Raw genomic sequence first — 55489 nt, 5'->3', positions numbered from 1 at the left:
CGAGCTGGTCCGCCACACCGGCGCCCCTGCCGGGGTGGTTGCCGCCGTGCTGCACGGCGAGCTCCTGGCGCTGCGGCCGTTCACCGCCGCGAACGGCGTGGTCGCCCGTGCCGTCGCCCGCCTGACCGTCACCGCGGGCGGCCTCGACCCGACCGGGAGCGCCGCCGCAGAGCCCGTCTGGGCGGATGCGCCGCTGGTGTACCAGGCCACCGCCGCGGGCTTCGCCACCGGTGAACCGGACCGGGTCGCCGCCTGGCTGGTGCTCTGCGCCGATGCCGTCGCCGAGGGCGCCACCCGCGCGGCCCGGCTGGCGGACGAGGTGCTGTCCCACTGAGGGGTGACGGCGCTCAAGGCCGCGCCGGCACCGGACGACGCGTGCCTCATGAGCGTGCCGCTTCCACCCGCGGGTTGGTATGCGGACGGGTCCACGCCGAACGTCGTCCGCTGGTTCGACGGCAGCCGATGGACCGAGCACGTGACGCCGGTCGCCGCGCGCGCTGCGCAGGTGCCGGCGTACGCGTCCGGTCCGTACGTGCCGGGGTACGCGCCTGGGGCCTACGCCGCGGCCGCCTATGGTCCGGCGCCCGCCGGCAGCGACATGGGGCCGGGCAACGGTCTGCACTCAGTGCTGCCGGTGGGGCGCTCGTGGCAGTCGATCGTCGCCGGCTACGTCGGGCTCTTCGCGCTCTTCGCGTGGTTCATGGCCATGGTCGGAACGGCCGGGGCCGCGTTCGGGGCGGTCGTCGGGCTGCTGTCGGCGGCGCTCGGCATCGTCGCGATCCGTCGCGCGTCGACCGGCGGCGACGGCCGCGGCCGGGCCTGGTTCGCCGTCGTCGCCGGCGTGTTGTGCCTGGTGATGACCGTGGTGGTGGCCTCCGGGGCCTGAGGCCGTCGGCGCCCGGCCACCGGCCGCACGACGCAGACCGGCCCCGGCACCCTCGGGTGCCGGGGCCGGTCCTCGCGAACGTCAGGCCGTGGCGAAGCGGCGGGCGACCAGCAGCTCGGCGATCTGGATGGCGTTGAGCGCGGCACCCTTGCGCAGGTTGTCGTTGGACACGAACAGTGCGAGACCGCGTCCCTCGGGCGCGCCCTCGTCGGTGCGGATGCGGCCGACGTACGACGGGTCCTTGCCGGCCGCCAGCAGCGGCGTCGGGATGTCCTCCACCTGCACGCCGGGGGCGTCGGCCAGCAGCTCGTAGGCACGCTCGACGGACAGCGGTCGCTCGAACTCGGCGTTGACCGACAGCGAGTGACCGGTGAACACCGGCACGCGCACGCACGTGCCGGAGACGAGCAGGTCCGGGATCTCGAGGATCTTGCGCGACTCGTTGCGGAGCTTCTGCTCCTCGTCGGTCTCGCGCAGCCCGTCGTCCACCAGGTTGCCCGCGAACGGGACCACGTCGAAGGCGATCGTCCGCGGGAACTTGGTCGGCGCGGGGAAGTGCACGGCCGAGCCGTCGTGCACCAGCCCGAGGGTGTCCTCCTCGACGGCGGCGCGGACCTGCGAGTCGAGCTCCTGCGCACCGGCGAGCCCGGCCCCGGACACGGCCTGGTAGGTCGAGACGATCAGACGGCGCAGCCCGGCCTCGTCGTGCAGGGGCTTGAGCACCGGCATCGCGGCCATCGTGGTGCAGTTCGGGTTGGCGACGATGCCCAGCGGGATGTCGTCGAGCGCGTGCGGGTTCACCTCGCTGACCACCAGCGGGACGCGCGGGTCCTTGCGCCAGGCGGAGGAGTTGTCGACCACCAGGGCACCGGCGGCGGCGAAGCGCGGCGCCTGCTCCTTGGACGTCGCCCCGCCGGCGGAGAACAGGGCGATGTCGATGCCGGACAGGTCCGCCGTCGCGACGTCCTCGACCGTGATCTCGTCGTCGCCCCAGGGCAGCGTCCGCCCCGCGGACCGCGCCGACGCGAAGTACCGGATCGACGCGACCGGGAACTCGCGCTCGGCCAGCAGCCGGCGCATCACGCCACCGACCTGCCCGGTGGCCCCGACCACTGCGACGTTCACACCGCTCATCCCGCTCACCGCCCCGTCCCGCCGTACACGACGGCCTCGTCCGACTCCGTGTCCAGCCCGAACGCCGTGTGCACCGCGCGGACCGCCTCGTCGAGCGAGTCGGCCCGGGTCACCACGGAGATGCGGATCTCGGAGGTGGAGATCATCTCGATGTTCACGCCGGCCTCGGACAGCGCCTCGAACAGCTTGGCGCTGACGCCGGGGTGCGAGCGCATGCCCGCGCCGATCAGCGAGAGCTTGCCGATGGTGTCGTCGTACTGCAGGGACGCGTAGCCGATCTCCGGCTGGTGCTCCGCCAGCGCCGCCATGCCGACGCTGCCGTCCGTCGCCGGCAGCGTGAACGAGATGTCCGTCAGGCCCGTGCGGGCCGCGGACACGTTCTGCACGATCATGTCGATGTTCACGCCGGCGCCGGCGACCACCGTGAAGATCTTGGCGGCCTTGCCCGGCACGTCGGGGACGCCGACCACCGTGATCTTCGCCTCGGAGCGGTCGTGCGCGACGCCCGAGATGATCGGCTGCTCCACGGGAACCTCCTGGTGCGGGTCGGGCGCGTCGGTGACGAGCGTCCCGGTGTGGGTGGAGAACGAGGACCGGACGTGCACCGGCACCTGGTAGCGGCGGGCGTACTCGACGCACCGCAGCATGAGCACCTTCGCGCCGCTGGCGGCCATCTCGAGCATCTCGTCGTAGCTGATCCGGTCGAGCTTGCGGGCGGTCGGCACGATGCGCGGGTCGGCCGTGAACACGCCGTCGACGTCGGTGTAGATCTCGCAGACGTCGGCCTCGAGGGCCGCCGCGAGCGCCACGGCGGTGGTGTCGCTGCCGCCGCGGCCGAGGGTGGTCACGTCGTTGGTGGCCAGGTTGACGCCCTGGAAGCCGGCGACGATCGCGACCTGGCCCTTGGCGAGCGTCTTGGTGATGCGGCTCGGCGTGACGTCGATGATCCGCGCCTTGCCGTACGTCTCGTCGGTGATCACGCCGGCCTGCTGGCCCGTGAAGCTCTTCGCCTCGACGCCGAGCTGGTCGATCGCCATCGCGAGCAGGGACATGCTGATCCGCTCGCCGGCGGTCAGCAGGATGTCCATCTCACGCTCGGGCGGCAGCGGCGTGACCTGGTGGGCGAGGTCGATCAGCTCGTCCGTCGTGTCGCCCATCGCCGAGACGACCACCACCACGTCGTTGCCGGCACGCTTCGCCTCGGCGACCCGCTTCGCGACGCGCTTGATGCTGCCGGCGTCGGAGACGGACGAGCCGCCGTACTTCTGCACGATGAGGGCCACGAGGGTGCGCTCCGGATGGGTTGCGCGATCAGACCGCGATCGGACGAGGGGCGCCTGCGAGTCTAGGTCGGCCCACGATGCGGACCGACGGGTTTCCGCATGACGGACGCGGTGGCCCGCACCGGGCACCCGCCGGAGCGTCTGCGCTGGTCAGCCGAGGACGTCGACCGCCAGCCGGGCGATCAGAGCGGCCACGACGACGACGAAGACGACGCGGACGAACGCGCTGCCCCGCGCCACCGCCGTCCGCGCCCCGAGGTACGCCCCGGCGATGTTGGCGCCGCCGACCAGCAGCCCGAGCCGCCACAGCGGCGCCCCCTCCAGCGTGAAGACCAGCAGGGCACCGAGGTTGGTGGCGACGTTGACGATCTTCGCCTGCGCCGACGCCTCGAGGAACCCGTAGCCGACGACGCCGACCAGGGCGATCACCAGGAAGGAGCCGGTGCCGGGGCCCAGCAGGCCGTCGTACGCGCCGAGCACCAGGCCGAGCCCCAGCGCCACCGCCCGGTGCCGGCGGCCCGTCCAGCGCAGCTTGGTCGCGCGTCCCACCCGGGGCCGCGCCACCGTGTAGGCGCCCACCAGCACCAGCGCCACGAGGATGACCGGCTTGAACACCGAGGTGGGCAGCAGCCCCGCGAGGGCCGCTCCCCCGGCGGCACCGGCCAGGGCGGTCATCGCCATCGGCCCTGCCGTGGACAGGCCGGGCTGCACCCGCCGGTAGTAGGTCAGCGCGCTGACCGACGTGCCCATGATCCCGGCCACCTTGTTGGTGGCCAGCGCCTGCACGGGCGTGATGCCGGGCACCAGCAGCAGCGCCGGCAGCTGCACCAGCCCACCGCCGCCGACCACCGCGTCGACCCAGCCGGCGGTGAACCCGGCGAGCATCAGCAGGCCGACCGTCGCGAGCGTCAGGTGCAGGCCGGAGACGGTCACGGTCGCGGACCCTACCTCCCGCACGGACCTGGTCGGGCGGCGGCCGGACGGCCCGCCCGTCGACCGCGCCCGCAACCGGCGCAGTCCCGGCACAGGATCCCCTCAGAAACCGGGCACGGCGCCCGGTGCCCGGCCCTACCGTCGGGCCATGACCAGCGACGTCGCTGCCTCGGCCGTCCCTGCCCAACCCCGCTCGCCCGGTCCGGGCGGCCCGGACGGGATCCGCACCGCCGGCGTGGTCCGCAGCTTCGGCGCCGTGCGGGCGCTGGACGGCGTCGACCTGCACGCCCGCGCCGGTCGGGTCACCGCCCTGGTGGGGCCCAACGGGTCCGGGAAGACGACGCTGCTGCTGGTGCTGGCGGGGCTGCTGGCACCGGACGCGGGGACGGTGGGCATCGACGGGTACGACCCGGTGACGGACGGCCCCGCGGCGCGGGCCCGCACCGGCTGGATGCCGGACACGTTCGGCACGTGGGACTCGCTCACGGCACGTGAGGTGCTGCGGACGTTCGCCGCCGCGTACCGGCTGCCCGCGGCGTCCGTCGGCGCCCGCGTCGACGAGCTGCTCGCCCTGGTGCACCTCTCGGAGTACGCCGACCGGCCGGCAGCGGTGCTGTCACGCGGCCAGAAGCAGCGGCTGGGACTGGCTCGCGCCCTGGTGCACGACCCGGCGGTGCTGCTGCTCGACGAGCCCGCGTCCGGCCTGGACCCGCGGTCGCGCGTCGACCTGCGCGAGCTGCTGCGGCGACTGGCCGACGAGGGCCGCACGGTGCTGGTGTCCAGCCACGTGCTGTCCGAGCTGGAGGAGATGGCCGACGACGCGGTGTTCCTGTCCCGCGGCCGGACGGTGCTGACCGGCGACACGGACGCGACCCTCGGCACCACCGGCAGCCGCCGGCCCTGGCGGGTGCGCGCGCTGGACGGGGAGGCGCTGCAGGGCTGGCTCACCTCGGTGCACGCCGCGTGGCGGCCCGACGACGACGGCGTGCTGATCGACGTCGACGGGGACGAGGGCGCCGCCCGGCTGGTGCGGGACGCGGTTGCGGCCGGGGTGCCGCTCGTCTCGATCGCCCCCGCCGGCGGGGTGCTGGAGCAGGCCTACCTGGCCCTGGACGAGGAGCGGCGATGAACGGCACGTGGCGGCTGTCCTGGCACGGGGTGCGCACGGTGGCGGCCCTGGAGCTGCGGCAGCGGGTGCGGTCCACCCGCTGGATCGTCGCGCTGGTGGTCTGGTTCGTCGTGGTCGGCGCCATCACGGCGCTGACCACCGGAGCCCTGGGCACGCTGACCGGTCAGGACACCTCTCCCCTGCACCGCGGCCCGCTGCTGTTCTTCGTCGTCACGTTCCTGGTGCTGGGGCTGGGGCTGCTGGTCACCCCGACCCTGTCGTCGACCGCCGTGAACGGCGACCGTGCCGCCGGCACGCTCGCCACGGTCCAGGTGACCCTGCTGACCCCCGCCGAGATCGCCACGGGCAAGCTGCTCGGGGCGTTCGCCGCCGCCACCGCCTTCCTGGTGGCCAGCCTGCCGTTCTACGGGCTCGCGATGGCGATGGGTGGCACGAGGGTGCTGACCCTGGTCAGCGTCGTGGTGGTGACCGCCGTGATCCTCGCCTCGGTGTGCGGCATGGGCATCGGGTTCTCGGCACTGACCGCCCGGACGGCCGGCTCCACCGTGCTGACCTTCCTCGGGGTCTCGGCCCTGGCGGTGTTCACCCTCGTCTTCTTCGGCCTGACGCTGCCCGCGAACACGTCCCAGGAGCAGGTCCGCGTATGGGGCGTCTCGCCGTCGTCGGCGTCCTCCGCGCTGGCGAGCGACGCGACGACGAGCGTCACGTCCCCGACCTGCGAGTGGCGGGTGGAGACGCGGCCCGTCGTCCACACCGAGCGCACCTGGTGGCTGCTCGCGGCCAACCCGTTCGTCGTCGTGTCCGACGCCTCGGCCGTGCCGCAGCAGGACCTGCGGTCGGTGACGTCACCGTTCGCGGCCATCCGCGAGGAGATCCGCACCGCGCGGGCCGGCGCCACCGGTGTCTCGAACGAGTGCTGGGGACCGATAGGACAGGCGGCCCTGCCGACCGAGGGCCCGCGGCCGTCGACGGTGCCGGTGTGGCCGTGGGGGCTCGCGTTCAGCGTCCTGCTCGGCGCGGCCGGCTACGTCACCGCCGTCCGTCGGCTGCGCGTCCCGCAGCGCACGCTGCCGCGCGGCGTCCGGGTGGCCTGAGGCGCGGGGCTCGGGGTCAGGGCTCGGTCGGGCGCACCGCGACGTCCGCCCTGGTCAGGGCTGCAGCGCGTCGTACTCCGCCTCGGCGGCCACATCGTCGTCCACGTCGAGCCGCAGGTGCGCCAGGATCGTCTGCACGGTGCGCAGGGCCGACGACGCCCGCTCGCCCCAGTCGGACAGGTAGGAGAACTGCCACCACCACAGGGCCTCGACCGGGCGGCCCGCCTCGTAGTGGCGCAGCCCCTGAGCGAGCGCCCCGGCGATCGCGACGAGGTCGCCGGACAGCGTCGCCTGGGCCACCTCCGGGCCGACGACGGGGTCGACCACCTCGACGTACTCGTCGACGCCCTCGAACACGTTGGCCAGGTTGGCGCGCAGCGGCTCCACGTCCGGGTCGGGGCCGACGTCCGGCTCGAACCGCAGCGCCGGCACCACGTCATTGATCGCGCCGAGCCGGGCACCGGCGGCGATCACGTCCGACAGCGCGAGGAGCAGCAGCGGCAAGGTCGCCTCGGGGGCCGAGCCGGCGGCCACCTCGGTCACCGTGGTCAGGTAGCTGCGCGCCTCGTCGTGCACCGACCGGGCGAGGGTCGCGAGGTCGTCGGTGTCGCTGTCGGTCATCGTCCGCTCCCTACGCGCTGATCCGTCGGCGGCCCTCGAAGGCCCGGCCCAGGGTGACCTCGTCGGCGTACTCCAGGTCCCCGCCCACCGGCAGGCCGGAGGCGAGCCGGCTGACCGCGAGACCCATCGGGACCAGCAGCCGGGCCAGGTAGGTGGCCGTCGCCTCGCCCTCGACGTTCGGGTCGGTCGCCAGGATCACCTCGGTCACGGTGCCGTCCGCCAGCCGGCTGAGCAGCGAGGCGATCCGCAGGTCGTCCGGACCGACGCCGCCGATCGGGTTGATGGCGCCTCCGAGCACGTGGTACCGGCCGCGGAACTCGCGCGTCCGCTCGATCGCGACGACGTCCTTGGCCTCCTCCACGACGCAGATGACGTTCGGGGAGCGGCGCGGGTCGCGGCAGATGCGGCACTGCGCCTCCTGGGCGACGTTGCCGCAGATCTCGCAGAACCGGACGCGGGCCTTGACCTCGGTGAGCGCGTCGGCCAGACGACGGACGTCCGCCGGGTCGGCCGAGAGGATGTGGAACGCGATGCGCTGGGCGCTCTTGGGGCCGACCCCGGGCAGCCGCCCGAGCTCGTCGACCAGGTCCTGGATCGCCCCCTCGTACACGCCGTCAGCCTAGTTGGTCACCCATCCAGTTGACCTCGCGGGGCCGTCGGACGGCGCCGTGGCGGCGGCCCACCTGGCGGACCGACAGCGCGGCGTCGACGTCGCGGACCCCTCCCGCCAGGCGGGCGGCTCAGGCGTTCGGGTCGTCGATCTGCTCGTCGATGACCGTGCCGCCGAGCAGCCGCGCGACCAGCGGCGCGCCGACCAGGCCGGATCCGTCGATGAGCGGGTCGTCCGGCGACGGCTCGTCGGGCTCGTCGGACCAGCCGGGGGTCGCCGTACGGGGCCCAGAGGCCGCCACCGGGTCCCGGGGGACGTCACGCGGGTCCTCGAACGGCACCTCGTCGTCCGGGGGGATCCAGTCGCCGGGCGGCAGCTCGTCCACCGGCTCGTCGGGCGGCTCGAGGTCCGGTGGCTCGTCGGCGGGACCGCTGCGGCGCGCAGGGGCAGCGTTGCCGGCGGCGCGCGCCTGCGTCGCCGACGCGTGGTCCGATCCTGGCTCCGACGAGGCCGCAGGCGCTGTGGCAGGTGCACCGGGGCGACCGCGGGAGGCGCGCGGTGCGGGACCGCCCCCTGCCGATCCGGTCTTCGGCGCCGGAGCCGCTGCCGGGGCCGAGCCGGACGGCACAGGACGGCCCCACGAGGCCGCGGCCTCGTCCACGCTGGGGATGCCGGGCGACCGGGTCGCCGCGCCGCCCGCCGCGCCGCCTGACGACGACCGGGTGGACGGGTCGGCTGCTGACGCTGGCGCCGCCGTGGCGGCCTGCCGGTCCGTCGGTGCACCGCTGCCGGCCGGTGTCGCCGCATCGCCCAGCACGCCCTCGACCCGGGCCTCGACGCCCAGCGTCTCCCGGAGCGCCTGCGCCACCGCCTCGGCGTGGCTGCCGCGCTGGAACTGCTGGATCAGACCCGGCTGGGCGAAGCCGAGCCGCAACGTCGTGGCGTCGAGCTCGAGCACCTGCGCGTGCTGGCTGACCAGGGCGTGCGTCAGCAGCCGCAATCCGCGGAGGGTACCGAGCACCTCCGGCCAGCGACGGCGGAGCATCTCGGTGTCCGGGCCGCCTGCGCCGCGCGGCGCTGCCGCCGCCGTGGGCGCAGCGGGAGCAGCCGGTGGCGCGACCGGCGTGGTCTCGTCGCCTCCCGAGGCACGTGCGGGTCGGCGGGGCGTCGATGGTGCGGCTGAGGACGACTGCACGGTGCCGTCCGCGCCCACGACCGGCGATGCTGGTGCTGGGGAGGCAGGCGTGGCAGTCGCTGGCCCGGACGCTCGCCGGGCAGGTGCGTCGTCGACCGGCCACGGCGGCGTGTCCAGGTCGACGGGTGTGCTCGGGGTCGCTGTGGCCGGTGCTGCTGCAGCGGGTGCCCCAGCGGTCTCGGGCCCCGTCGCGGGCACCGCGGCCACCGGCGCCTCGGCCACCGGCGGCACGGTGCGCGGGGTGGGCGGCGTCGCGAGTGGCGGAGTGGCTGGCTCCACGGGCGCCGACGCACGGGCGGCCGTCGCAGGCGGGGCACCGGCACCGACCGCCGTCGGGACCGCCGCGAACCCGCCGCGCTCCAGCCGGTCGAGCCGGGCACCGAGACCCGACGTGCCGTCGTCCGCCGCCGGCAGCAGGAGCCGCGCCATCAGCAGCTCGAGGTGCAGCCGCGGCGACGTGGCACCGGCCATCTCGGTCAGCGCCGCGTTGGCCAGGTCGGCGGAGCGGGACAGCTCGGCGGCGCCGAGGTGCGCCGCCTGGGCACGCATCCGGTCCAGCTGGTCCGACGGGATCATGCCGAGGGCCGCGCCGGCGGCATCGCCTGCCGCGGCCAGCACGATCAGGTCGCGCAGGCGCTCGAGCAGGTCCTCGACGAACCGGCGCGGCTCGTGCCCGGTGGCCACCACCCGCTCCACCACCGAGAAGGCGGTGGCGCCGTCGCGGGCCGCGATCGCCTCGACCAGGTCGTCGAGCAGGGACGCCGGTGTGTACCCGAGCAGCGCCACGGCGCTCTCGTACTCCAGACCGCTGTCCCCCGCGCCGGCGATCAGCTGGTCCAGCACCGACAGGCTGTCCCGCACCGAGCCGGCACCGGCCCGCACCACCAGCGGCAGCACCCCAGAACCGACCGGCACGCCCTCCGTCTCGCACACCTGCGCCAGGTACGGCACCAGCACGTCCGGCGGCACCAGCCGGAACGGGTAGTGGTGCGTGCGGGAGCGGATGGTGCCGATCACCTTGTCCGGCTCGGTCGTCGCGAACACGAACTTCACGTGCGGCGGCGGCTCCTCGACGATCTTCAGCAGGGCGTTGAAGCCCTGGTTGGAGACCATGTGGGCCTCGTCGAGGATGAACACCTTGTAGCGGTCCCGGGCGGGGGCGAAGGTGGCCCGCTCGCGAAGCTCACGGGCGTCGTCCACACCGCCGTGGCTGGCGGCGTCGATCTCGACGACGTCGAGGCTGCCCGGACCGCCCGTCGCCAGCTCGATGCACGACTCGCACTCCCCGCAGGGCGTGTCCGTCGGGTGCTCGGCGGTGTTCTGCGCGCAGTTGAGCACCCGCGCCAGGATGCGCGCAGAGCTCGTCTTGCCGCAGCCACGAGGGCCGGAGAACAGGTAGGCGTGGTTGACCTGCCCGGAGCGCAGCGCCTGGCGCAGCGGCGCCGTCACGTGGTCCTGCCCGATGACCTCGGCGAAGGTCTCGGGCCGGTACCGGCGGTACAGCGCTGTGGTCACGTGCGAACCCTATGCGGCAGATCCGACACCCGTCTCCGGCCCTCGGCGGCTCAGGCGAGCGCGCCCATCGGGTCCCACGCGGGCAGGACGATGGGCTCGGCGGTCAGCGCGGGGCGCAGGTCCTCCGGCAGGGCGGCGGTGCGGACGACGACCTCGAAGACGTACTCGTCGAACCACGAGTCGTCCATGGTGAAGAAGCCCTTGTCGGCCTTGTCGTCGCCCCAGCTGTTCTCCACGCGCCACCGCCGCGGGGAGCCGTCGACGACGTCCACGCCGGTCAGCAGCATCGCGTGGGTCATCGCCGACTCGCCGGAGACGACCCGCTCCTCCTTGGTGGTGGACAGGTCGACGCCGTACACGCCGGAGTAGTCGAACAGGTCGGCGGCCCAGATGCCGTCCTCCCGGTGCATCTGCGGCTTCACGTCGCAGCCGAACCAGACGGGCTCACCGGCGACGATCGACGCCGCGGCCAGCTCCTTGATGGTGGCCATCGGCGCGTTGACGTACCGCACCTGCCGACCGCCGACCACGTTGCCGAGGTTCGCCACGGTCAGCGCCGCGCCCTTGGGGTGCTCGCGGCGCGGGTCGTCCACCAGGCACACGTACTGGGTCAGGTCGAGGGTGACGTACCGCTCGAAGAACTGCTGGGGCGTCAGCACGCCGTCGCGGTGGAACTGCTTCTCGTCGTCCGTCCACTGCCAGTCGAACGAGGTCGGCGGCGTGCCCAGGTGGATCGTCAGGATGGCGTGCACGTCCGTGAGGACCTCCGCCTTGACGGCCGCCACGTCACCGCCGTCGGCGACCGCAGCCCGCAGCGCCAGCGCGCCCTTGCGCAGCCGAGCCCGCAGCTGGGTGTTCATGGCGTCGGTGTCCGAGGACGACTGCGTCTCCGGCATCGCCTCCTTGGGCACCACGCCGTGCTTGAGGAACACGCTGACCGCCATGTCCCACTGGCCGCCGTCGCCCAGCAGCGTCTGCAGCAGGAAGCCGACCAGGCGTGAGTCGATCGGCTCACCGGCCGTCGCGACGACGTCCTCGCAGAAGAAGTTGGCCCGCTCGAGCTTGTCCCAGTACATGGCGTAGTTCTGGCTGAACTCGAACTCCTTGACGCCCAGGCGCTGCTTCGCACCGACGCGCAGCAGGTTGAGTGCGGCGAACAGCCAGCAGCGACCGCTCTTCTTCTGGTTGGCGACGGACCAGTCGTCGAGCTGGTTCGACACGCTGGTGCGGATCGAGGTGGCGCGTGCGTGGTTCATCGCCACCTCGCCGACCGGGGTGCGGGTGACGGCGTTCTGCGCACGCAGCCGGGCCGGGTCCGCGGCGAAACCGGCGGCCAGGGTGGCGACGAAGTCGGGGTGGAGCGGCGTTGCCGCGACGGTTCCGGTGTGTTCGGTGCTCTGCGTCGGGATGAGTGCCGGCGTCTGGGTCGGGTTCGGGGTCTGGGTCTGGTTCGAGGTCGTGGCAGTCACGACCGCCATTGTGGTCCTCCTCTGTTGTCCGGCTCCTGGGACTGCGGTTCGCTGATCCCATGGCCCCCGACGGCGCGGTCCGTGGTTCTGCTGGCGACCCCGAGCTCGCTGGGCTGTACCGGGCCACCGCGACGCCCGCTCGGGTGGACGTACCACCGCTGCAGTGCCTGATGCTGGACGGCGCAGGGGATCCCGAGACGACACCGGCCTACGCCGACGCGGTCGGCACCCTCTACGCCGTCTCCTACGGCCTGCGCTTCATGGCCAAGGCGATCGGTGAGCAGCCGTGGAAGGTCGGGCCGCTCGAGGGGCTGTGGTGGGCCGACGATCCCGACGTCTTCCTCACCGACACACGTGCGGAATGGCGCTGGACGATGCTGATCGTCCAGCCGACCCGTGTCACCGCAGACCTCGTCGGACGCGCGCTGGACGCGGCCGTCGCCAAGGGCCGTGCGCCCGCAGCGGAGCACCTGCACCTCGACGTGCTCGACGAGGGCACCGCGTTCCAGGTGCTGCACGTCGGCCCGTACGACGCCGAGGGGCCGACCATCGCCGGCCTGCACCGCGCCATCGCCGAGCAGGGGTACGCGCTCCGTGGCGCCCATCACGAGATCTATCTGGGCGACCCCCGCCGCTCCGCACCCGAGCGGCTGCGGACGATCATCCGCCAGCCGGTCCAGCCCCCGGAGGACGTGCCGCAGGGGTAGACCGGTAGGCCGGTGCGCGGCTGGGCCGGGCCGAGGGTGCGGGCCGGACCCGGCACGAGGCGAGGCGGCGCCGACGGTGCGGGCCGCACCGCGCACGAGGCGAGGCGCAGCCGAAAGATCGGGCCTCGACGGACCCCGACCCGGCAGGCATCTCCGGTTGTACGCCCCGTGTACGTACGTCGGGCGTACAGGCCGTTCGGTACCTTGCCGAGTCGCGCGGACTCGCCGGTCCGCCTGGGCCGCCCACCGCCGGGCGCGATGGGCTGGGGAAACCGGGCATTTCGGAACACGGCTTGTGCCAGGCTGCACGCGCCCCCACCGCCGCGCCCGCCGAGGTCACCCCATGTCGACACGCGCCCGCACCCACTACCAGACCGGTCGGCTCGCGCCCCTCGTCCCCCTGGCCGCCGCGCTTCTCCTCGCCGCCTGCGCACCTAACCCGACGCCCACCCCGACCCCGACGGCGCCCAGTCCCTCCGTCACCCCGACGTCGCTGCTCCCCGCTCCAGCGCCGTCACCGACGCAGCCGGCAGAGATGGCTCACGACGACGAGACAGGCGCAGCAGCGGCCGGGGCCTTCTTCATCACGCAGCTCTACCCCTACACGGTCAGCAGTCAGGACACGGCGAGCTGGGACAAGTTCTCCGCGGAGATATGCAGCTTCTGCAAGTCATTGAAGAGCTCCGTCGTGGCGGAGAAGGACGCAAACCAGCAGACGCGGCCGGGCGCCATATCGATCAAGTCTCAGAAGCTCGGGATCATCGATCCTCTTCGCTACAGGATCGATCTTGAGGTGTCTCAGGAAGCCGACGTCACGTACTCGTCTGACGGCCTCGTCGCCGGAGGACGACCAGCGAGAACGATCGGTCTGGCGGTCTTGGTGGTCCGGAATCCCGGCCAGTGGCTCATCGGCGGGATCCAAGTCCTGACGGTGAATGGCGTCGCGCAGTGAAGGCGGCACTCCTGGGCTTGGCGCTCACGAGCGCACTCTTCTTCGGCCCCACGGCGCCCGGCCCCACGGCGCCCGGCCCCACGGCGCCCGGCCCGGCAGCGCCCGCCGGCACGGCGCTCGAAGGGCACGCCGACCAGGACCATATCGACGTGGCGGCGGCACGTGGCACCGCCCCGGGCGATTCCAACGCCGCCTTCAGGGGATCCGCCGCTCCGCTCAGCGAGGAGATCCGAGCGCCGATCTGCCGGCGGAACCTCAGCGATTCCCCGGACCTGTTCCCTTGCTCGGGCGACCCCCTGACACCGTTGCCGGAGTGTGAGGCGGCCGGGGTGGCGACGTTGGCGCCGGTCTGGCAGCGCACCCGGGCGGATGCCGCTAGTCCGTGGAGCGAGTGGACCGTGACGGCGCCGGCGTCCTGCGCCACGGCACCGACCGTCACGCCCGAGATGGTGCTCGCCGAGTTCCGCCGGATGACGCTGACCCCGAGCGCACTGACGGTCCAGCCGGATCGCGGATGGGTGCTGGTGAACAAGCCGACGGTCGTCTACGCCGCCGACGCGGCCGACCAGACGCTGACCACCACGATCCTCGGCACCCCCGTGACCATCACCGCGCACCCGCACAGCTATCGGTGGGACTTCGGCGACGGTGCCGTGATCAGCACAACGATCCCGGGCCGGCCCTGGCCCCAGGCGGACATCTCCCACCCCTACGTCCACACCGGCACCTACGCGATCACGCTGACGACCACGTGGACGGCGACCTTCACCCTCGCCGACGATCCGACACCGCGAGACGTCCCCGGGACGGCCACGACGGCCAGCACCAGCACCCCGTTCACCGCCGAGGAGCTGCGCTCCCACCTCGTCGCCACCACCTGCAACGAGGACCCGCACGCCCCAGGCTGCGACTGACCGACCACGCACCGCGCCGCCAACCGTCCCCCGGACGGCACGCGGACATGGACACGCTGGAGGCGGCAGCGAGCAGGTGCGACAGTGTGTCTACCGGCGCGGCCGTCCACCGGTGTGCGGCTCGCCTCTGGTCATCCGTTGGAGGACCCCTGTTGGGTACCGAGATCGTCACGCGCACCCTGGCCCCCTGCACCATGGCCGCTGTCCGGGACACGCTTCCGTCTGCCGCCGACGAAGGTGTGCTGTGGAGCCGCCTGCTGTCGGGGCTGGCCGCAGCCGGTGCGACGCCCGTCGGCACGCCCCTGGCGCTGACCGTGTACCACGACGACTTCCTGCTGAGCCGGAACGCCGACCTCGAGGTGCTGCTCGAGGTGACGGGCCCGTTCGAGGACACCGAGGCGGTGCACTGCCGGCAGGTCCCCACCACGTTGGTCGCCTCCAGCCGGCAGGACGGTGGTGAGCCGCAGCTGCACACCGTCTTCGACGCGCTGGGCCGGTGGATCGCCCGCAACGGCTACCGGTTCGCGGGACCGATGTTCAGCGTGCACCGCCCCGAGCCAGGGACCGTGCCGCAGGCCGGGCGTGACATCGTCGAGGTCTGCGCGCCGGTGTCGCTGCTGCAGCTCTGAGGCGCCCGGGGGCCGTCCCACGACGCCGGATGGCCGCTGAGCAAGCCCGATGGCCGCTGCCCAGGCAGCCGCTGAGTGGGCATGAAAGGACCCCCCGCACACCCGCCAGAGCTCACCTGCCCTTGCTGCCTTCCGGCCCTGGGGGAGTTCAGCGAGATGACGCCGCACGAGGGGTCTGCCCCCAGTCTAGGGCAGGGTCAGGGTGACGCCGGTCGTCCCCTGCTCGACCGGCGCCGGCTCAGCGCAGCACGTCGGCGAGGGGACGACGAGGGCTGGCGACCGCCCGACCGCTCGGTCGGCCCATCCGGAGCGCCGCGATCACCTGACCACCGGCGAGCTGCGTCAGCGGTCCGTCGAACCGGTCCGCCGTCCCCAGCGTGGCGTCCCGCTCGGCCATCTCCACCGCCTGGTTCATGTGCTGCATCGCCCATCCCTCGGCGACCAGGGCCAGGTGCAGCCGCTGGAGCACGCGGCCGGCGTGCACCCGGGTGGCCGGGTCGCTGCGGTCGCCGACGACGAGCCCGTAGGCACGCGCCGTCGCGGTGTGCACGTCGCGGGTGGACCGGACCCACGACTTGTCGCCCTGCGTGCGTGGCGTGGCGGGCAACAGCTGCGCGGCCACCTCGAGGAAGGGTGACAGGGCCTGCGCGTCGATGGTGAGGCCGTCGCCGTACCGCTCCACCTGCTGGTGGTCGTAGCGGATCAGCTCCGCGTTGTCGACGCTCATCTGGTGGTCGGCGGTCAGTGCGGTGGCGGCGTCGACGAGCAGCGTGCCGAGATGTTGGCGCTGGTCAGGAACGGTGACCCAGACGAGGCCCACGCCGGCGGCCCCGGCGAGCGCCGTGGCGCGCAACCGATCCAACAGGTCGGCCGACGGCTCCTCCGGCGGGTACGCGCCGCGGTCCGAGTGCCGGTGCCGGATCGCCTGAGCCAGCGCGTCGGGCTCGGTCGGCGTGCGCGGGGTGAGGACGAGGCGGGCCAGCAACGTGTCGTCGTCGGCCGCGGGCCGCACGGTGAGCCGGGTGTCGAAACCGAGCGCAGGGGCCGCCACCTCGGCGTTGGCCACGGCGGCGCCGATGCCGAGGTGCGCCTCGCGGCGGTGCGCGTCGACCACGCCGAGGGACCGCGAGGTGTCGTCGTGCACGTCGAGCGTGACCGAGCCGTCGGCGGCCGTCGTCGGACGGAACCACCAGTTCTGCAGGTTGTGCGGGCTGGCGGCGAGCACCGCGGCGGCAACCACGGCCTGGGCGCCGGTGCGGTGCCTCGGCTGCCAGGCGGTGTACGCGGGGCCGGTGCGGGGGTCCAGCAGCCCCTGCCGCTGCGCGCGCAGCAGCGTCCCGCCGACGACGACGAGGGCGCCTGCACCGACCCACCCGAGCACGGCTCGCCTGCTCACACCGTCAGTGTCGTCGTCGTCCGCACCGGGGCGGCGACGCGACCGCCGGCTCATCGTCCGGCGTCCGCCGCGACCGGGGGGATGACGGCCAGGGTGCCCCCTGCACGCCCGGGACGAGGTAGGGCTCGATGAGCGCCCTGATCAGCCGCTCGCCCTCGACCGGCTCCGGCCGCTCGTCGTCCAGCTGCGCGAAGGCCCACCACGACTCTGCGAGCACCAGCAGCGCCTCGACGACGTGGTCCAGCCGGTCGTCGTCCACAGGGACCAGCACGCCGCGGTCGTGCCAGCCGCGCGCGACCCGCCCGAACAGCTCGCGGCGCTGGACCCGCACCGCCCGGTAGGCCTCGGCGAGCTCCTCGTCGTCGCGGACCAGCGTGATCAGGTCTCGCGCGAAGTACGGGTGGTCCGCCGTGATGCGAGCGCCGGCCGCCACCAGCCGGTCGAGCCGCTCCGGGGTGACGTTGTCCGGGTCTATCCCGTCCCACACAGCGGCATGTGCCCGGGCGTAGCGGGCGAACAGCGCGCGGACGATCGCCTGGCGGTCGGCGTACCAGTAGTAGAGGTTGCCGGGGCTGATCCGCGCGGTGGACGCGATCCGGTTGGTGGAGACGGCGCGGACGCCCTCCGCCGCGAACAGGTCCCCCGCCACGTCGAGGATCCGCTCGGCGGTGCCGGGGCGGCGCTTGCCGGTGACGCGCAGGCTGCGGCGGACGGGGGCGACGGTGGGGATCTGCACGGTGGACTCGGCCATGCCTAGAGTTTTCGCTCTAGAGCGAGCGCTCTAGTAGGACGGGGGTCCCGGGTGACCTCGGCGGTGGGTCCGCCGGTGGGTCCGAGGGCTGTCGGGCGCACCGTCGAGCCTCCGCTAGACTTGCCGCCGCGGTCGGCCCGTCAGCCCAGGGTCGCCGTGCCAGGAGGATTCGCCTAGTGGCCTATGGCGCACGCTTGGAAAGCGTGTTGGTGTAACAGCCTCGGGGGTTCGAATCCCCCATCCTCCGCCGGACCGAGGGGCCCGCGACCTGCAGCGATGTGGGTGGCGGGCCCCTCGTCGTTTCGCCGATGAACCGGCGAGGGGTGCCGTGGTTGCAGTTTCGGTTGCAGTTCCCGCATCCACGTTCACAGACTCGTCGTCCGGGGAACTATCGATGCCCTGCCCCGATACATCGGCCTCTACCAGCTACTCGGGTTCGTAGGTGAGCGCTCCGACTCGCTCCCGGCCCGAGCACCTCTTCACCTCTAGTGCGCGTGCGCGCCGAATGTTCGACTAGGGCTGACTACCGTGGGCCTGGTGGGGCTCGAGAACTCGCCGCCGCTCTGCGATCTGACCGCACCGAGCTGGAGCGGCAAACAGCTCAGGCGTCTCGGAGAGGCTCTCCGGGACGGCACTCCAGTTCCCACCTCGGGCCCGAGCTACGGCGACGTCATGGCCTACTACGACGATCTAGCGGCAGCCGTGCTGCATGTAATCCGCCAGCTCGACTGGTCGAGCCTCCTCGTTGATCGACCGCCGCCCGAGATCACTGCTCGCGCCAAGACGCTCACCACTCTCGCTGAGAAGCTGCGGCGCGACCCGGCGACGCCGCTACCGAGCGTCCAGGACATCGCCGGCGTCCGATTCGAGTCCGCCATGACGCTTGAGGAGCAGACGATCGTGGCGGACGCGATCGCTTCCGCGTTCGAACTCGATCCGGCGACCGCCTGCCGCGATCTGCGTCGAGAGCACCACAGTGGTTACAGAGCGGTCCATGTGTGGTTGCGCCTTCCGCAAGGCCGGGTCGAAGTCCAGGTGCGGACTCGCCTACAGGGTCGGTGGGCAAACCTGTACGAAGCCATGGCGGATCTGCTCGGGCGCGAGATCCGCTATGGGGTGGTGCCGGCCGACCCGATCGCCCGCCAAGCAGTGGATGCCGTTCAGGGCATATCCATCAACGCGATCGCTCGGCTTGAGCTCCGGAGGCAGGAACTCGCGGATCACCGGAACGCACGAACGGACGCCATGGGTCGGACACTTGGACTGGTCGATCCGAATCTTGTGAGGGCCGAGCAAGAGGTTGCTGAGCTCGAGCGCCAGGTAGTCGAACAGCTTGAGGCTGCCTACCGTGCGCTTGCGGGACACCGGCGCTAGGGAGGGTAGGGTCCAACGCATGCCCGGCTTCGTGATCGTGTACAACCGCCGCACTGGGGCGTCGGAGGTCACCGCGTACGACGCCCCGACCGGTCATCGTGACGCCCTGCGCCGCCGTCTGGAACTTGAAGAGCAGCGCACCGACGCTGACGTCGAAGTCGTGTCGTTGGTTAGTGACTCGATCGATACCATCCGCCGGACTCACTCGCGGTACTTCAGCCATGAGGTGTCCTGCATCGCGTAGTCGGCCGGCCTGCAAATCGGCCCCTTCTCCGGTATCCGCGAGCTGCTGCCGGGTCCTGCCCGACGATCCCCGCTGTCTGCCAGGACGCGCTCGGGCAGTTGAACCAGCCGATTCATCGTCGGTACGACTAGCCCCATAGGAGATCCTCCATGCGGCGGTTTGCCTCGTTGACGAGTTCCGGGACGACGTGCTGGTAGCGCGTCGTCATGGCGGCTGAGGTCCAGCCGAACATGCCCATCACCACCCGCTGGTCGACTCCCTGGACGAGGAGCAGCGTCGCCGCGGTGTGGCGGGCGTCGTGCAGACGGGCCGGGCGGATGCCGAGTTGATCGAGGAACGCGGTCCAGTGGACCGAGTGGTCGCGCGGGTCCACCGGCCGGCCGTAGGCGTTGGTGAAGACCAGGCCGGTCTCCTCCCACACCGACCCCGCGTGGATGCGGGCCTCCCGCTGCTGTTGCCGGTGCCGCCGCAGGGCCAGCACGAGTGGGGCCGGCATCGGCAGGGTCCGGCGCGACTGCTTCGTCTTGAGCTCGGTGAGCATGAGCCCGCCACCGGTGCGCTCCGGGCACTCTGCCGGCCTGATCGCGATGCACCCGAGCGGATCAGGGCAGCCGTGCTTCCATCGGCGGCGTTCGAGCTGCCGACGGACGTCGAGCCGCCCTTCGTCGAGGTTGACGTCGTCCCAGGACAGACCGAGGACCTCGCCGCGTCGTAGGCCCAGGCTGATGGCGAGCATGAAGGCCACACCATTCCGCTCCGACTCGGCCGCTCGAAGGATCTGCTTGGCCTCCTTGACGGTGAGCGGCTCGATGTCCGGCGGGTCGTACCGCGGGGTGTGCGCCAGGGTGACGGGGTTACGGGCGATCCGTCGCCGGCGGACCGCGTCGTTGAGGGACTTGTTGAGCGTGCGCCGGACGTGGTGGACCGAGCCCGCACCGAGGCCCTTGCCGAGCAGCACGGTGTAGAGGTGCTCGATGTGCTCCGGCTCGAGGTCTGCCAGCCGGTGCCGGCCGATCGCCGGGACGATGTGGTTCTCGACATCGACCGTGTAGCCGTTGAGCGTGCTCGGTCGGACCCGCAAGGCGGTGGACTTCAGCCAGTCGCGCAGCCAGTCCTCGAGCCGCGGGGTCCATCCCGGGGGCAGCGCGCTGCGTTCGTCGCGCTGACGCTCCAGCTCGCGAACCTTCCGGGTGACGGCCTGGCGCGACGGTCCGCTCCGCTTGCGTCGGTCGACGGATCCGTCGGGCCTGATGCCCATCGTGACGAAGCCGTACCAGCGCCCGTCGCTGCCTTGGTAGATCGACGAGCGCAGGTTGCCGGCACGGGTGCCCACGGCTACGCGCCGAATGCGGGCTCACCGCGGCGCAGGCGCGCGACGAAGTCCTCCAGCTCGTCGGCGGGCACGCGGTTGAGCCGGCCGATGCGAACGGTCCCGAGGGATCCGGCCTTGATCAGCTGGTAGCAGAGGGTCCGGCTGATCGCGAGCTGGTCGGCCGCCTCCTGGATGGTGAGCATCAGGCGGGGCCGCTCGTCGGTGTGGTCGGTGGTGGTCATGTCTGCCTCCTTGGTGGTGTTCACAGCTCGACCACTCGTCCAGCAGGTGCCCGGGCGGGCGCTGGTGTCGAGGGGTAGGGCTGCATCGGTGGATAGGTCGAGATCCGGTCGGGTTGTGGTCGGTTCGCCGGGATGAACAGGGGCTCGCCGGGATGGTGGGCAGCCCACGTCTCGAGCGCTGTCATCGGGGCTCGGGTCGTGGCCAGGACGGTCCGCAAGGTCTCCGCCGCGCTCTGCGCGAGCGGGCGTCCCGGCGGGCGGTCCGGGTCATCGGGGACTACGGGCACGTAGATCTGGTTGTGCTCGCGGCCGCGGGTGATCGCCACGTAGAGGTCTTCACGGGACATCGCCGGGGTGACGACCGTCCGGCTCACGTCGACCGTCGCGCCCTGAGCGCGGGCGGTGGTAGTGGCGTAGCCGAGCTCGACGTGCTCGGCTACGTAGCGGGCGGGGAGCCGGACGACGGCATCCGAGCGGGGATCAAGAGATCGCACCGTGAGCGACCCGTCCGCGCCGGTCGACACCACGTCCCACAGCTCGCCGTTGCGGACGTAGCCATCAGGGGTGTGGAGCCGTCGGTCATTGCGACGAGTCACCACCTGGTCTCCCGCGCTCGCGCTCGAGTCGTCGGACAACGGCACCCGGTGCTCGCCGGCAACGCGGCCGTCGTTGATGGCCAGAGCCTGGGCGCGGGTGTTGAGGTCGTGAACCGTTCGGTTGTCCGCCGCCTGCAGCAGCACGACGCGACCGGCCTCGGTGTCCTCAGCTGCCGCGGTCACCGCCTGGGTGAGCAGCTCGTCGTGCGTCCCTGCGGTGATCCGGTCCTCGCGCTGGTAGGTGCCGATCACTGTGGCATCGCCGACGCGAACCTGGAGCGTCGCGTCGCCCTCCCACGCGTGGACGAACCGGTGCAGCACCGTCAGCCGGGCAGTGGTGTGCTGGTGCGCCAGCATGCCGAACCCACCGCCCGGGCCTACCGCCGGTCGTTGTGCGGGGTCGCCGACGAGCAGGAGCTTGGCGCCCACTTCGGCTGCCTGGCGGCTGAGCGCGGCCAGCGTGGGAGTGTCGGCGAGCGAGGCTTCGTCCAGCACGACGAGCTGGCCGCGGGACAACTGCCATTGCGGGTCGCCGACCGACCGCCGCGACTCGTACAGCCACTTGGCGCCCGTCTCGGCCCGGATCCCGAGGGCCTCGCCGAGCACGCGTGCGGCGGTTGCTGACGGCGCGAGGGCGAGGATCTCGCAGCGGTGGAACATCAGCCAGCCGTCGGCGATAGCGCGCAGCGTGGTCGTCTTGCCGGTGCCGGCAGCTCCCACGACGGTGTCGACGACACGACCGGAGGTCAGCACCGCGGCGACGGCGTTCTGCTGGTCTGCGGTCAGCGGCGGGCCGTCCCGCCACGCCCACCGGACCTGGATGTGGTTGGGCACACTCAACGGCAGCGGTGCCCGTGCGGTGGTGAGCAGATCCTGCTCCGCGGCGAGGATCGCCGGGGTCGAGTAGCGCTGCTCCCCCACGCGGCCGACGTGGCCGTCGTCGAGACGCACGCACCGGGCGGCCGCGCCGACCACGAGCCGGCCGACGAGCGCCACCCGCTCGCCCGGCGAGGCCATGCGTAGCTCGCGGGTGGCGCGCGACGCGGCCGCCGTCAGGTTCCACTCGGTGAAGGTGGCGGCCCGAGCCTGCACATCGGCGACCACCTGTGCGACAAGGGCATCAAACGTCTCGTCGGCGACATCGTGCGCCGCAAGCGGTCGGCCGTAGTCGCCGACGAGGGCACGGGCCGCGAGGTCGCGTGGCTCGCGGCCGGTCAGCGCCCGTGCCCGGTTCGCCCACTCCTCGAACAGCTCGGCCAGCGGTCTGAGGACCTTCGCCGGACGCGTGGCGCGCGTGAGCTGGTCGCGCTTTCTGATCACTTCCAGCGGCGTGGGCCGCCGGCCGCGGCGGGCGGTGAATCCCGTCTCCCAGGCGGTCTGGGCGGCGTCGATCTGCCCCGCGCGTCCGGAGAAGTGGTGGAGCAGCTCGTCGGGCAGACCGTCGATCGCGAAGGCTGGGATGCGCCGCTCGCCCCGGTCGCGCAGGTGCCAGGTGACGGGCAGCCGGCGCGAGAGCTCGTCGGCGTAGAGGCCGTCGTAGAGCTCGCTGACGGCGACCGTGGCGGCGAGGATCGTGCGCCCGTCCAACGAGCGCCACGTGCCATCGGCGCCCTGGACCTTGTTGGCGACGACGAGGTGCGTGTGCAGGTTCGGATCGTTGAGTCGGGAGTCGACGTGCTCGAACGCCGCCGCGACGAGGCCCGCCGTCCGGATCTGGCGAGTGCCGCCCGCTCCGACCCGAGTGCGGACCACTTTGTCCTCGAGGAACGCGACGCACTGGCGCAGAGCAGCGTGATGGGCGGTCACCACGGCTTTGCGCGTGACCTCGTCGCCCAGCGCCCACAGCACCGATGCGGACTTGGGGACGGTGAAGACGAGGTCGAACCCGGCGACGGCGTGGCCCGTGCCGCCGTGCTGCTCGTCGAACGGGACGCCGAGCGGCTCGCCCGACGTGGGGTCGCGGCCGTCGCGGAACACGCGCGTCATCGCCTCCGGCGTGACGGTGTCGCCCTCCTTGATGCCGGCAGCCAGCCCCTTGAGCCCGCTGCCGTACCACCGTCCGGGCGCGGTACCCGAGGCGGCGTAGTAGTCGGCGAGCGCTTCTGCTCCGGCTACTTGCACGTCGCCGGTGGCGACCTGACGCGACAGGTACTGGTAGCCGTCGCCGACGCTCAGCTTGCGGATCGCCAGCACCTGGAGCCACCGCCCTCAGGCATCTCGGCGGACGACTGCCGGACGACGACGGGCCGGTGATCGAGCTGTCGATATGGCGGTCGTGAATCGGCTCGCTGTCGATGTCGTTGTCGATCCCGCTCGCGGCCCAGCCGTCGGTCCGACGGCGGCGAACCGTCGACGTTGGAGTTCCCCATACACATACGTGTGCAGCGGACGACCAACACGCGACGCGGGCGGCGGTCCGAGCGGGCAATTTGAGACTGTGTCTCACATCCCGAAACGAGATGGACGGGGTCTCTTCGCTCCTCGGAACGACGACCTCGCGAGCTCGGGCGACCTCCCGCATCCGAAACACGTCACTCTCGGCGACCGGAACCTGCCCGGCGCGGGGTTCGGCTCAGGCGAACTGGTGAACATCGCGCACCACAGGGGTTCAAGTGACGGCAGCGACTGCCATCACCGATCGACGGAGACGAGCAGGGTGGGCGCGGTGCCGCACACCGTGCAAGACGTGTCGCGGAGAAGAGCCACAGAGAAGAGCCGCAGGCCCAGACGAGCTGGAGGTCGTGTGGCGTCAGTCCTCGACGACGCTGGCCGATAGCGTGTCCTCGTGACATCCGAGGACCGTGGCGCCTTGATGATGCTTCCGATCAACAAGTTGCTTCTTGACTGGCGCAATCCAAGGCTGCGCCCAGATGAGCAGGGCGCTGTGGATCTCGACAATCCCGACTCGGACGCGAGCCAGGCGAAACTGGCTGAAGTCATGGCGAGCAGGTACAACCCACTGCCCATCGCCGAGTCCATCGCCCGCCACCAGTATTTTCTAAGCGAGCCAATGATCGCCGTACAGCACGGCGACAAGTTCCGCGTCATTGAAGGTAACCGGCGCCTCACAGCCCTCAAGATTCTGAAAGATCCCCAGTTGCGGGCAGCCGTGTCTGAAAAGAAGCGCGGATGGGCGTCACTACCCAGTGGGGACTACAGCGGAACGTTTCCTGTCCTCGTAGTACGAGACGAAGAGACGATCGCGCCACTCCTCGGGTACCGCCACATCTCGGGCATCGAACCGTGGGCGGCGTTCGCCCAGGCGCGCTACATCGCCAGCCTGGTCGACGATGAGCGCAAGCCGCTCGAAGAGGTGGCGGATCTTGTGGGCAAGGGCAGTACCGCCGTCCGTTCGATGTACCGCGACTACGACTTGCTCCGACAAGCCGAGGAACGATTCCAAATCGACACGGCGCGCGCAAAAGCGCGCTTTGGCATCCTCAATAACGCGATGTCCAGACAGGGCATCAGGGAGTTTATCGGCGCTCCGGCGCCTCGAAATGTTGACCCTTCGAAGTGGCCCATCCCTGATTCATACGGCGCTCGTCTTCGTGAAGTCCTCAGCTACATCTTCGGTGAGGCAGCGGAGAGCGACGATCGGATAATTACCGACTCCCGTCAACTAGGCGACCTTTCCAAGGTTCTGGCACGTCCCGATGGCCGCGGCCTTGAGGTGCTGAGACACACTCGGGATCTCGAGTTGGCGCTGGCAGCAATCGACGAACCCGCCGAACAACTCCACGCTGCGGTAACCACGGCACTGAAGGCACTAAGAGGCGCGCCGAGCCCGAATGGTTGGACAATTGGCCCTGCAACACTCGAAGGCATACAGCAGATCACGTCACTTCTCCGGCGGTATACGTCGGGGGCTGAGCGCCCGTGACTCTGATAGGACCGCCCGCCTCCAGCGATCCGTTCGAGCTGGCCAACTACATTGAGGCAGAACTTCTTGTGTCTGCCGACGCAAACATTTCCTTGGCGGAGGTCCGCGATACGTGGACAAGCGGGCAAGCGCCTGCAGAGGAGGATCTCGAGTTTGCGCTTGGAGAGATAGAACAGCGCGCCAAAGCCATCGGCCGACTCTACCCGTACAGCGTCACGGCCGGGGGGGTGACGCTTGATCGCAGCCCGGTCGGAGTCATCTATGCATTTCTGCTTTTGCTCTCGCTGCGTCAGACCCCGCTTCGCACGAAGGGCGACTACGAGCGTTCGGATCCGCTGTTCGACGCTGTTATTAGGGAGGTCGTTCTCGCAGCACTCGGAGCCGGCTCGGTGGCGGTAGTCTTCGGGTGGCCGCCGCGAGGTGGGCGTCCAGCCAAGTTCCCGAAGGCGATCAAGTGGCTCGCCCGACAGATCGGCGTGAAGCGCCGGAGCAAAGAGGCCTACAAGGAGTCCCGCGACGCCGGTGTGGATGTAGTCGGCTGGCGCCGTTTCCCGGATCCGCAGATTGCCTTTCCTATTCTCCTCGTGCAAAACACGGTGCAGCGGAACTTCGTGAAGAAACCGCGGGATGTGATTCCTGGTGACTGGCGCGAGTGGTTAAGGATTAAGGCCAATCCTCAGGTGGGATTTGCGATCCCCTTTCTCATGCGCCCACGGGACCCATGGTGGGAACGAGCCGGGGCGGACATGACCTACGTCTGGGACCGGCGACGAATTGCGTGGCAGTTGTCTGATGCCAGACCTGACGAGTGGCCCGAGTGGCCCGAGATTGTGCGTTTTGTGGAGGACGAGTTGGCGGGGTTACGGGAGGTCGCCCGGGCACAACCCGTCGACGCTCTCGACCGTCCACGGAAGGACCGGTGACGGTGTGCGCATTCTCGCCCGGCCGCGACACCCACTCTAGACGTTCGGTCGTCAGCCTCCTTGCGGCATTGAAGTCGCGGCCGCGACAGCGGAGACTCGTTCGGAGACTACTCTCGACACGCGCGTGGCCACATCTTCTGCCGGCACGTGCTCCCAAAAACGCAGCACGGTCCAGCCCAAGTTCGCGAGGTGCTCGCTGGTGTCGACGTCTCGCGCCTGATTCGCGGCTATTTTTGTGCGCCACCACTCCGAGTTTGCCGATGGCTGGGTCCCGTGCTCGGGGCATCCGTGCCAATAGCAGCCGTCGATGAACACGGCCACCATGGCCCGGGTGAACGCGATGTCGATGCTCCGCCTCGGTCGGCCGCTGACCGGAAACACGACGCGATAGCGCAGGCCGTGGGCGTGCAAGATACGACGGACAGCGAGCTCGGCGGCGTTGTCGCGACGAGGTAGCCGGCTCATCCGACGCGACACAGCTGCACTCGAAGAGCCCGGGTGCGGCGGCACATGGAACACGGGCCCTGCCTCCGTCACCGCAACCCCCTACTCCCAGAGGGAGCGCCGACCGCCCACAGCATGGGTGACCTCTCGATTCCGTCCACAGCAGAGCTTACGCGTGGCTCGGCTTGGCCTAGGTCGTCCCTACGCTCGCGCCCTCGCTCGCACGTGACTAGAGGGAGGCGTCCGACCATGCACGCTGTTCAACCTGCACTTCCGCTCGACTGGTCCGTCCTTGGCGGTAGGGCCGCGGCGACTCGCCCCGACCCAGCGCGTGCCCTGTCAGACGCGCCGGGTAAGCTGACCCGCATGTCGTTCACGTTCGCCGACCTGTTCGCAGGGATCGGAGGCTTCCACGCCGCTCTCAGCGCACTAGGTGGCGACTGCACGTTCGTCTCCGAGATCGACGCCGACGCGGCCCGGGTCTACGGGCGCAACTGGGATGCTCCCCCGAACGCCGGCAACATCGTCCCCCTGACGGAGGGACGCATGGCGGTTGCGGAACACGACGTCCTCGCGGCGGGGTTCCCCTGCCAACCCTTCTCGAAGTCTGGCTTCCAGCGCGGGATGGACGAGACCCGAGGGACGCTCTTCTGGAACATCTGCCGCGTGCTGGAGGAGATCCAGCCGCCGGTCATCCTCCTGGAGAACGTGCGAAACCTGGCTGGCCCGCGTCACCGCGAGACCACCTGGAAGACGATCATCCGGTCGCTCCGCGACCTCGGGTACCGCGTGTCGAGCACACCGACGGTCTTCTCGCCGCACCTGCTGCCACGCGAACTGGGCGGTCGGCCTCAGGTCCGCGAGCGCGTGTTCATCACAGGAACGTACGTGGGCCGAGACCGGGCCTGGCGCGAGTCCGACGACGGCGTCCTCGTCGAGAACCGCCCGGTCGGCAATTGGAGTCCGCTGCAGTGGAACGTAGCTCGCGACCTTCCGCTCGACCCCGACGACAGCATCGCGGACCTCGACCGCTACGCGTTGTCGGTTCCAGAACTCGAGTGGGTGGCCGTGTGGGAGGACTTCGTGCAGCGGATCCTGCCGCGACTCGAGGATGGCGAGCGGCTGCCCGGCTTCCCGATCTGGGCCGATGACTTCCGCCCCGTCCCGCACATCCCTCGCGGAACCCCCGCGTGGAAGGCCGACTTCCTCGTCAAGAACAGCGCCTTCTACGTCCGCCACCGCCACGTGATCGACGCATGGCTCTCCGACCACGACGGCCTCGCGGACCTACCGGCTTCGCGGCGCAAGCTGGAGTGGCAGGCACAGGACGCCAAGTCTCTCGCACAGACCGTCATGCACTTCCGACCCTCCGGCATTCGTGCGAAGCGGCCCACTTACCTGCCCGCTCTCGTCGCGATCACGCAGACAAGCGTCATCGGCGAGCGAAGCCGACGGATCACCCCTCGCGAGGCGGCCCGGCTGCAGGGGCTGCCTGACTGGTTCGACTTCGGCGACCAGGTCGACGCCGCCAGCTACAAGCAGATGGGCAACGGCGTCAACGTCGGTGCCGCCTACTACGTCTTCCGCCAGCACGTCATGCGCGACAAGGACGACATCGCCGTGATCGCCCCGCACATCGTGGACTCAGTGCTGGCCTCGGACCCCAACCCCGACATCGAGTTGGAGAAGATCGGCGCAGCCCGCGAAGGCGCCCTGGCGCGCGCCTCCTGAGCGACGTCCGAGAACCCGTCACGGCTCCGCCACGCAGCTGACTGCCAGGCGTGTTCCGGCGACAGCCGACCCGCCACCTGATCGAATGTTGCCGTGCCAAACCAGGCGGCCGACCGCCCCTTCTTCATCCCCGCCGAGTCGGAGGCCGAGGCCATCGAGCGGATCTATGCGCTCACCGGCCGAAAGCCTCAGCGCGGCCCAGGAGGCCGCCGAGCTGGCAAGGGCGCGCTAACAGCCTTGCGGGACGCTCTCGAACTCGACATCGACATCGTCAGGACGCCTGCCGCGACCGCTGAGCGGATCGCCGAGGCGCTCGATGTCGAGTGGTACCCGTCGCGGTTCACCAATCTGAACATGGTCAACCTGAACGGGCTCAACGCTCTGCTCGAGGGAGCGACGGACGCCTATCGCGGCGGATCGCTTCGGCGCCTGCGTGCCGACATCCCGAGCGCCCTCGAAGGCCCAGAGTGGGAATCCTTCGAGCCCGCCCGGTCGAAGATCGAGGCCGTGACCCGCATAGCCCGGCTCACGAACGCACCAGTTGAGTGGCTCGGTCCGGGCGCCAAGGAGCACAAGTCCGTCTTCCTGAACCTCGCCGACAATCTCTTCCCGGGCGATCCCCGCATCGACCAGAGAACCAAGACGAACCTCGGCGCGTCACTCGCCGCTGTGCTCGGCGTTCCCTGGACCGATGCATGCGCGTCGACCGGAGAGACGATCCAGCTCGTCGGACTGAACACGGTCCTCGCTGGCGCCGAGCGCCATCTTGGGTTGCTCGGTACCAGCGCCGCGAAGCTGCTACTCACCGCCGAGGACGAGGGCCACGCCCTCGCCGCAGCCCTTCACGCCGGCTTCAGTCCGAAGAAGAGGGGCCAACCGCACTGGGACGGCCGGGATGCTGTGCAGTGGATGGTCGACGAGAGCCTGCCCAGCCGATTCCAAACGGAGTGGCAGGGCTGGTTCTACGAAGCGCGAGGCCGATCGATCCTCCAGAACGCCTTTCCACCGGCACCTGTAGCGCCCAGGGTCGCGTACGGCCCGAACACGACCTTCGACTACGCGCTCAACCACGTGTGGGACCTCAAGGCACACACCGAGCGCTGGCTCACCCCGTCGACCGGTGCGCTCTCGCCCATCGAGAACGAGACGATCCTCAACGACGAGCAGGCCGTTCGCGAGTGCATCGAGGACCAAGGCCTCGGGTTCCTTGTGATCAACGGCATCGCCACTGAAGACGAAGACGGCTCGTTTCGGGCATGGCACCGAGCCCTCAGGGTTTCAGGCGGTCGCAACCTGCGGGAGAGCGAGAACTCCACTCATCACCGGCGTATGAAGGCCGGGTTCCGCGCCATCAGCGTAGAAGCGTTCTGGATCCCGAACACTCCCGCGCTGCTTGCCGCGATCGCTGCGGGCTCGATGCAGGTTGCTGTCCAAGGACGCCAGGCGAGCGGCGCGGCACGTCGCAACAAGTTCAAGATGCGGCCCAGGCAGGCGCGGGCCGACAGCGGCATCCGCGTGGCCAGCTTCGAGTGGCCAACGGCGTAGGCCCCTCACGGGAACGGCGCCGCGAGGAGCGACGTGGTTGCAGTTCTGGTTGCAGTTGTCCTCGGCGCGGGGCTGTCCGGCGTCATGAACGGGCGACCCCGCAACGCCGCGACCTGCACCGACGCATCCCCCGTCGTCCGCCTCCGTCCCCGGGCGGGCACTTGGAAAGCGTGTTGGTGTAACAGCCTCGGGGGTTCGAATCCCCCATCCTCCGCCCCTTAACGTCCGAAGAGCCGGTGATCTGCAGCGATGTGGGTGCGGGCCCTTCGTCGTTCCACCGACCAACCGGCCAACGTCCGTGGTTGCAGTTCTGCCTGCAGGTGCCGCCCTGCTGCGGCGAGTCGCGCGCACGCGGGGCTCACGGCACGCTCGCGTAGGTTGACAGCGTGACAGTGGCGAACTCCATCCCGGTGCTCCGCGGCGCTGCCGTGACGCTGCGCCCGCACACGATGTCCGACGTGGATGCCGTGTACGAGCGCTGCGTCGACCCGGTGACGCGGCAGTTCACGACGATCCCGCTGGAGTACACACCTGCGATGGCCGCGCAGTACGTGTCCGGTCTGCTCGAGGCGTCGGCGGATGCGATCTCCTGGGCGATCGACGTGGACGGCCGGTACGCCGGCACCATCGATCTGCGCACGCTCCCCGTCGACGCTGGCGCTGGGAGCCTGGGCTTCGTCACGCATCCCGCCTTCCGTGGTCGCGGCGTCATGTCCGAGGCCGTCCGGCTGGTCGTCGAGCACACCTTCGACACGTTGGGCTGGCAGCTGCTCCGCTGGCAGGCCCACGCGTACAACTGGGGCAGCGCCAAGGCGGTCTGGCGCAACGGCTTCCCGGTGCCCTCCTTCGTCCCCCATCTGCTCGTCGAGCGAGGCCGCGCCATCGACGCCTGGATGAGCACGCTCGGGCGCGACGACCCGCGGGAGCCGGTGGCGCCCTGGGCCGACGTTGCCGCCGCACTCGCTGCCTGTCGGTCGACGGGGGGCTCGGCCGGGTAACGAGCAGCCGCTACGGGCCCGAACCGCCGCCGACGAGCCGCCACTGCCCGTCCGGCTGCTGCTTCAGGTCGTAGAACCGGGTGTTCTTCCCGTTGTTCATCGAGGCATCAGCACCGGCGACCGTCAGCACGGTAGAGAAGATCGCCTCGCCGTCGCCAGGGAGCGCTGGCTGGCCCGGTTCCGTGTACGGCAGCACCTTGAGGTGCCCGCAGAGCTCGCCGTTGCCGAACGAGAAGCTGGAGGCGGCCAGCTGTCTTGCGGTCCGACAGTCTCCCGCTCTGAGAGCCTGCAGGTAGACGGAGAGGACTGTCCGGGCGTCGGCCCCAGGAGACGGAAGCGCGATGGGCGCGCCCAACGGATGCGCACAACCAGCCAGCAGAGACGACGCGAGCACAACCTGGACTGCGCGGCGCCCTCGCACGAGGACGAGTATCGCCGTCACGCACGCCCCGAGCCTGGACGGCGCGGCGATGGTGACGTTCCGAGTGGCCCCCGGAGCCTGGGCGGCCTCGCGGTGGCTACGGCTCCGTCAGCTCGACCAGCTTCAGCACGGTGTTCCAGTTGCGGCTGGTCGCGACGACACCCTTCGACGGTCCCGACCTCGCCAGCGCCTCGCCGAACGGGGAGCGGCCCAGACCGTCCGGGGCGTAGAGGTAGAGCGCTCGGTCGCCGAGCCGAAACTCCTCCGGGAGGAACGCCGCCCGGTCGAGGGACGCGAGGCGGGACTCGTCGACGCGCTCGGAGAGGTACGTGACGTGCAGCTGCTTGCCCCGCAGCGACGCCGCCGGGAACGGGCAGGCCTCGACGACGGCCGTCAGGTAGTCGTGGTCCCGCACCAGCACCTCGACGTCGAACCCGAAACGCGCGGCGATCGCCTGCCGGAGCTGTCCGGCGAGCGCCGCTTCGTCGTCGTGGTCGCTGGTGAAGAAGGCGTTGCCGCTCTGCAGGTAGGTGCGGACGTCGCCGTGGCCCAGCGCGGCGAGCAAGGCCCGCAGCTGGGCCATCGGCAGCTTCTTGCTGCCCCCGACGTTGATGCCCCGAAGGAGCGCGGCGTACGGCTTCGTCACGCCGTGAATCTATGAGACGGTCGTCGAACGCCGCCCCGCGCGGTCGGGCCCACTTGCCTCTCCGGAGGCTTCGGACTTCCTAAGGTGGCGCCGTGGGCAGCCACCTCTTCCGGTCACGTGCCGCCTCGGCGATCGTGGAACTCGTCGTTCTCGCCACCGTCGTCGGCGGGTGCGCCGCGAGCAGGACCGAGGCGGCCGCGTACGGATGGAACGCGTCGTCCCACGACGCGACCTCCCTGACCATCACCATCGTGACCGGCGTGAACGACACCGACGCCCGGGCCGCGATCGTCTCCGAGTCGGACACCGCCGTCGTCGTCGCTGCCTCGTACCACCGCGCGGGTGGCTCGAGCACGGCCAACGGGGTGTTCCGCGACGTCGACGTCCGGCTCGCCGCACCGATCGGGGACCGCGAGGTGAGCAACAAGGGCGGCAGCACCGTCCCGGAGCTGCCGCCCCGGTAGACGCGAGCCCCCGACGCTCGCGCGGCCGACCGATGCCTGCCGACCAGGTCGTTCGCCGGCCGGGACGGCTCAGCGCGCTGCCGCGCGGGTGGACTGGCGGACCACCAGGTGCGTCGGCAGCGGGGTGTCCACGGTGACGCTGTCCGGCTCCTCGACGGCGACCAGCACCTTCTGCATCATCAGCTCGCCCAGCGCGGCGAAGTCCTGCCGCACGGTCGTGAGCGCCGGGTAGAGGTACCCGGACTCGGGGACGTCGTCGAACCCGACCACGCTGACGTCGTCCGGTACGCGCAGGCCGCGCTCGCGCAGCGCCGACAGGACGCCGATCGCCATGTGGTCGTTGGCGACGAAGACGGCCGACCCGGGCCCGACGTCCAGCTCGGCACCCAGCCGGTAGCCGCTGGCCGCCGACCAGTCGCCGTGCAGCGGGGCGACGATCTCCAGCCGGCGCTCCGCGAGCTCGTCGCGCCAGCCGCGCACGCGCTCGATCGCGTCGGCCGCCCGCTGCGGGCCGGCCAGGTGCACGATCCGCTCGTGGCCGAGCTCGGCCAGGTGGCGGACGGCGGAGCGGGCACCCCGGTACTGGTCGATCGACACGAACAACGGGCTGCGGCGCGCGGTGGACGCTGCGGCGACCACGGGGACGCTCAGGTCCAGGCCGCGGACCAGCTCGAGCACGTCGGCGTCGGCGACGACGAACACGATGGCGTCCACCCGCTGGCGCAGCAGGCTCTCGACGATCGCCCGCACGTCGGTCGGGTCGGTGTCGAGCAGGCTGACCGTCTCGACGTTGTAGCGGGCGGCACGGGCCGCGACGTTGAAGTTCATCGCCACCGACGTCGGCCCGAAGTCGGCGGCCATCGGTGTGACCAGGCCGATCGTCCGGGTGCGACGGGTCACCAGCGCACGCGCCTGCGGTGACGGGCTGTAGCGCAGCTGCGCGATCGCCTGCTCGACGCGGGCGCGCGTGGCGGGCCGCACGTTCGGCAGGTCGTTCAGCACGCGCGAGACCGTCTGGTGCGAGACGCCCGCGAGCCGGGCGACGTCCAGGATGTTCGCGGCGCGGGAGCCGTCGCCGCTCATGCCTCGTCCCCCTCGGACCGGGCCACCATGGCGAGCAGCGAGTCCGTCGTCAGGCCCTCGGACGGCACGACGTCGACGACGCGGCCGTCCTGCAGGATCGCCACCCGCGTGCCGACCCGCAGCACCTCCTCCAGCTCCGCCGAGATGAACACGACGGACAGCCCGTTGTCGGCCAGCTCGCCCACCAGGTTCTGGATCTCCACCTTGGCGCCCACGTCGATGCCCCGCGTCGGCTCGTCGAGCACGATCACCCGGGGGGACAGCGCCAGCAGCCGGGCGAGCAGCACCTTCTGCTGGTTGCCGCCGGACAGGCTGGCGACCGGCCGGTCGAGGTCCGGCGGGCGGATGTCCAGCGCCTCGACCCAGCTCGCCGCGAGCTCCCGCTGGCGTGCCGACCGGATCCGGCGCAGCACCCCGCGCTGCGCCTGCAGGGCCAGCGTGATGTTCTCCAGCACGCTCAGCTCGCCGATCAGCCCCTCGGTGCGGCGGTTCTCCGAGGAGTAGACGACGCCGAGGGACAGCGCCCGGCGCGGGCTGGACAGGCGCCGCTCCCGCCCGTCGATGCGAATGATGCCGGCCTCCAGCCGGTCGACCCCGGTCAGGGCGCGGGCGAGCTTGGTCCGGCCGGAGCCGAGCAGGCCCGCGACGCCGAGCACCTCGCCCTCGACCAGGTCGACGTCCGCGTCGGCGATGCCCGGCAGCACGGTGATGCCACGGGCGCTCAGCGTCACGGACGGGTCGTCGTCGGGCGCGTCGAACGCCTGCCGCTCGGCCAGCGCGGCGGCGGACCGGCCCAGCATCTTCTGCACCAGGTCGATCCGCAGCAGCTCGGTGGTCAGGTACTCGCCGACCAGCCGCCCGTTGCGCAGCACCGTGATGCGGTCGCAGATCTCGTACACCTGGTCGAGGAAGTGCGAGACGAACAGGATCGCGACGCCACGCGCCTTGAGCTCGCGGATGACGCGGAACAGCTCGGCGACCTCGTCGAGGTCCAGGCTCGACGTGGGCTCGTCGAGCACCAGCACCTTGACGTCCGTCGAGATGGCGCGGGCGATCGCGACGAGCTGCTGCACGGCCAGCGGGTGGGTGCCGAGCACCGACGCGGGGTCGATCTCCAGGCCGAGGGCCGCGAGCGCGTCGTGCGCGAGGCGGCGGGTCGCGGCCCAGTCGATGGCCCCGACGCGGTTGCGCGGCTCGCGGCCGAGCGCGATGTTCTCCGCGACCGTCAGGTTCGGCAGGAGGTCGATCTCCTGGTAGACGGTGCTGATGCCGGCCAGGTGCGCGTCGTGCGGCGTGGCGAACCGCACCACCTCGCCGCCGAGGCGGACCTCGCCGGCGTCCAGCGCCAGCGCACCGGTGAGCGCCTTGATCAGCGTGGACTTGCCGGCGCCGTTCTCGCCCATCAACGAGTGGACCTCGCCGGCGAACATCCGGAAGTCGACGCCGTCCAGCGCGGTGTCCGACCGGAAGCGCACGGTCGCGCCGGTGACCTGCACCAGCGGCTGCGCGTCCTCCATGGTGCTCATCATGCCGTGGCCCGCACGGCGCCCCGACGGGCCACGGCCGGGCCTATCTGCGCCGTGCCGACCTGGCCACGATCAGGCGCTGGACCACGACGAACAGCAGCAGCAGGGCGCCGATGGTGATGCGGGTCCACGACTGGTCGACGCCGAGGAAGTTGATGATCGTCTTGATCATCCCGTAGACGAACACGCCGATCATCGAGCCGACGACGAACCCGCTGCCGCCGGTCAGCAACGTCCCGCCGATCACCACCGCGGCGATCGTGTCGAGCTCGGTGCCGATCCCGTTCAGCGGGTAGGCCGCGCCGGTGTACGCGGTGAAGATGACCCCCGCGAGCCCCGCGCACGTACCGCTGACGACGTACGCCAGCAGCTTGGTGCGGGCGACCGGCAGGCCCATCAGCCGCGCCGACTGCTCGTTGCCGCCGACCGCGTACACGGTGCGCCCGAACCGGGTGTACGCCAGCAGCCCGGCCCCCACCAGGACGACCAGCAGCGCGATGATCCCGGTCGGCGTGATGTACCAACCGGACCCGGCCTGCAAGCGGGTGCCCTGGAGCCACAGGATCGGCTGGTCGGTGACCTTGATGGAGTTCAGGCTCACCACGAAGCCGAGCCCGCGCGCCAGGAACATCCCGGCCAGGGACGCGATGAACGGCTGCACGTCGAAGTACTGGACCAGCACGCCGACGCCGAGCCCGATGAGGGCGCCGGTCGCCAGCATCGTCGGGGCGACGACGGACGACGGCAGCCCCTGCCGCAGCAGGCTGGCGCCCATCATCCCGGTGAACGACATCACCGCCCCGACCGACAGGTCGATGCCGCCCGTGAGGATCACGAACGTCATGCCGACGGCGAGGATCAGCAGGTAGGAGTTGTCGAGCAGGATCGACGACACCAGCCGCGGCGTGAGGAACTTGCCGAAGTACAGCTGAGCGCCGACCACCATCGCGACGAGGATGCCGACGGCCGCGAACACGGGGATCCACGAGGCGTGCCGGGCCATGAACCGGTGCGGGCGCGTCACCTCGCGCAGCTCGCCCGTCAGAACCGTCTGCGTGCTCGTCATGACGCGACCTCCGTTCGCTCGACGGCCTGGGCGGACCTGGCGCTCAGCCGAGCGCCGAGCCGGCCGACCCAGCGCCGGAACCGGCTGGACTGGATGAGGACGACGAGCACGACGACCGCCGCCATGAACACCGGCGTGACGGCCGGCGGCACGCCGAGGAACGTGATGGTCGACTTCAGCGTCTGGATGGTGAACACGCCGACGACGGTGCCGGCCAGGCTGAACGTGCCGCCGGCCAGGGACGTCCCGCCGAGCACCACCGCGAGGATCGCGTCGAGCTCGATGTACAGACCGGCCGCGTTGGCGTCCGCCGCCATGATGTTGGAGCTGTAGAGCAGGCCGGCGAAGCCGGCGAGCAGCCCGCTGGCGGCGTAGGCGCCCCAGATGATGCCCCTGGCCCGCACGCCGGCCAGCCGGCTGGCCTCCGGGTTGATGCCGACGGCCTCGGTCAGCACGCCGAGCGCCGTGCGCCGCTCGATCACGGCGACGATCGCGATCGCCGCCAGCGAGACGTAGAACGCGAACGGCAGGCCGACCACGTAGCCCTGCGCCATGAACTTGTAGGGGTCGCTGTTGATCGTCGTGATGAAGCCGCGCGTGATCAGCAGCGCGATGCCGCGACCGGCGAGCATCAGCACGAGCGTCGCGATGATCGGCTGGATGCCCAGCACCGCGATGAGGAAGCCGTTCCACAGGCCGCACGCCAGGCCGGCGAGCAACCCCGCGCCGATCGCCACCGCGAGCACCGAGGGGTTCGCCGCGTCACCCGAGTCCTGGATGATCTGCAGCGCCACGGCCCCCGACACCGCCATCACCGCGCCGACCGACAGGTCGATGCCGCGGGTCGCGATCACCAGCGTCATGCCGAGCGCCACCAGCATGAGCGGTGCGCTGTTGCGCAGGATGTCGACGAGCGACCCGTACAGCCGCCCGTCCTGCACCGTGATGCTGACGAAGCTGGGCCGCGACAGCGTGTTCACCAGGATCAGCGCGAGCAGCACCACGACCGGCCAGAACAGCCGATGCTTCATGACGGCGTTCACGCCGCTCCCTCCCGGCCCTCGTGGGCGATGAAGTCGATGAGTCCGTCGACGTCGGTCTCGCTGGAGGCCAGCTCGCCGATCTTGCGGTGCTCGCGCATCACGACGATCCGTTGCGACAGCCGCAGCACCTCCTCGAGCTCCGAGGAGATGAAGACGACGGACAGCCCCTGCTCGGACAGCTCGGCGACCTTGCTCTGGATGTCCGCCTTGGCGCCGACGTCGATACCGCGCGTCGGCTCGTCGAGGATCAGCAGCGCGGGTGCGGTGGCGAGCCACCGGGCCAGCAGCACCTTCTGCTGGTTGCCGCCCGAGAGGTTGCGGATGAGCACGTGCGGGTTGGCGGGCCGGATGCCGAGAGCAGCGATGTACTCGGACACCAGCGCATCCTGCTCGGACCTGCGCACCTTGCGCCATCCCCTACGGGCCTGGATGCCCAGCACGATGTTCTCCGCGACGGTCAGGTCGCCGAGGATGCCCTCGGCGCGACGGTCCTCGGGCGAGTAGGCGATGCCGTGGTCGATGCCGTGCCGCGGCGTGGTCAGCCTGACGGCCTTCCCGGCGACCTCGATCTGGCCCTGGTCGGCGTGCTCCGCGCCGGCCAGCACCCGCGCGAGCTCGGTGCGGCCGGACCCGAGCAGGCCGGCGATGCCCACGACCTCGCCCGGGTAGACGTCGACGTCCACGGGCTCGATGAGGCCCTTGCGGCCCGCCCCCTTCATGCGGACCACCGGGGTGCCCGACCTGTCGACCGGACGGTCGGACGCGCCCGACAGGGCGGCGAGGTCCTCGAGCTCGCGGCCCAGCATCAGGGAGACGAGGCGGCCGGGCGACAGCTCGTCGATCGGGTAGTCCCCGACGAGCCGGCCGTTGCGCAGCACCGTGCACCGGTCCGAGATCTCGAACACCTGGTCGAGGAAGTGCGTGACGAACAGGACGGCGACACCGCGCGACTGCAGGTCGCGCATCACGGCGAACAGCTGCTGCACCTCACCGCGGTCCAGGCTGGACGTCGGCTCGTCGAGCACCAGCACCTTCGCCTCGGTCACCATGGCACGGCTGATCGCGACGAGCTGCTGGACGGCGATCGAGTGGCTCCCCAGCGCGGTGCGCGTGTCGAGCCGGAGGCCGAGGTTCTGCAGGTGGCCGACCGCCGCCCGGTGGGTCGCTCGCCAGTCGATCCGCCCCGCGTGGCGCACCTCGTGGCCGAGCATGACGTTCTCGCCGACCGACAGGTTCGCGCAGAGGTTGACCTCCTGGTACACCGTCGACACGCCGGCCTGCTGCGCATCGGCGGTGCCGTGGAACACGCGCTGCTCACCGGCGACGGCGATGCTGCCGGCGTCGACCGCGTACTCCCCGGTGAGGGCCTTGATCAGCGTCGACTTGCCGGCGCCGTTCTCACCCATCAGGGCGTGGATCTCACCGCCGCGCAGCGTGAGGTCGACGTCGTCCAGGGCCTTGACCCCGGGGAACTGGATGGTGATGCCGCGCATCGCGACGAGCGCATCGCTCGTCGTCTCCTCGTCGGTGAGGGACATCGGGGCTTCCTTCACGGGGGGCCGGGGCGGGGGCCGGCACGAGGCCGGCCCCCGCCCGTCGACAGGGCCTGGCGGTCAGTACTTGCGGCTGGGCAGTGCCGTCTTGGCCTGGTCCTGCGTGAAGGACAGGTCCGTGGCGGTCTGCGACTTGGGCACCGACTGACCGGCGACGACCTTCTTGACCAGGTCCGACACCTGCGCGCCGAGCAGCGGGTTGCACTCGACGACGTAGTTGAACTTCCCGTCGGCCAGCGCCTGCAGGCCGTCGTGCGTGGCGTCGATCGTCACGATCTTGATGTCCTTGCCGGGGGTCAGACCGGCTGCGGTGATCGCGTCGAGCGCGCCCAGACCCATGTCGTCGTTCTGGGCGAACAGCATCTGGATCTTGTTGCCGTACTTCTGCAGGAAGCCCTCCATCACGGTCTTGCCGTCGGCCCGCGTGAAGTTGCCGGTCTGCGAGGCGAGGGTCGTGATCGGAGCACCGGCCGAGCCGGCCGTGAAGCCGGTCGCACGGTCGAGCGCCGGGGCCGAGCCGGTGGTGCCCTCGAGCACCACCATGTTGGTCGGGCTCGTCGCGTTCTGCTTGGCCCACGCGCCGGCGGTCTCACCCTCCTTCTTGAAGTCGTCGCCCACCCAGGCGGCGTACAGGCTCGGGTCGGACACGTTGATCGTCCGGTCCTCGAGGATCACCGGGATCTTGGCGGCCTTGGCCTCCTTGAGCACGTCGTCCCAGCCGTCCACCGTGATGGGCGCGATGACGATGGCGTCGACGCCCTGGTTGATGAAGCTGCGGACGGCCGCGATCTGGGCCTCCTGCTTGTTGTCCGCGGCGTTGAAGATCAGCTTGAAGCCGTTCGCCTCGGAGAACGCGTCCTTCATCGACTGCGTGTTGGCGGCGCGCCACCCGGACTCCGAGCCCGTCTGCGCGAACCCGACCGTGATCACCTTGTGGGCGGCACCTCCACCGGCCGTGCTCCCGCCGGTCGAGCCGGTCGAGCCGGTCGCGGAGCCCGAACATCCCGTCGTCGCCAGCGCGATGGCCCCTGCCAGCGCCAGCCCAGCGAGCAGCCTCTTCCTCATCCTCAAAACCTCCTTGTTTTGAGCCCGGACACGTCCGGACTGAGCCGGAAACCTGCTGAGCCAGGTCCGTGGGCGCGACGTTAACCTTCACATCGGCCGTAGGGGAAGATTGTGAGCGGTCACAATTGGGTAACGTGCCCGCTCACCAGCGAGGATGACCAGGTCGTCGATCGCCGTGGTGCTGTCCGGTGTGATCCTTCACATTCCGGTTCGGGGGTGTGATCAGCGACTTCGTCGCCGCGGCGGAGCGGCCGCGCCGGGATCGCCGTCCGGGCGAGGCGTCAGGCGTCGAGCGCCGCGAGCACCGGGCGGAGCGCCTCGATCGAGTCCGCGGTGATCGGGTCGAGCACCAGCTGCACCTCGGTGATGCCGGCGTCGGCGTAGGCCCGCAGCCCGGCAGCCAGCTCCTCGGGCGGGCCGGCCAGCGGTCGCACCTGCTGCGACTCGGAGGTGTCCCCCATCGTCCGACCGGCACCGCCCGGCAGCTGCAGCAGGACGGCCACGGTGCGCACCACCTCGTCGGACGCCCGCCCCGCGGCCGTCAGCGCCGTCGCGAGAGGGCCCGCTGCCGCGGCGGCACCGTCCGGCGTGTTGCCCGTGTCGGCGAACCAGGCGTTCCACGCGTCGACATGGGGGGCGGTGGCCGCGAGCATGCGCGGCCCGATCGAGCCGATCATCAGCGCCGGGCCGCCCGGCGTCGGGCCGCGCGGCACCAGCTCGCAGTCGCGTGCGGAGAAGTACTGGCCCGCGAAGTCCACGGCACCGTCCCGCAGCAGCGACCGGATGATGGTGAACGCCTCCTCGAAGCGCGCGATCCGGTGGTCGAACGGCAAACCGAAGGCGGCGAACTCCACCGGGTTCCACCCCGCGCCGAGGCCGAGCACGAAGCGGCCGCCGCTGATCTCGTCGATCGTCGTGGCCTCCTTCGCCAGCATCGCCGGGTTGCGGAAGGCGGTGCACGCCACCAGGGGGCCGAGGGTCACCCGTGACGTGGACGCCGCGAGCGCGGCGAGCAGCGACCACGCCTCCCACGGCCCGCGGGTGGACCCGTCCGCGAAGCGGTAGAGCAGGTGGTCGCCCACCCACACCGAATCCAGGCCGACGTCCTCGGCGCGGCGCGCCAGGTCCAGCAGCTCCGGCCAGCGGACGTCCCGCTCGACCTCCGGCAGCTGGACCCCGACCCGCAACGGCCGGCGGTCGGAGGCGCTGGAGCGGCGGGGGTAACGCTGCTGGTCAATCATGGGTCGACGCTAACCGAGCGGCCCGCGGCGGACCGGCCGGGCACGTGGGTGACGTCACACGAGCACGAGGACCAGGGGCCCGGCGGCGTCCACCGGCCCCGGGTTACGGTCGGCGGCGGACCGTCACGGGCGACGTGCCCACCGCCGCGACCCTCCGACCGACCAAGGACCACCCGTGCGCACGCTCCACCGCGTCCCCGCAAGCTTCTTCGGCATGGTGCTCGGCGTGTTCGGCCTGGGCAGCGCGTGGCGGTACGGCGCGAGCATCGGGCTGGTCCCGGCCTGGGTCGGCGAGGTCGGCGTGCTGGCCGGCTGCGCGGTGTGGCTGGTGCTCACCCTGATCTACGCGTACCGCTGCCTGCGGGCGTGGGAGGGAGTCGTCACCGAGTGGCGCGACCCCGCGACGTTCTCGTTCATCAGCCTGCTGCCGGCGGGCGGCGTCCTCGTCTCCGCCGGCCTGCACCCCTACGTGCCGGTGGTCTCGGCGGTGCTGCTGTGGGCGGGCATCGCCGGCCAGGTGGCGTTCGCGGCGATCCGCGTCGCGCCGCTGTGGGCCGGTACGCAGCCGCTCGAGGCGACGACGCCGGGGTTCTACCTGCCGCTGGTGGCGGCGAACTTCATCAGCACGATCGGCCTGGGCGTCGCCGGTCACGACCAGCTCGGGTACCTGTTCCTCGGCGCGGGCGTGGTGTCCTGGCTGACGCTCGAGCCCATCATCACGCACCGGCTGCGCACCGGGAGCGAGGTGGTGCCGCGGGCGCGCGGCGTGGTCGGCGTGCAGCTCGCGCCGGCGTTCGTCGCCTGCTACGCGTACCTGTCGGTGGACGGTGGGCGGTTCGACACCGTCGCGCTGCTGCTGTTCGGGTACGGGTTGCTGCAGCTGGTCCTGATGTTGCGGCTGTGGCGGTGGGTGCTCGCCGCCGGCTTCACGCCGGGGCTGTGGGCGTTCTCGTTCGGGCTGGCTGCGATGGCCAACTCAGGACTGCGCCTGGTGCACTCCGGGCCCGAGACGGCTGTGCTGGTGGTCGCGGTGGCAGCCGTCGCCGTGGCCACGGCGCTGCTGCTCGCGCTGGTGGTGGGCACGGTGGTGCTGGCGGTGCGTGGCCGGCTGGTGCCGCCGCCGGCACCCGGTCGTCAGCAGACGTCGGTGACCGATGAGCCCGACGCGGCCATGGCACTGTCCCGCTCGATGGTCTGACGCAGCTCGGCGACGGCCAGTCTCCTCACCACCGCCCCGGCGCGGGGCCTTCCAGGTGCGCGACGTACCCTGGCTGGCCGTGGCCACCTTCTCCTCCGTGACGCGACAGCACGTGATCCAGACCCTCTCTGAGTACGACGAGCGCGGTGGGGCCGAGTTCCTCCGCCTGTATGGCTTCCCGCCGCAGGACGAGTACACGGTGGTCCATGAGGGGCTCAGCTACGACGCGCGCGCGGTGCTCGGCGTGGCGCACCGGCTGGCCACCGGCCGGCTGGCACCCGCCGACGAGTTCCACGGCATGGACGCTGCGGTCGCGCTGCTGCGCAAGCGCGGCTTCGAGGTGCACGAGCCCTTCTCGGCCTCCGCGGCCCGGGCCGTCGCCCCGCGACCGGCCGCGCGCACGCGGTCCTCGGCACCGCGCACGCCCTCGAGCCGGACGGCGGCGTCACGCTCCGCGGTGGTCGACGAGGCCCCCGCCATCTGCCCCACCTGCTTCATGACGCTGCCCGCCACCGGCATCTGCGACACCTGCGGCTGAGCCGCCCGACGAGGAGCCGCACCATGTCCCTGGACCGCGCCCGCGACCACCTCGCCCGCTACGGGCGCGCCGGCGACGTGATCGTCACAGAGCACTCCAGCGCCACCGTCGAGCTCGCGGCGCAGGCGCTCGGCGTCGCCCCGCAGCGGATCGCCAAGACGCTCAGCTTCCGCGGGGCCGACCCGGGCACGGCGATCCTCGTCGTGCTGGCCGGCGACGCCCGTCTGGACAACGCCGGCTTCAAGCAGGCGTTCGGGCTCAAGGCGCGGATGCTCGGCGGAGAGGACGTCGAGCGGCTGACCGGGCACGAGCCCGGTGGCGTGTGCCCGTTCGGCAACCCGGAGTCCGCCACCGTGTGGCTGGACACGTCGCTGCAGCGGTTCGAGTCGGTGTTCCCGGCGTGCGGCGACGCCGCCTCGGCGATCGAGCTGACCTGCGCGGAGCTGGAGACGGTCGCTCAGCCGGCCGGCTGGGTGACCGTCTCGACCCTCCCCGGCTGAGCGGCCGCAGGCCGGGCACGGTCGTCCGCACCCGGCGGCCGGGCCCGCGGGGACCGGACCGCCCTCTCACGCTGTACGCCCCGTGTACGTACACCGGGCGCACGGCGCGAGAACCTTCCCCGTCCTCGGTGCGGCCGCCTAGACCTGCACCGCCAGCGGGACGTCGACCGATCCCACCCGGAGGGTCGCAGCGCCCGGCGCGACGGAGTCGGGCACCACCACGTCGAACGCGACCGGGTAGTGCTCCGCACGGGGTCCGGCTGCCGCCGATCCCAGCGGCCAGGCGCTCGCACCCTGCTGCAGGGACAGCGGGACGTCCGCAGTCGGCCGCTCCCGGTCCGACGCCGGCGGGCCGCTGCAGCCCGGACCCGTGCTGCTGGTGTCCTCGCACCCGGGGTGGAACTGGTCCGCCGCGCACCACCAACCGGTCGCCGCGTCGGACGAGCGCGCGAGAGCGCCACGCGGTGGTTCGGTCCTTGCTCCTCCGAGCGCCGACGTGTGCGGCGGACCTCATCGCGGCGTCGGGTCCACCCGGGCGCGCAGCACCACGCGCTCGAGGTAGCGCGGCACCACGGCGTTCCAGCCGAGCTCCTCGTCGAGCCGCTCGGCGAACGTCTCGGCCGAGTCCGGCTCGCCGTGCACCACGTAGGCGGTCCGCGGCGGGCTCACCGTGGAGAACCAGGCGATCAGCTCGTCGGCGTCGGCGTGCGCCGAGAAGCCGTCGACCACCACCACCTCGGCGCGCACCGGCACGTACTCGCCGTGGATCTTCACCTGCCGGGCGCCCTCCGCGAGCGCGGCGCCGCGCGTGCCGGCCACCTGGTAGCCCGTAAGGATCACGGCGTTGTCGCGCACCGGCAGCTGGGAGGCGAGGTGGTGCAGCACGCGCCCGCCTGTGGCCATGCCGGACGCCGAGATGATCACGCACGGGTGGTCGGGGTGGTTCAGCCGCTCGGACTGCTCACGGGTGCTGGCCAGGTGCACGCCGGGGGCTGTCAGCACCGCGTGGGCGGCCAGCACCTCGGGACGCAACACGGGGTCGTGCGACGCGAAGGCCTGCCGGTACACCTCGAGGGCACGCAGGGCCATCGGGCTGTCGACGTAGATCGGCACGTCCGGGATGCCGCCCGACTCGCGCAGCTCGGACAGCGTCACCAGCAGCACCGCCGTGCGGTCGATGGCGAACGCCGGCAGCAGGCACACACCCCCGCGGCCGACGGTCCGGGTGACCGCGGCGGCGAGCGCCTCCCGGCCACCACGCTCGTGCAGGCGGCCGCCGTACGTCGACTCGGTGACCACCACGTCGGCGTCCACCGCGGCGGCGGGCGGCTGCAGCAGCGGGTGCACGGCACGACCCATGTCCCCGGTGAACAGCACGCGGACCCCGTCCACGTCGAGGACGGCGAACGTCGAGCCGAGGATGTGCGCCGACGGGTGGAGCGACACCTGCATGCCGCCGGGCAGCGCGACCGGCTCGGCCCCGTCGTGCGGCCGGAACAGGGAGATCGCCTGCTCGGCGTCCGACGTGTCGAACAGCGGCAGCGCCGGCGAGTGCTTGCTGAACCCGGCGTCGCGGGCGTACTCGGCCTGCTCCTCCTCGAGGTGCGCGGCGTCCCGCAGCACGATGCTCGCCAGCCGGGCGGTGTCGCGGCTGCACACCACCGGTCCGTTGAACCCGTGCCGGGTCAGCAGCGGCAGGTACCCGCAGTGGTCGAGGTGCGCGTGGGTCAGCACCACGGCGTCGATGCTCGACGGCTCCACCGGCAGCCGGTCCCAGTTGCGTCGCCGCCACTCCTGCGGTCCCTGGAACAGCCCGCAGTCGACCAGGACGCGCGCGTCCGGCGTCTCCACCAGGAACTTGCTGCCGGTCACGGTCCCTGCCGCGCCGAGGAAGGTGAGGGTGGGCCGACGCTGCGGCCGGCGCGGGGCCGACCAGCCGGCCGACGACGAGGCGGGTGACGACGAGGCCGACGTGGGGTCACGGGGCGTGGAGGCGGACGGCGACTGGGCGGACATGGTGCTCACATCCTTCGGACGACGATGTCCTCGCTGTCAGTCTCCACCCCGCCGCGGTCCGGTGGCAGGGCCTTGCAGGACGCTGACCAGGCGAGATCCTCAGGCGCCCACCAGGTCGCGCCGCCACAGCGCCGCCGCGCCGGCCGCCGCCAGTGCCACGGCGATCCCCGTCATCACCCAGGCCGCGGGCCACGCCACGTCGGCGATCGGCACCGTGGCGAGGTGGTGGAACGGCGAGAGGTTCAGCACCCAGTCGGGCCACGTCAGCAGCGGGCCGAGGGTCTGCACCAGGTACGCCGCGACCGCGACGCCGGTGCCGACGGGCACCACCAGGCGAGGTGCCACGCCGAGCAGCAGCACGTCGAGCCCGGCGAACAAGAGCACCACCGGCAGCGGGTTCAGTGCCGACACCACGGCGTCCGGCACCGTGACATGGGCACCGGCGGACGTGGCACCCACCCAGAACGCGGCACCCGCCACGGCGACCAGCCCCACCGCACCGACCACCAGGACCACCACGTGGCCCGCCAGCCACCGCCAGCGCGGCAGCGGAGCGGCCAGCAGCAGGTCCAACCGTCCGGCGGCCTCCTCCGCCCGGGCGGCACCGACCCGGAACGCGACCTGCGCCGCGACCGCGACACCGGCGATGGTGCCCACCATGCCGACGAACCCCCGCACGTAGTCGCCGGGCGCCATGCCCATCGCGGACAGCAGCTGCTGGTACGACGGGTCCTGGTCGAGGAACCCCGTCACCGTCGGCACGAGCGACCCGAACATCCCGAGCCACACCACCAGAGCACCGGCCCACGCGAGGAGCGACCCCAGCCCCGTCCGCGTCGCGAGCGCCACCGGGCTGCTCAGTCCCCAGTGCCGCGAGCGGTCGGCCCGGTGCCGCACCAGCAGCCCGGCCCCGGTGTCGCGGCGCAGCCGCAGCCGCACGGCCAGGGTGCCGAGCACGGCGACGACGACGAGCGGGACCGCCAGCACCGCCACCCGGTTCGCGCCGAACGGTGCGAGGTGGTCGGTCCAGCCGAACGGCGTGAGCCAGCCGAGCCAGGCCCGCGACGGCGCGCTGTTCGAGGCGACTCGCAGGGGCAGCGCGATGCCGATCACCGCGGCCGCCACGCCCCCGGCCCCGCCGCGGGAGCCGAACAGCTGGCTGGTCACCGCGGTCAGCAGCACGGCGGTGCCGGCGAACAACGCCAGCAGGCCGCCCATCAGCACGGACCCGGTCAGCTGACCACCGACCGCCACGAAGGCGGCCGTCGCAGCGAGCCCGATCAGCACGCAGGCGCCGAGCAGCACCCCGAGCTGGGCGCCGAGCAGCTGCACCGGCCGCAGGGGCTGCGCCAGCACCGGGTCGTGCCGGCCGGTCCGCTCGTCGGCCCGCAGCACGCGCGCGGTCGTCGTGATCGCCCACGCCGCCGCGACCAGCTCGATCATCCAGCCGGCGTCCCAGACGGTGAACCCGCCGACCGTGTCCACGCCGGCGCCGGGGCCGGAGATCAGCCGGATCGACTGGTTCCGCGACCACTCGAGCAGCGTCGCCCGGTCCGACGCCTCGGGGTACGCCACCCGGAACGTGATCCCCTCGATCGCCACGTAGGCCGCCGCGGCCAGCGCGATCGCCGCCGTCCCGCGCCGCAGCAGCCGCGCGGTCAGGGCCGCGGCCGTGGCCGCACCACCGGGCCGCCGCGCGGCCGCAGCACCGGTGGCGGGACCGGCCCGGTGCACGTGGTGCCGACGAACCGCCGGTGCCGTCTGCCGCGTCCCCGCACCGGCCGACGTCGTCAGCGCAGCTGTCGTCGAGCGCTGCGCCACCGCACCCTGCCATGCCGTCGGCCCGGCCGTCGGACGCTCGTCAGTAGTACGCAAGGAACGCCTCCTCCAGCGAGCGCTCCGGCGTGCGCAGCCGCACCACCTGCACGTCGGCCAGCACGCGCAGCAGGGCGGCCGGCGGCCCGTCGAGGGTCACGCGCAGCCCACCCAGCACGCCGGGCATCGGTTCCACGCTGGCGACGCCGGGCACGCCGGCCAGCGCCGGCACCGGCCCGTCCACCACCAGCTCCACCACGGTCGCACCCATGCGACGCAGCTCGTCGAGGGTCGCCACCTCCACCAGCCGGCCGGCGCGCAGCATCGCGACGCGGTCGCACAGGTCCTGCACCTCGTCGAGGATGTGCGAGCTGAGGAAGACGGTCTGGCCGCGGCTCGCCGCCTCGCGGACCAGCGCCTGGAACACCTCCTCCATCAGCGGGTCCAGACCGGCCGTCGGCTCGTCCAGCAGCAGCACGTCCGCCCTGGTCATCAGCGCGACCACCAGCGCCAACTTCTGCCGGGTGCCGCGCGAGTAGGTGCCGACGCGGCGCGACGGGTCCAGCTGGAGGCGCTCGAGCAGCTCGGTGCGGTACGCCGGGTCGACCCCGCCGGCGAGGTTGGCGAACAGCTCGAGGGTCTCGGTGCCGGTCAGCTGCGGCCACAGCGCCACGTCGCCGGGCATGTACCCGATGTGCCGGTGCGCCCGCCGCACGTCCGTCACGGGGATGCCATGCACCCGTGCCGTGCCGGCGTCCGGCCGGATCAGGTTGAGCAGCAGGCGGATGGTGGTGGACTTCCCGGCACCGTTGGGCCCCAGGAAGCCGAACGTCTCCCCCGGCGTCACCCTCAGGTCCAGCCGGTCCAGCGCCAGCACCGAGCCGAACCGCTTGGTCAGGCCCACCGTCTCGATCGCCCAGCCGCGCGCGGTCATCGTCGACCTCCTCGGACCTCCTCGCAGGGAGCCCTGTGTCCAGCATGGCCCGCTCCAGGAGGTTGCGGGAGACCGAATCCCGAGGTCAGGGCAGCCTGTCGGCGGGAGCCGCTACGGTCCCGGCCATGGCAGCAGTGGTGCAGGAGGTCGTCGTCGACTGCGCGGAGCCGGCAGCGCTCGCGCGGTTCTGGGCTCAGGTGCTCGAGGCGCGGTGGGCGCTGGTCGACCCGGGCTGGGCGGTCGTGGACGCCACCCCGTTGATCGTGGCGTTCCAGCAGGTGCCCGAGCCGAAGCCCGCCCCGAAGAACCGCGTGCACCTGGACGTCCGCGTGCCGGACGCCGCTGCCGCGGTGGCCCGTGCCGAGGCGCTCGGTGCGCACCGCACCGGCCACCAGGAGCTGCGGGAGAACGGTGACGGCTATGTGGTGCTGCAGGACCCGGAGGGCAACGAGTTCTGCTTCGTGGTGGACGAGTCGGGCCGCTGGGCGGGCGTCCTGCGGTCCGCGCTGCAGCACGCCGACCAGACGACGGGCCTGCCCGCAACCGTCTGATCCGCGGGACGTTCGCCTCTGGCGCGGGGCGCGAGGCGGGTGGTCTGCTCGACGCATGACGACGCGGACGCCCCTGCTGCCCCCGCCGCCACCGCGGCCGCCGGCCCGTGTGCTCGCCATCGCGGCGGCCATGGCGGTCGGAGCCGCGCTCCCCGTGATCCGCACCTGGATGCTGCAGTTCGGCGCCACCGAGGCGGAGCTCGACGCCCACCTGCCGGGTGACGACCTGATCGCCTCCCCCGACCTGGTGGCCACCCGCGTCGTCGGCATCGCGGCCGCACCGGACCAGGTGTGGCCGTGGGTGGCCCAGCTCGGTCAGGGTCGCGGCGGCTTCTACTCCTACGACTGCCTGGAGAACCTGGTCGGCTGCGACGTGCGTTCCGCCGACCGGGTGGAGGCCCGGTGGCAGGACGTGCGGGTGGGTGACCCGTTCCGGCTGCACCCCGAGGTGGCCCTCGAGGTGGTCGCCGTGGAGCCCGGACGGGCGCTGGTGGTCCGCGGAGCCGTCGGCGTCACCGGCTCCACGGCGTCGTCCGCCGGCGCCCCGCCGTACGACTTCACCTGGGCGTTCGTGCTGCGCCGCGGCCGTGACGGCGGCACCCGGCTGGTGGTGCGAGAGCGCTACGGCTACACGCGCCGAGGTGCCGCCCTGCTGGTCGAGCCGGTCAGCGTGGTCAGCTTCGTCATGACCCAGAAGATGCTGCGCGGCCTGCGCGACCGCGCCGAGCGGCTCGCCGTCTGATCAGCCCGCAGCGGAACACCGTTGCCGCGTCGGACGCCCTCCGGTTAGGGTGGCCGACGTAGTCGCAGTGCAGAGATCTTCCCCCCGGTTCTCCGGAGCGGACGACGACCACCGTGATTCACCGGTCCCGGTCGTCGGGGTCGAACACCAACCGCAAGGAGAACGCACATGCCTACTGGCGTCGTGAAGTGGTTCAACGCCGAGAAGGGCTTCGGCTTCATCGCCCCCGAGGACGGCGGCCCGGACGTCTTCGTCCACTACTCGGCCATCGCCTCGTCCGGCTACCGCTCGCTCGAGGAGAACCAGCGCGTCTCGTTCGACGTGCAGCAGGGCCCGAAGGGCCCGCAGGCCTCGAACGTCACGCCTGCCTGATCACGGCCTCGCCGGCGTACGCCGGCAGACGAAGGGCGCTCCACCTGCGTGGTGGGGCGCCTTTCGCGCGTCCGGGGACGTCGGCACCGTCCGGGTGCCGCGGCCGATCGCCCGTGCCATGCTGCGGCCCAGGTGACGACGCCGTCGCAGCCACCGGGAGGCACCGTGGACGACCAGCAGATCCTGGACCGCATCGACCAGCTGATGCTTCAGGAGCACGCGCTGCGAGAGGCCGTCGAGCAGGGCCGGGCCGGGGACGGGCACGTGCAGACGGCCGAGCGGATCGCGCAGCTCGAGGTGGAGCTCGACCAGGCGTGGGACCTGCTGCGCCAGCGCCGCGCGCTGCGGGAGGCCGGCGCCGATCCCGACGGCGCGCACGAGCGGCCTGCCGCGGAGGTCGAGGGATACCTCGACTGAGGGCGGGCGACGTGAGGGGACGGTGTGCCTCACGCGTCGACCCGTCGTGCCTGGTCGCGGCCCCCTAGACTCGCGTCCGTGATCTTCAAGGCTGTGGGGGACAGCCGTCCGTACCCCGACCACGGGCTGACGACGGCCAAGCAGTGGGCCGCCGTGGCCCCGCGCCAGGTTCGCCTGGACGAGCTGGTCACCACCAAGCGCACGCTCGACCTCGACGCGCTGCTGGCCGAGGACTCCACCTTCTACGGCGACCTGTTCGCCCACGTGGTGCAGTACAAGGGCGTGCTGTACCTCGAGGACGGGCTGCACCGGGCCGTCCGTGCCGCGCTCCAGCAGCGTCCGGTGCTGCACGCGCGTGTGCTGGTGATCGAATGACCGACCCGGACCGCGCCCGCGCGCTGCGCCGCCGTCACGTGCACGAGCGGCAGGCGGTGATCTTCGGCATCCTGCTCGCGATCCTGGCAGTGGCCGGCGTGTCCGCGGCGGCGATCTACACCGGCAACCTCAACGTGCCGTTCTTCGCCCGCGGCTTCTCCAGCAAGCCGACGCCGAGCGTCACGCGGCAGCCGGCGCCGTGCCCGCCGCAGGGCGCGCTGCCCGTGGCGGCCAACACCATCAAGGTGAACGTCTACAACGGCGCCAACCGGGCGGGGCTGGCGGCATCCGCGGCCGTGGCGCTCGGTCAGGCAGGGTTCACCATCGGCACCACCGCCAACGCCACCACGCAGTTCATCGGCTCCGAGCAGATCTCGTTCGGCGTGGCCGGTGTCGCGCAGGCGTACACGGTCGCCGCGCACTTCAAGAACCCCGTGCTGCTGCTGATCGCCCGTGCCGACCCCAAGGACGCGACGGTGGACGTCACCCTGGGCAGCGACTTCGACACCCTGGTCCCGAACGACCAGGTCGGGCTCGACCCGAGCACGCCGCTCGTCGGGCAGCCCGGCTGCGTGCCGGTCGAGCAGCTGGCGGCGCAGGCGAGCGCCAAGCCGGCGGCGACGCCGACACCGACCAAGTCCTGACGGGCACAGCGTCCGGACGGCGCGCCACGCCGTGCGGGCACCGCGTCCCGATGCACACCCCTGGCACGAAGGAGCGCCCCGCGTCGTGACGACCGCGGGGCGCTCCTTCGTCGTGACCGGACGGGCCGTCAGACCCGGTCGCTGGTGACCGAGGGCTCCTCGGACAGCTCCGCGCCACCGGGCACGGAGGCCGGCGTGGCCGGCTCCTGCGACGTGCCGCGCCACTTCGCCAGCACCCGCATCAGGTGGTAGAGGCCGATCGCGGCGGCGGTGCCGAGCGCGATGCCCTGGAACTGCAGCTTGCCGGCGGTCCAGCTGAAGTTGGCGATGCCGATCACCAGGGCGATCGCCGCCGGGAACAGGTTCACCGGGTTGGAGAAGTCGACGCGGTTCTGCACCCAGATCCGGGCGCCGAGCAGGCCGATCATGCCGTACAGCACGGTCGCGGCACCGCCGAGCACACCGGCCGGCACCGTGGCGATCGCGGCGCCGAACGTGGGCGACATGGACAGGATCAGCGCCGTCGCGGCGGCGACCCAGTAGGCCGCGGTGGAGTACACGCGCGAGGCGGCCATCACGCCGATGTTCTCGGCGTAGGTGGTGGTGCCGGAGCCGCCGCCTAGACCTGCCAGGGTGGTGGCCACACCGTCGGCGAGCAGCGCGCGGCCCATGATCGGGTCGAGGTTCTGGCCGGTCATCGCGGCGACGGACTTCACGTGGCCGACGTTCTCCGCGATCAGCACCAGCACCACCGGGATGAACAGGCCGAGGACGGACACGTCCAGCTTGGGCGCCACGAAGTGCGGCAGGCCGAACAGCGACGCCTGGCGCACGGCGGTGAAGTTGACCTCGCCGCGGAGGGTGGCCACCAGGTAGCCGACGACGACGCCGACGAGGATCGCGAGGCGGCCGAGCACCCCGCGGAACAGCACGGTCACCAGGATCACGGTGCCGAGCGTCGCGATGGCCGTCACCGGGGACGCGCGGAAGCCGGAGCAGCCGGACGCCGAGCAGGAGCCCCACGCCGCCGGCGCGAGGTTGAGACCGATCAGCGCGACGATCGTGCCGGTGACCGCCGGCGGCATCACGGCATCGATCCAGCGCGACCCGCCGACGTGCACCAGCAGGCCGACGATCGCCAGCAGCAGGCCGGTGACCAGGATCCCGCCCACCGCCACGGACTGGCCGCCGCTCGCCGTCGCCGCACCGATCGGCGCGATGAACGCGAAGCTGGAGCCCAGGTAGCTGGGCAGGCGGTTGCCGGTGATCAGCAGGAAGCCGATGGTGCCGATCGCGGAGAAGAACAGGGTGGTCTGCGGCGAGAAGCCGGTCAGCAGCGGCACCAGGAAGGTGGCGCCGAACATCGCCACCACGTGCTGCAGGCCGATCCCGGTGGTCCGCGGCCAGCTGAGCCGTTCACCCGGGGACACCACGGCGCCGGGGGCGATCGTGCGCCCGTCGCCGTGCAGCTTCCAGCTCCAGCGCTGGGACCCGTTCGAGGACAAGGACGCCATCGGTTCCTCCATCGTCTGCGCGCCCAGCCCGGGCGTCGGGACGAAGAGTAGTGATCCGGGCACAGCCCGCGTGGGCGGCTCGGCGGGCGTGGACACGGCGGTCGTGCGACGCTCGGACGGACGACAAGGCGGTGCCGGGCCGCACGGGAGCGGACCGCCCGCCGCGAACCCCACGGAGGTGCGCGATGACCGTCCCGCAGACCCCTGACGACGCCCAGCCCGGCCTCGACGAGGTCCCCGACCCGGTCAAGGCGACGGAGCCCAAGGCCGAACCCGCGCCCGACGAGCGCGACGACGAGGACACGACCGGACCGGTGGTCGCCGCACCGGGCCTCGGCGGCGCCACGACGACGCCGATGCCGCCCGTGCCGCCGGTGCCCGACGTCGGCAGCGGCCACTGAGCCGAGGCGGCGAGCCGTAGCGCTCGGCGCGTGGCGACGTGGTCGTCGTCACAACCGCCCGGACCGGCGTCCGCACAAGGTCTCGGCGCGGCTGCGATCAGGTCACGGGCAGGCCACGATCTGCCCGTAACCTGGGGAGGTCCTGTGTGACCGGTGGTCGTCCGACGTCTCGCACAGCACCTCCACCTACCCTGGCAGGACATCCCGCCCGGCCCCGGAGGTCATCCTGAAGCGCACGCTGCTGCACAGCCGCCCCGCGGTGTGGACCGCCTTCCTGCTGGTCCACCTGTGGCTGGCGGTGCTCGGCGTGTGGCTGATCCCGCAGAAGGCGTTCTGGGACCTGGACCTGTACCGCTACTGGATGTGGCTGGGCGTGCACGGGTTCGGGTGGCCGGCGATCGACACCAGCTGGGTGTACCCGATCGGTGCGACGGTCCCGATGCTCGCCGCCGGGTTCGGCGGGCTGGCGATCGGCCACGGGTACGCGCTGGCCTGGTCGATCATGGTGACGATCCTCGACGTGCTCGCCATGGCGATGCTGCTGCGCCGCGACCGCGGCCAGGTGGGCGGCTGGTGGTGGACCGGCTTCCTGCTGCTGCTCGGCCCCATCGCGATGGGCCGGCTCGACGCCATCGTCGTCCCCCTGGTGATCGCCGCCCTGCTGTGGAGCATGGACCGACCGGCCGTCGCGTCCGCCCTGCTGACCATCGGCGCGTGGATCAAGGTGGCGCCCGGTGCGCTGCTGGTCCCGCTGTTCTGGGGCGCGCACAGGCCGTGGCGCGACGTGGTCGCACCGGCGGCGGGCGTCTCCGCGATCGTCATGGGCACCGCGATCGGCTTCGGCGGGCAGGGGCACGTGCTGTCGTTCCTGCTCGAGCAGGGGCAGCGCGGCCTGCAGATCGAGGCGCCCGGCGCGACCCCCTGGGTGCTGGCCGCGCTGTTCACCACGTCGATCAAGCGGGTGCTGAACGCGCAGATCGTCACGTGGGAGCTGCTCGGGCCCGGGACGCAGAAGATGGCGGACCTGCTCGGGCTGCTGCTACCGATCGCCGCCGCCGCCGCGATCGGGCTGCTGTGGTGGAAGCGGGAGCGCGTCGGCCTGGCGCTGTGGGCGCACCGGAGCAAGCGCGGTGAGCTGGTGGTGCGCGGCGCGATGCTGATGACCCTGGTGCTGCTGGTGTTCAACAAGGTCGGGTCGCCGCAGTACATGACGTGGCTCGCCGCACCTGTCGCCGTGGCGCTGGTGCTGGGCCTGCCGGGCTGGGGCACCACCGCCAAGTGGGTGCTCGGCGTCGGCGCCGCCACCCAGCTGGTGTTCCCGTGGGAGTACACGGAGATCACCGGCGGCGGCCTGGGCGTCACCCTGGTGCTCGCCGCCCGCAACGTCGCGCTGATCGGCCTGCTGGTGCACACCGCCCGAGAGCTGTTCCGGGTGCAGGCGGACGACCCGGCGGCGCCGAGCGCGCCCGCTGACCGGCGCCCGGCCCCGGAGCCCGTGTCGAGCCCCGTGCTGGCGGACGCCCTGCTGGTCGACGAGGCGCCGGCGGCGGAGACGACGCCGAGCCCCGCGCGTGAGCCGGTGGACCCGTCGCCGCGACGTGGCGTGCTGCCGGACGGCGGCCTCGCGTCTCCCGCAACACCCTGAGGCGACCGCCACGGCGGCGAGCGGTGCGGCGGAGCCGACGCGCCGCGCCGAGCGCAGCCCCCTGCCCGCGCTGAGCGGGCGCGCCGGCTCCGGCGCGGTCAGTAGGCGGCCGTGAAGCGGGTGCGCCGGTGGGTGGGGTTCTCCACCTCGTCGAGGATCGCGATGGCCAGGTCCGCGCCGGACAGGTCGGAGCGACCCTCGTCGTCCGTCAGGAGCACGTCGTCCCCCAGCCGGAACGTGCCGGTGCGCTCACCGGGCGCGTAGGCGCCGAAGCCCGCCGCAGGGCTGATGTAGAACCAGTCGAGCTGCTCGGGGCTCTCGCGCAGCTCGCCGAGCACGGCGGCCAGCTCGAGCGACTCGGGCTTGTACTCGGCGGGGAACTCCGGGGTGTCGAACAGGCGCGGACCGCCAGGGGCGACGTGCAGCGAACCGGCGCCGCCGATCACCCCGAGCCGCACTCCGGCAGCCTGCGCGGCGACGGCGAGCTCACCGATCACCTCGCCGATGCGGCCGGTCAGCGCGCCGCGGGGGGACAGCGCCTCGATCACCACGTCCGCGTCGGCAACCGCCGCGGTCGCGTAGGCGGGGTCGAGCGCGTCCGCCTGGCGGTAGGTGACACCCTCGACCGGCTGGTCGGGCAGCGAGCGGCTGACCGAGGTCACCTGGTGGCCGCGGGCGGCGGCCTCCTGGACGATGTGCCCGCCGGCGTAGCCCGTGCCGCCCAGAACCGTGATCCGTGCCATGTGTGCTCTCCTCGAGGTCGTCGTCCGCATCCGGCCGCTCACCTGCCCGGTGGCGCCGTCGACCTGACGAACACCTCCGAGGTCAGAACCCTTCCGGGGCCTGCGGGAGGTACGGCTGCTCGAGCTGCGCCAGCTCCTCCGGGTCGAGCCGGACGGCGAGCGAGGCGACGGCGTCGTCGAGGTGGTGCGGCTTGGTGGCGCCCACGATCGGAGCCGTGACCGCCTCCTGCTGACGCACCCACGCGAGCGCCACCTGCGCCCGGGACACCCCGCGCTCGGCGGCGATGCGACCGACGGCGTCGACGATCGCCCGGTCGGCGTCCTCGCTCTGCCGGTAGAGGGTCTGGCCGAAGCGGTCGGTCTGCGAGCGCGTCGTGGTCGTGCCCCACTCGCGGGTCAGCAGGCCGCGGGCCAGCGGGGACCACGGCAGCACGCCGATGCCCTGGTCCAGGCAGAACGGGTGCAT

General features: G+C 72.0%; 55 protein-coding genes, 1 tRNA gene and 1 other RNA gene (2 of these 57 running past the window's edge). 28 read left to right on the top strand and 29 right to left on the bottom strand.

All coding sequences use genetic code 11. The features are described from left to right. Positions 1-334, top strand: partial view of a cell filamentation protein Fic gene (locus tag ACFQTY_RS08595; protein WP_378099422.1) — the 3' end only. Its footprint begins 533 nt before the window's first position; only the last 334 of its 867 coding nucleotides appear in the window; its start codon lies beyond the left edge, outside the window; it ends in the stop codon at positions 332-334. A gap of 48 nt (positions 335-382) precedes the next feature. Beyond that, on the top strand, positions 383-886 hold the full coding sequence (locus tag ACFQTY_RS08590) for a DUF2510 domain-containing protein (protein ID WP_378099420.1): 504 nt from the start codon (positions 383-385) through the stop codon (positions 884-886). A gap of 81 nt (positions 887-967) precedes the next feature. On the opposite strand, the gene ACFQTY_RS08585 is transcribed toward ACFQTY_RS08590, so the two are convergent. From ACFQTY_RS08585 to ACFQTY_RS08575, 3 genes are all read right to left on the bottom strand, one after another. Next, positions 968-2020 (bottom strand): aspartate-semialdehyde dehydrogenase, encoded by a 1053-nt coding sequence (locus ACFQTY_RS08585; RefSeq protein ID WP_378099418.1) that lies wholly within the window; start codon positions 2018-2020, stop codon positions 968-970. A gap of 5 nt (positions 2021-2025) precedes the next feature. Further along, positions 2026-3303, bottom strand: a complete 1278-nt coding sequence (locus tag ACFQTY_RS08580; RefSeq protein ID WP_378099416.1) for an aspartate kinase — start codon at positions 3301-3303, stop codon at positions 2026-2028. A 150-nt stretch (positions 3304-3453) separates the two neighbouring features. Next, positions 3454-4188: a sulfite exporter TauE/SafE family protein gene (locus ACFQTY_RS08575; RefSeq protein WP_378100703.1), complete on the bottom strand. Its 735-nt coding sequence runs from the start codon at positions 4186-4188 to the stop codon at positions 3454-3456. 196 nt (positions 4189-4384) lie between these two features. On the opposite strand from ACFQTY_RS08575, the gene ACFQTY_RS08570 reads away from it, so the two are divergent. Both ACFQTY_RS08570 and ACFQTY_RS08565 read left to right on the top strand, forming a co-directional pair. Beyond that, a complete protein-coding gene (locus ACFQTY_RS08570) occupies positions 4385-5365 on the top strand; it encodes an ABC transporter ATP-binding protein (RefSeq protein WP_378099414.1) in 981 nt (326 codons plus the stop codon). Next, entirely contained in the window at positions 5362-6459 is a 1098-nt protein-coding gene (locus ACFQTY_RS08565) for an ABC transporter permease (protein WP_378099412.1), read from the top strand. The genes ACFQTY_RS08570 and ACFQTY_RS08565 overlap by 4 nt, the downstream gene beginning before the upstream one ends. A gap of 54 nt (positions 6460-6513) precedes the next feature. On the opposite strand, the gene ACFQTY_RS08560 is transcribed toward ACFQTY_RS08565, so the two are convergent. The 4 genes from ACFQTY_RS08560 to ACFQTY_RS08545 form a co-directional block, all read right to left on the bottom strand. After that, positions 6514-7080: a DUF5063 domain-containing protein gene (locus tag ACFQTY_RS08560; protein WP_378099410.1), complete on the bottom strand. Its 567-nt coding sequence runs from the start codon at positions 7078-7080 to the stop codon at positions 6514-6516. A 10-nt stretch (positions 7081-7090) separates the two neighbouring features. Beyond that, entirely contained in the window at positions 7091-7690 is a 600-nt protein-coding gene (gene recR / locus ACFQTY_RS08555) for a recombination mediator RecR (protein ID WP_263731378.1), read from the bottom strand. Positions 7691-7820: 130 nt separating this feature from the next. Beyond that, complete coding sequence (locus ACFQTY_RS08550; protein ID WP_378099407.1) at positions 7821-10400, bottom strand: DNA polymerase III subunit gamma and tau; 2580 nt, start codon at positions 10398-10400, stop codon at positions 7821-7823. Positions 10401-10450: 50 nt separating this feature from the next. Then, positions 10451-11869 carry an aminopeptidase C gene (locus ACFQTY_RS08545; protein ID WP_378099405.1) on the bottom strand — a complete coding sequence of 473 codons (1419 nt, stop codon included), beginning with the start codon at positions 11867-11869 and terminating at the stop codon, positions 10451-10453. Positions 11870-11928: 59 nt separating this feature from the next. On the opposite strand from ACFQTY_RS08545, the gene ACFQTY_RS08540 reads away from it, so the two are divergent. The 4 genes from ACFQTY_RS08540 to ACFQTY_RS08525 all read left to right on the top strand — a co-directional run bounded on the left by ACFQTY_RS08540 (position 11929) and on the right by ACFQTY_RS08525 (position 15071). Then, positions 11929-12576, top strand: a complete 648-nt coding sequence (locus ACFQTY_RS08540; RefSeq protein ID WP_378099403.1) for a GyrI-like domain-containing protein — start codon at positions 11929-11931, stop codon at positions 12574-12576. Between the two features lie 535 nt (positions 12577-13111). Next, a complete protein-coding gene (locus tag ACFQTY_RS08535) occupies positions 13112-13528 on the top strand; it encodes a hypothetical protein (protein ID WP_378099401.1) in 417 nt (138 codons plus the stop codon). A 398-nt stretch (positions 13529-13926) separates the two neighbouring features. Continuing rightward, the gene (locus tag ACFQTY_RS08530) at positions 13927-14442 is read left to right on the top strand and encodes a PKD domain-containing protein (RefSeq protein ID WP_378099399.1); all 516 of its coding nucleotides are present in this window, start codon (positions 13927-13929) and stop codon (positions 14440-14442) included. A 152-nt stretch (positions 14443-14594) separates the two neighbouring features. Then, positions 14595-15071 (top strand): hypothetical protein, encoded by a 477-nt coding sequence (locus ACFQTY_RS08525; protein WP_378099397.1) that lies wholly within the window; start codon positions 14595-14597, stop codon positions 15069-15071. Between the two features lie 82 nt (positions 15072-15153). Here ACFQTY_RS08525 and ffs read toward each other — a convergent pair. The 3 genes from ffs to ACFQTY_RS08510 all read right to left on the bottom strand — a co-directional run bounded on the left by ffs (position 15154) and on the right by ACFQTY_RS08510 (position 17218). Next, positions 15154-15250: signal recognition particle sRNA small type (gene ffs / locus ACFQTY_RS08520), an RNA gene on the bottom strand. Positions 15251-15309: 59 nt separating this feature from the next. Then, positions 15310-16467: a hypothetical protein gene (locus ACFQTY_RS08515; RefSeq protein WP_378099395.1), complete on the bottom strand. Its 1158-nt coding sequence runs from the start codon at positions 16465-16467 to the stop codon at positions 15310-15312. Between the two features lie 4 nt (positions 16468-16471). Beyond that, the gene (locus tag ACFQTY_RS08510) at positions 16472-17218 is read right to left on the bottom strand and encodes a TetR/AcrR family transcriptional regulator (RefSeq protein ID WP_378099393.1); all 747 of its coding nucleotides are present in this window, start codon (positions 17216-17218) and stop codon (positions 16472-16474) included. A gap of 162 nt (positions 17219-17380) precedes the next feature. On the opposite strand from ACFQTY_RS08510, the gene ACFQTY_RS08505 reads away from it, so the two are divergent. From ACFQTY_RS08505 to ACFQTY_RS08495, 3 genes are all read left to right on the top strand, one after another. Beyond that, positions 17381-17465 (top strand) — tRNA-Ser (locus tag ACFQTY_RS08505). Between the two features lie 290 nt (positions 17466-17755). Further along, positions 17756-18592 carry a hypothetical protein gene (locus tag ACFQTY_RS08500; RefSeq protein ID WP_378099391.1) on the top strand — a complete coding sequence of 279 codons (837 nt, stop codon included), beginning with the start codon at positions 17756-17758 and terminating at the stop codon, positions 18590-18592. A gap of 19 nt (positions 18593-18611) precedes the next feature. Beyond that, positions 18612-18836 carry a hypothetical protein gene (locus ACFQTY_RS08495; RefSeq protein WP_378099389.1) on the top strand — a complete coding sequence of 75 codons (225 nt, stop codon included), beginning with the start codon at positions 18612-18614 and terminating at the stop codon, positions 18834-18836. Between the two features lie 127 nt (positions 18837-18963). On the opposite strand, the gene ACFQTY_RS08490 is transcribed toward ACFQTY_RS08495, so the two are convergent. Genes ACFQTY_RS08490 through mobF form a run of 3 tightly spaced genes read right to left on the bottom strand, consistent with a single transcriptional unit; the run spans position 18964 to position 23179 of the window. Next, the gene (locus ACFQTY_RS08490; RefSeq protein WP_378099387.1) at positions 18964-20169 is read right to left on the bottom strand and encodes a tyrosine-type recombinase/integrase; all 1206 of its coding nucleotides are present in this window, start codon (positions 20167-20169) and stop codon (positions 18964-18966) included. Positions 20170-20171: 2 nt separating this feature from the next. After that, positions 20172-20390 (bottom strand): excisionase family DNA-binding protein, encoded by a 219-nt coding sequence (locus ACFQTY_RS08485; protein WP_378099385.1) that lies wholly within the window; start codon positions 20388-20390, stop codon positions 20172-20174. A gap of 20 nt (positions 20391-20410) precedes the next feature. Further along, positions 20411-23179 (bottom strand): MobF family relaxase, encoded by a 2769-nt coding sequence (mobF, locus tag ACFQTY_RS08480; RefSeq protein ID WP_378099383.1) that lies wholly within the window; start codon positions 23177-23179, stop codon positions 20411-20413. Between the two features lie 592 nt (positions 23180-23771). On the opposite strand from mobF, the gene ACFQTY_RS08475 reads away from it, so the two are divergent. Then, positions 23772-24869 (top strand): hypothetical protein, encoded by a 1098-nt coding sequence (locus ACFQTY_RS08475; RefSeq protein ID WP_378099381.1) that lies wholly within the window; start codon positions 23772-23774, stop codon positions 24867-24869. Continuing rightward, positions 24866-25792, top strand: coding sequence for a hypothetical protein (locus ACFQTY_RS08470; RefSeq protein WP_378099380.1), 927 nt, complete (start codon positions 24866-24868; stop codon positions 25790-25792). Before ACFQTY_RS08475 ends, ACFQTY_RS08470 begins: the two co-directional genes overlap by 4 nt. 51 nt (positions 25793-25843) lie before the next feature. Here ACFQTY_RS08470 and ACFQTY_RS08465 read toward each other — a convergent pair whose 3' ends face one another. Next, positions 25844-26311, bottom strand: coding sequence for a very short patch repair endonuclease (locus ACFQTY_RS08465; protein ID WP_378099379.1), 468 nt, complete (start codon positions 26309-26311; stop codon positions 25844-25846). Positions 26312-26602: 291 nt separating this feature from the next. Between ACFQTY_RS08465 and ACFQTY_RS08460 the strand changes: the two genes are divergently transcribed. From ACFQTY_RS08460 to ACFQTY_RS08450, 3 genes are all read left to right on the top strand, one after another. Further along, the gene (locus tag ACFQTY_RS08460; protein WP_378099377.1) at positions 26603-27967 is read left to right on the top strand and encodes a DNA cytosine methyltransferase; all 1365 of its coding nucleotides are present in this window, start codon (positions 26603-26605) and stop codon (positions 27965-27967) included. 93 nt (positions 27968-28060) lie between these two features. Further along, positions 28061-29512 (top strand): hypothetical protein, encoded by a 1452-nt coding sequence (locus ACFQTY_RS08455; protein ID WP_378099375.1) that lies wholly within the window; start codon positions 28061-28063, stop codon positions 29510-29512. Between the two features lie 386 nt (positions 29513-29898). Beyond that, positions 29899-30510 (top strand): GNAT family N-acetyltransferase, encoded by a 612-nt coding sequence (locus ACFQTY_RS08450; RefSeq protein ID WP_378099373.1) that lies wholly within the window; start codon positions 29899-29901, stop codon positions 30508-30510. Between the two features lie 10 nt (positions 30511-30520). Here the strand turns inward: ACFQTY_RS08450 and ACFQTY_RS08445 are convergent, their stop codons facing one another. After that, positions 30521-30706: a hypothetical protein gene (locus ACFQTY_RS08445; RefSeq protein ID WP_378099370.1), complete on the bottom strand. Its 186-nt coding sequence runs from the start codon at positions 30704-30706 to the stop codon at positions 30521-30523. A gap of 322 nt (positions 30707-31028) precedes the next feature. Continuing rightward, a complete protein-coding gene (locus tag ACFQTY_RS08440) occupies positions 31029-31577 on the bottom strand; it encodes a DUF1697 domain-containing protein (RefSeq protein WP_378099368.1) in 549 nt (182 codons plus the stop codon). A gap of 92 nt (positions 31578-31669) precedes the next feature. Between ACFQTY_RS08440 and ACFQTY_RS08435 the strand changes: the two genes are divergently transcribed. Further along, complete coding sequence (locus ACFQTY_RS08435; RefSeq protein WP_378099366.1) at positions 31670-32041, top strand: hypothetical protein; 372 nt, start codon at positions 31670-31672, stop codon at positions 32039-32041. Between the two features lie 69 nt (positions 32042-32110). Here the strand turns inward: ACFQTY_RS08435 and ACFQTY_RS08430 are convergent, their stop codons facing one another. From ACFQTY_RS08430 to ACFQTY_RS08400, 7 genes are all read right to left on the bottom strand, one after another. Then, entirely contained in the window at positions 32111-33124 is a 1014-nt protein-coding gene (locus ACFQTY_RS08430; protein WP_378099364.1) for a LacI family DNA-binding transcriptional regulator, read from the bottom strand. Next, entirely contained in the window at positions 33121-34650 is a 1530-nt protein-coding gene (locus ACFQTY_RS08425; RefSeq protein WP_378099362.1) for a sugar ABC transporter ATP-binding protein, read from the bottom strand. The genes ACFQTY_RS08430 and ACFQTY_RS08425 overlap by 4 nt, the downstream gene beginning before the upstream one ends. 43 nt (positions 34651-34693) lie before the next feature. Further along, the gene (locus tag ACFQTY_RS08420; protein WP_378099360.1) at positions 34694-35716 is read right to left on the bottom strand and encodes a sugar ABC transporter permease YjfF; all 1023 of its coding nucleotides are present in this window, start codon (positions 35714-35716) and stop codon (positions 34694-34696) included. Continuing rightward, entirely contained in the window at positions 35713-36759 is a 1047-nt protein-coding gene (locus ACFQTY_RS08415) for an ABC transporter permease (RefSeq protein WP_378099358.1), read from the bottom strand. The genes ACFQTY_RS08420 and ACFQTY_RS08415 overlap by 4 nt, the downstream gene beginning before the upstream one ends. After that, entirely contained in the window at positions 36756-38297 is a 1542-nt protein-coding gene (locus ACFQTY_RS08410) for a sugar ABC transporter ATP-binding protein (RefSeq protein WP_378099355.1), read from the bottom strand. The genes ACFQTY_RS08415 and ACFQTY_RS08410 overlap by 4 nt, the downstream gene beginning before the upstream one ends. A gap of 75 nt (positions 38298-38372) precedes the next feature. Continuing rightward, entirely contained in the window at positions 38373-39377 is a 1005-nt protein-coding gene (locus ACFQTY_RS08405) for an ABC transporter substrate-binding protein (RefSeq protein WP_378099353.1), read from the bottom strand. 281 nt (positions 39378-39658) lie between these two features. Further along, positions 39659-40618: an LLM class flavin-dependent oxidoreductase gene (locus ACFQTY_RS08400; protein ID WP_378099351.1), complete on the bottom strand. Its 960-nt coding sequence runs from the start codon at positions 40616-40618 to the stop codon at positions 39659-39661. A 175-nt stretch (positions 40619-40793) separates the two neighbouring features. On the opposite strand from ACFQTY_RS08400, the gene tehA reads away from it, so the two are divergent. From tehA to ACFQTY_RS08385, 3 genes are all read left to right on the top strand, one after another. Then, positions 40794-41816 carry a dicarboxylate transporter/tellurite-resistance protein TehA gene (tehA, locus tag ACFQTY_RS08395; RefSeq protein WP_378099349.1) on the top strand — a complete coding sequence of 341 codons (1023 nt, stop codon included), beginning with the start codon at positions 40794-40796 and terminating at the stop codon, positions 41814-41816. Positions 41817-41895: 79 nt separating this feature from the next. Then, entirely contained in the window at positions 41896-42354 is a 459-nt protein-coding gene (locus ACFQTY_RS08390) for a hypothetical protein (protein ID WP_378099347.1), read from the top strand. 23 nt (positions 42355-42377) lie between these two features. Continuing rightward, on the top strand, positions 42378-42854 hold the full coding sequence (locus ACFQTY_RS08385; protein ID WP_378099345.1) for a YbaK/EbsC family protein: 477 nt from the start codon (positions 42378-42380) through the stop codon (positions 42852-42854). Between the two features lie 510 nt (positions 42855-43364). Here the strand turns inward: ACFQTY_RS08385 and ACFQTY_RS08380 are convergent. The 3 genes from ACFQTY_RS08380 to ACFQTY_RS08370 form a co-directional block, all read right to left on the bottom strand. After that, positions 43365-44870, bottom strand: coding sequence for an MBL fold metallo-hydrolase RNA specificity domain-containing protein (locus ACFQTY_RS08380; protein ID WP_378099343.1), 1506 nt, complete (start codon positions 44868-44870; stop codon positions 43365-43367). Positions 44871-44969: 99 nt separating this feature from the next. Then, positions 44970-46745, bottom strand: coding sequence for a hypothetical protein (locus ACFQTY_RS08375; protein ID WP_378099341.1), 1776 nt, complete (start codon positions 46743-46745; stop codon positions 44970-44972). Next, entirely contained in the window at positions 46732-47619 is an 888-nt protein-coding gene (locus ACFQTY_RS08370; RefSeq protein ID WP_378099339.1) for an ABC transporter ATP-binding protein, read from the bottom strand. The genes ACFQTY_RS08375 and ACFQTY_RS08370 overlap by 14 nt, the downstream gene beginning before the upstream one ends. A 125-nt stretch (positions 47620-47744) precedes the next feature. Between ACFQTY_RS08370 and ACFQTY_RS08365 the strand changes: the two genes are divergently transcribed. The 6 genes from ACFQTY_RS08365 to ACFQTY_RS08340 all read left to right on the top strand — a co-directional run bounded on the left by ACFQTY_RS08365 (position 47745) and on the right by ACFQTY_RS08340 (position 50720). Further along, positions 47745-48170 carry a VOC family protein gene (locus ACFQTY_RS08365; RefSeq protein ID WP_378099336.1) on the top strand — a complete coding sequence of 142 codons (426 nt, stop codon included), beginning with the start codon at positions 47745-47747 and terminating at the stop codon, positions 48168-48170. Positions 48171-48225: 55 nt separating this feature from the next. Beyond that, positions 48226-48912, top strand: a complete 687-nt coding sequence (locus tag ACFQTY_RS08360; RefSeq protein ID WP_378099334.1) for an SRPBCC family protein — start codon at positions 48226-48228, stop codon at positions 48910-48912. Positions 48913-49080: 168 nt separating this feature from the next. Next, positions 49081-49284, top strand: coding sequence for a cold-shock protein (locus tag ACFQTY_RS08355; RefSeq protein ID WP_337974320.1), 204 nt, complete (start codon positions 49081-49083; stop codon positions 49282-49284). A 165-nt stretch (positions 49285-49449) separates the two neighbouring features. Continuing rightward, positions 49450-49701, top strand: a complete 252-nt coding sequence (locus ACFQTY_RS08350; RefSeq protein WP_378099331.1) for a DUF2630 family protein — start codon at positions 49450-49452, stop codon at positions 49699-49701. A gap of 78 nt (positions 49702-49779) precedes the next feature. Further along, entirely contained in the window at positions 49780-50076 is a 297-nt protein-coding gene (locus ACFQTY_RS08345; protein ID WP_337974318.1) for a type II toxin-antitoxin system VapB family antitoxin, read from the top strand. Beyond that, positions 50073-50720: a LytR C-terminal domain-containing protein gene (locus ACFQTY_RS08340; protein ID WP_337974317.1), complete on the top strand. Its 648-nt coding sequence runs from the start codon at positions 50073-50075 to the stop codon at positions 50718-50720. Before ACFQTY_RS08345 ends, ACFQTY_RS08340 begins: the two co-directional genes overlap by 4 nt. 128 nt (positions 50721-50848) lie before the next feature. Here ACFQTY_RS08340 and ACFQTY_RS08335 read toward each other — a convergent pair whose 3' ends face one another. Further along, positions 50849-52234, bottom strand: coding sequence for a uracil-xanthine permease family protein (locus tag ACFQTY_RS08335; protein WP_378099328.1), 1386 nt, complete (start codon positions 52232-52234; stop codon positions 50849-50851). A 185-nt stretch (positions 52235-52419) separates the two neighbouring features. Between ACFQTY_RS08335 and ACFQTY_RS08330 the strand changes: the two genes are divergently transcribed. Further along, positions 52420-52635 carry a hypothetical protein gene (locus ACFQTY_RS08330; RefSeq protein WP_378099326.1) on the top strand — a complete coding sequence of 72 codons (216 nt, stop codon included), beginning with the start codon at positions 52420-52422 and terminating at the stop codon, positions 52633-52635. A gap of 259 nt (positions 52636-52894) precedes the next feature. Next, on the top strand, positions 52895-54280 hold the full coding sequence (locus ACFQTY_RS08325; protein ID WP_378099324.1) for a hypothetical protein: 1386 nt from the start codon (positions 52895-52897) through the stop codon (positions 54278-54280). Between the two features lie 98 nt (positions 54281-54378). On the opposite strand, the gene ACFQTY_RS08320 is transcribed toward ACFQTY_RS08325, so the two are convergent. Together ACFQTY_RS08320 and ACFQTY_RS08315 are read right to left on the bottom strand one after the other, a co-directional pair. After that, complete coding sequence (locus ACFQTY_RS08320; RefSeq protein WP_378099322.1) at positions 54379-55023, bottom strand: NAD(P)-dependent oxidoreductase; 645 nt, start codon at positions 55021-55023, stop codon at positions 54379-54381. Positions 55024-55105: 82 nt separating this feature from the next. Continuing rightward, positions 55106-55489 carry the end of an aldo/keto reductase gene (locus ACFQTY_RS08315; RefSeq protein ID WP_378099320.1) on the bottom strand. Its footprint extends 594 nt past the window's final position, so the window shows 384 of its 978 coding nt (coding positions 595-978); its start codon lies off the right edge, out of view; it ends in the stop codon at positions 55106-55108.

Origin of the sequence: Cellulomonas sp. T2.31MG-18, from assembly GCF_964266755.1 — a bacterium.
Classification (GTDB): domain Bacteria; phylum Actinomycetota; class Actinomycetes; order Actinomycetales; family Cellulomonadaceae; genus Cellulomonas.
The sequence above is the reverse complement of the archived record's forward strand: the minus strand, read 5'-3'. Positions and strand labels throughout refer to the sequence as shown.

Excerpts from the sequence above, each read along its gene's own strand:
- ACFQTY_RS08590 (WP_378099420.1), top strand. The coding sequence starts at position 383 with ATGAGCGTGCCGCTTCCACCCGCGGGTTGGTATGCGGACGGGTCCACG.
- ACFQTY_RS08585 (WP_378099418.1), bottom strand. The coding sequence starts at position 2,020 with ATGAGCGGTGTGAACGTCGCAGTGGTCGGGGCCACCGGGCAGGTCGGT.
- ACFQTY_RS08575 (WP_378100703.1), bottom strand. The coding sequence starts at position 4,188 with ATGCTCGCCGGGTTCACCGCCGGCTGGGTCGACGCGGTGGTCGGCGGC.
- ACFQTY_RS08570 (WP_378099414.1), top strand. The coding sequence starts at position 4,385 with ATGACCAGCGACGTCGCTGCCTCGGCCGTCCCTGCCCAACCCCGCTCG.
- ACFQTY_RS08565 (WP_378099412.1), top strand. The coding sequence starts at position 5,362 with ATGAACGGCACGTGGCGGCTGTCCTGGCACGGGGTGCGCACGGTGGCG.
- ACFQTY_RS08560 (WP_378099410.1), bottom strand. The coding sequence starts at position 7,080 with ATGACCGACAGCGACACCGACGACCTCGCGACCCTCGCCCGGTCGGTG.
- ACFQTY_RS08540 (WP_378099403.1), top strand. The coding sequence starts at position 11,929 with ATGGCCCCCGACGGCGCGGTCCGTGGTTCTGCTGGCGACCCCGAGCTC.
- ACFQTY_RS08535 (WP_378099401.1), top strand. The coding sequence starts at position 13,112 with ATGGCTCACGACGACGAGACAGGCGCAGCAGCGGCCGGGGCCTTCTTC.
- ACFQTY_RS08510 (WP_378099393.1), bottom strand. The coding sequence starts at position 17,218 with ATGGCCGAGTCCACCGTGCAGATCCCCACCGTCGCCCCCGTCCGCCGC.
- ACFQTY_RS08495 (WP_378099389.1), top strand. The coding sequence starts at position 18,612 with ATGCCCGGCTTCGTGATCGTGTACAACCGCCGCACTGGGGCGTCGGAG.
- ACFQTY_RS08485 (WP_378099385.1), bottom strand. The coding sequence starts at position 20,390 with ATGACCACCACCGACCACACCGACGAGCGGCCCCGCCTGATGCTCACC.
- ACFQTY_RS08460 (WP_378099377.1), top strand. The coding sequence starts at position 26,603 with ATGTCGTTCACGTTCGCCGACCTGTTCGCAGGGATCGGAGGCTTCCAC.
- ACFQTY_RS08430 (WP_378099364.1), bottom strand. The coding sequence starts at position 33,124 with ATGAGCGGCGACGGCTCCCGCGCCGCGAACATCCTGGACGTCGCCCGG.
- ACFQTY_RS08425 (WP_378099362.1), bottom strand. The coding sequence starts at position 34,650 with ATGAGCACCATGGAGGACGCGCAGCCGCTGGTGCAGGTCACCGGCGCG.
- ACFQTY_RS08420 (WP_378099360.1), bottom strand. The coding sequence starts at position 35,716 with ATGACGAGCACGCAGACGGTTCTGACGGGCGAGCTGCGCGAGGTGACG.
- ACFQTY_RS08410 (WP_378099355.1), bottom strand. The coding sequence starts at position 38,297 with ATGTCCCTCACCGACGAGGAGACGACGAGCGATGCGCTCGTCGCGATG.
- ACFQTY_RS08405 (WP_378099353.1), bottom strand. The coding sequence starts at position 39,377 with ATGAGGAAGAGGCTGCTCGCTGGGCTGGCGCTGGCAGGGGCCATCGCG.
- ACFQTY_RS08400 (WP_378099351.1), bottom strand. The coding sequence starts at position 40,618 with ATGATTGACCAGCAGCGTTACCCCCGCCGCTCCAGCGCCTCCGACCGC.
- ACFQTY_RS08385 (WP_378099345.1), top strand. The coding sequence starts at position 42,378 with ATGTCCCTGGACCGCGCCCGCGACCACCTCGCCCGCTACGGGCGCGCC.
- ACFQTY_RS08380 (WP_378099343.1), bottom strand. The coding sequence starts at position 44,870 with ATGTCCGCCCAGTCGCCGTCCGCCTCCACGCCCCGTGACCCCACGTCG.
- ACFQTY_RS08370 (WP_378099339.1), bottom strand. The coding sequence starts at position 47,619 with ATGACCGCGCGCGGCTGGGCGATCGAGACGGTGGGCCTGACCAAGCGG.
- ACFQTY_RS08365 (WP_378099336.1), top strand. The coding sequence starts at position 47,745 with ATGGCAGCAGTGGTGCAGGAGGTCGTCGTCGACTGCGCGGAGCCGGCA.
- ACFQTY_RS08360 (WP_378099334.1), top strand. The coding sequence starts at position 48,226 with ATGACGACGCGGACGCCCCTGCTGCCCCCGCCGCCACCGCGGCCGCCG.
- ACFQTY_RS08355 (WP_337974320.1), top strand. The coding sequence starts at position 49,081 with ATGCCTACTGGCGTCGTGAAGTGGTTCAACGCCGAGAAGGGCTTCGGC.
- ACFQTY_RS08340 (WP_337974317.1), top strand. The coding sequence starts at position 50,073 with ATGACCGACCCGGACCGCGCCCGCGCGCTGCGCCGCCGTCACGTGCAC.
- ACFQTY_RS08335 (WP_378099328.1), bottom strand. The coding sequence starts at position 52,234 with ATGGCGTCCTTGTCCTCGAACGGGTCCCAGCGCTGGAGCTGGAAGCTG.
- ACFQTY_RS08330 (WP_378099326.1), top strand. The coding sequence starts at position 52,420 with ATGACCGTCCCGCAGACCCCTGACGACGCCCAGCCCGGCCTCGACGAG.
- ACFQTY_RS08320 (WP_378099322.1), bottom strand. The coding sequence starts at position 55,023 with ATGGCACGGATCACGGTTCTGGGCGGCACGGGCTACGCCGGCGGGCAC.